General features: G+C 73.4%; 52 protein-coding genes and 2 pseudogenes (1 of these 54 only partly in view). 27 read left to right on the top strand and 27 right to left on the bottom strand.

The annotated features are described in order from the left end of the window. From ABZ815_RS19295 to ABZ815_RS19255, 9 genes are all read left to right on the top strand, one after another. On the top strand, positions 1–1,404 hold the 3' portion of the coding sequence (locus tag ABZ815_RS19295; RefSeq protein ID WP_357699575.1) for a hypothetical protein. The gene continues 333 nt to the left of window position 1, outside the view; only the last 1,404 of its 1,737 coding nucleotides appear in the window; its start codon lies beyond the left edge, outside the window; the stop codon is at positions 1,402–1,404. 59 nt (positions 1,405–1,463) lie between these two features. Next, positions 1,464–1,997, top strand: coding sequence for a PadR family transcriptional regulator (locus ABZ815_RS19290; protein ID WP_357699573.1), 534 nt, complete (start codon positions 1,464–1,466; stop codon positions 1,995–1,997). Further along, positions 1,994–2,731 (top strand): ABC transporter ATP-binding protein, encoded by a 738-nt coding sequence (locus tag ABZ815_RS19285; RefSeq protein ID WP_357699571.1) that lies wholly within the window; start codon positions 1,994–1,996, stop codon positions 2,729–2,731. The genes ABZ815_RS19290 and ABZ815_RS19285 overlap by 4 nt, the downstream gene beginning before the upstream one ends. Before the next feature lie 5 nt (positions 2,732–2,736). Continuing rightward, on the top strand, positions 2,737–4,527 hold the full coding sequence (locus ABZ815_RS19280) for an FtsX-like permease family protein (protein WP_357699569.1): 1,791 nt from the start codon (positions 2,737–2,739) through the stop codon (positions 4,525–4,527). Positions 4,528–4,833: 306 nt separating this feature from the next. Continuing rightward, positions 4,834–5,991: a Cmx/CmrA family chloramphenicol efflux MFS transporter gene (locus tag ABZ815_RS19275; protein ID WP_357699567.1), complete on the top strand. Its 1,158-nt coding sequence runs from the start codon at positions 4,834–4,836 to the stop codon at positions 5,989–5,991. Positions 5,992–6,140: 149 nt separating this feature from the next. Next, positions 6,141–6,554: a helix-turn-helix transcriptional regulator gene (locus ABZ815_RS19270; RefSeq protein ID WP_357699565.1), complete on the top strand. Its 414-nt coding sequence runs from the start codon at positions 6,141–6,143 to the stop codon at positions 6,552–6,554. Between the two features lie 10 nt (positions 6,555–6,564). Then, positions 6,565–7,365 (top strand): molybdate ABC transporter substrate-binding protein, encoded by an 801-nt coding sequence (gene modA / locus ABZ815_RS19265; protein ID WP_357699563.1) that lies wholly within the window; start codon positions 6,565–6,567, stop codon positions 7,363–7,365. 80 nt (positions 7,366–7,445) lie between these two features. Beyond that, positions 7,446–8,207 (top strand): ABC transporter permease, encoded by a 762-nt coding sequence (locus ABZ815_RS19260; protein WP_357700085.1) that lies wholly within the window; start codon positions 7,446–7,448, stop codon positions 8,205–8,207. After that, a complete protein-coding gene (locus tag ABZ815_RS19255) occupies positions 8,204–9,235 on the top strand; it encodes an ABC transporter ATP-binding protein (protein ID WP_357699561.1) in 1,032 nt (343 codons plus the stop codon). The genes ABZ815_RS19260 and ABZ815_RS19255 overlap by 4 nt, the downstream gene beginning before the upstream one ends. On the opposite strand, the gene ABZ815_RS19250 is transcribed toward ABZ815_RS19255, so the two are convergent. The 3 genes from ABZ815_RS19250 to ABZ815_RS19240 form a co-directional block, all read right to left on the bottom strand. Continuing rightward, positions 9,223–9,453, bottom strand: a complete 231-nt coding sequence (locus tag ABZ815_RS19250) for a hypothetical protein (protein WP_357699559.1) — start codon at positions 9,451–9,453, stop codon at positions 9,223–9,225. The genes ABZ815_RS19255 and ABZ815_RS19250 overlap by 13 nt on opposite strands. A gap of 71 nt (positions 9,454–9,524) precedes the next feature. Beyond that, entirely contained in the window at positions 9,525–9,851 is a 327-nt protein-coding gene (locus ABZ815_RS19245; protein WP_357699557.1) for an STAS domain-containing protein, read from the bottom strand. Continuing rightward, positions 9,848–14,020, bottom strand: coding sequence for a SpoIIE family protein phosphatase (locus ABZ815_RS19240; protein WP_357699555.1), 4,173 nt, complete (start codon positions 14,018–14,020; stop codon positions 9,848–9,850). Before ABZ815_RS19240 ends, ABZ815_RS19245 begins: the two co-directional genes overlap by 4 nt. 148 nt (positions 14,021–14,168) lie before the next feature. Here ABZ815_RS19240 and ABZ815_RS19235 point away from each other — a divergent pair, with 148 nt between their 5' ends. Together ABZ815_RS19235 and ABZ815_RS19230 are read left to right on the top strand one after the other, a co-directional pair. Further along, complete coding sequence (locus ABZ815_RS19235) at positions 14,169–14,291, top strand: hypothetical protein (protein WP_357699553.1); 123 nt, start codon at positions 14,169–14,171, stop codon at positions 14,289–14,291. Beyond that, positions 14,270–14,626 carry an STAS domain-containing protein gene (locus tag ABZ815_RS19230; RefSeq protein WP_357699551.1) on the top strand — a complete coding sequence of 119 codons (357 nt, stop codon included), beginning with the start codon at positions 14,270–14,272 and terminating at the stop codon, positions 14,624–14,626. The genes ABZ815_RS19235 and ABZ815_RS19230 overlap by 22 nt, the downstream gene beginning before the upstream one ends. Positions 14,627–14,636: 10 nt before the next feature. On the opposite strand, the gene ABZ815_RS19225 is transcribed toward ABZ815_RS19230, so the two are convergent. The 4 genes from ABZ815_RS19225 to ABZ815_RS19210 form a co-directional block, all read right to left on the bottom strand. After that, on the bottom strand, positions 14,637–15,392 hold the full coding sequence (locus ABZ815_RS19225; RefSeq protein WP_357699549.1) for a GntR family transcriptional regulator: 756 nt from the start codon (positions 15,390–15,392) through the stop codon (positions 14,637–14,639). A 9-nt stretch (positions 15,393–15,401) separates the two neighbouring features. Beyond that, the gene (trpA, locus tag ABZ815_RS19220) at positions 15,402–16,199 is read right to left on the bottom strand and encodes a tryptophan synthase subunit alpha (RefSeq protein WP_357699547.1); all 798 of its coding nucleotides are present in this window, start codon (positions 16,197–16,199) and stop codon (positions 15,402–15,404) included. Then, positions 16,196–17,398: a tryptophan synthase subunit beta gene (gene trpB, locus ABZ815_RS19215; RefSeq protein ID WP_357699545.1), complete on the bottom strand. Its 1,203-nt coding sequence runs from the start codon at positions 17,396–17,398 to the stop codon at positions 16,196–16,198. Before trpB ends, trpA begins: the two co-directional genes overlap by 4 nt. A gap of 104 nt (positions 17,399–17,502) precedes the next feature. Next, positions 17,503–18,459 carry a transcriptional regulator gene (locus tag ABZ815_RS19210; protein WP_357699543.1) on the bottom strand — a complete coding sequence of 319 codons (957 nt, stop codon included), beginning with the start codon at positions 18,457–18,459 and terminating at the stop codon, positions 17,503–17,505. A gap of 52 nt (positions 18,460–18,511) precedes the next feature. On the opposite strand from ABZ815_RS19210, the gene ABZ815_RS19205 reads away from it, so the two are divergent. Next, positions 18,512–19,657, top strand: coding sequence for an epoxide hydrolase family protein (locus ABZ815_RS19205; protein ID WP_357699541.1), 1,146 nt, complete (start codon positions 18,512–18,514; stop codon positions 19,655–19,657). Positions 19,658–19,672: 15 nt separating this feature from the next. On the opposite strand, the gene ABZ815_RS19200 is transcribed toward ABZ815_RS19205, so the two are convergent. From ABZ815_RS19200 to ABZ815_RS19185, 4 genes are all read right to left on the bottom strand, one after another. Further along, on the bottom strand, positions 19,673–19,963 hold the full coding sequence (locus ABZ815_RS19200; protein ID WP_357699539.1) for a hypothetical protein: 291 nt from the start codon (positions 19,961–19,963) through the stop codon (positions 19,673–19,675). After that, on the bottom strand, positions 19,960–20,451 hold the full coding sequence (locus ABZ815_RS19195; protein ID WP_357699537.1) for a hypothetical protein: 492 nt from the start codon (positions 20,449–20,451) through the stop codon (positions 19,960–19,962). Before ABZ815_RS19195 ends, ABZ815_RS19200 begins: the two co-directional genes overlap by 4 nt. Before the next feature lie 3 nt (positions 20,452–20,454). After that, positions 20,455–21,852, bottom strand: a complete 1,398-nt coding sequence (locus ABZ815_RS19190; RefSeq protein ID WP_357699534.1) for a hypothetical protein — start codon at positions 21,850–21,852, stop codon at positions 20,455–20,457. Between the two features lie 192 nt (positions 21,853–22,044). Beyond that, positions 22,045–22,815 (bottom strand): alpha/beta hydrolase, encoded by a 771-nt coding sequence (locus ABZ815_RS19185; RefSeq protein WP_357699532.1) that lies wholly within the window; start codon positions 22,813–22,815, stop codon positions 22,045–22,047. A gap of 57 nt (positions 22,816–22,872) precedes the next feature. Between ABZ815_RS19185 and ABZ815_RS19180 the strand changes: the two genes are divergently transcribed. After that, complete coding sequence (locus tag ABZ815_RS19180) at positions 22,873–23,559, top strand: TetR/AcrR family transcriptional regulator C-terminal domain-containing protein (protein WP_357699530.1); 687 nt, start codon at positions 22,873–22,875, stop codon at positions 23,557–23,559. A gap of 1 nt (position 23,560) precedes the next feature. Here the strand turns inward: ABZ815_RS19180 and ABZ815_RS19175 are convergent, their stop codons facing one another. Next, positions 23,561–23,659, bottom strand: coding sequence for a LuxR C-terminal-related transcriptional regulator (locus ABZ815_RS19175; protein WP_357699528.1), 99 nt, complete (start codon positions 23,657–23,659; stop codon positions 23,561–23,563). 303 nt (positions 23,660–23,962) lie between these two features. Between ABZ815_RS19175 and ABZ815_RS19170 the strand changes: the two genes are divergently transcribed. From ABZ815_RS19170 to ABZ815_RS19160, 3 genes are all read left to right on the top strand, one after another. Beyond that, on the top strand, positions 23,963–24,358 hold the full coding sequence (locus ABZ815_RS19170; RefSeq protein WP_357699526.1) for a DUF2267 domain-containing protein: 396 nt from the start codon (positions 23,963–23,965) through the stop codon (positions 24,356–24,358). A 436-nt stretch (positions 24,359–24,794) separates the two neighbouring features. Beyond that, on the top strand, positions 24,795–25,238 hold the full coding sequence (locus ABZ815_RS19165; RefSeq protein ID WP_357699524.1) for an Hsp20/alpha crystallin family protein: 444 nt from the start codon (positions 24,795–24,797) through the stop codon (positions 25,236–25,238). A 141-nt stretch (positions 25,239–25,379) separates the two neighbouring features. Then, positions 25,380–25,703, top strand: a complete 324-nt coding sequence (locus ABZ815_RS19160; RefSeq protein WP_357699522.1) for a MerR family transcriptional regulator — start codon at positions 25,380–25,382, stop codon at positions 25,701–25,703. A gap of 217 nt (positions 25,704–25,920) precedes the next feature. On the opposite strand, the gene ABZ815_RS19155 is transcribed toward ABZ815_RS19160, so the two are convergent. Together ABZ815_RS19155 and ABZ815_RS19150 are read right to left on the bottom strand one after the other, a co-directional pair. Further along, on the bottom strand, positions 25,921–27,162 hold the full coding sequence (locus tag ABZ815_RS19155; RefSeq protein ID WP_357699521.1) for a hypothetical protein: 1,242 nt from the start codon (positions 27,160–27,162) through the stop codon (positions 25,921–25,923). Positions 27,163–27,477: 315 nt separating this feature from the next. Further along, complete coding sequence (locus ABZ815_RS19150; protein WP_357699519.1) at positions 27,478–27,948, bottom strand: hypothetical protein; 471 nt, start codon at positions 27,946–27,948, stop codon at positions 27,478–27,480. Positions 27,949–28,052: 104 nt separating this feature from the next. Here ABZ815_RS19150 and ABZ815_RS19145 point away from each other — a divergent pair, with 104 nt between their 5' ends. The 3 genes from ABZ815_RS19145 to ABZ815_RS19135 are packed head-to-tail and all read left to right on the top strand — an operon-like array spanning position 28,053 to position 33,114. Beyond that, the gene (locus tag ABZ815_RS19145; protein WP_357699517.1) at positions 28,053–31,280 is read left to right on the top strand and encodes a BTAD domain-containing putative transcriptional regulator; all 3,228 of its coding nucleotides are present in this window, start codon (positions 28,053–28,055) and stop codon (positions 31,278–31,280) included. A 50-nt stretch (positions 31,281–31,330) separates the two neighbouring features. Next, entirely contained in the window at positions 31,331–32,074 is a 744-nt protein-coding gene (locus tag ABZ815_RS19140) for an SDR family NAD(P)-dependent oxidoreductase (protein ID WP_357699515.1), read from the top strand. 5 nt (positions 32,075–32,079) lie between these two features. Further along, on the top strand, positions 32,080–33,114 hold the full coding sequence (locus ABZ815_RS19135) for an RNA polymerase sigma-70 factor (protein ID WP_357699513.1): 1,035 nt from the start codon (positions 32,080–32,082) through the stop codon (positions 33,112–33,114). Here ABZ815_RS19135 and ABZ815_RS19130 read toward each other — a convergent pair. Next, positions 33,114–33,320 (bottom strand): annotated as a pseudogene (locus ABZ815_RS19130) (helix-turn-helix domain-containing protein); the annotation flags it as partial. The gene ABZ815_RS19135 and the pseudogene ABZ815_RS19130 sit on opposite strands and share 1 nt — an antisense overlap. Before the next feature lie 272 nt (positions 33,321–33,592). On the opposite strand from ABZ815_RS19130, the gene ABZ815_RS19125 reads away from it, so the two are divergent. Together ABZ815_RS19125 and ABZ815_RS19120 are read left to right on the top strand one after the other, a co-directional pair. Next, on the top strand, positions 33,593–34,687 hold the full coding sequence (locus ABZ815_RS19125) for a winged helix DNA-binding domain-containing protein (RefSeq protein ID WP_357699511.1): 1,095 nt from the start codon (positions 33,593–33,595) through the stop codon (positions 34,685–34,687). Positions 34,688–34,781: 94 nt separating this feature from the next. Further along, positions 34,782–36,539 (top strand): SpoIIE family protein phosphatase, encoded by a 1,758-nt coding sequence (locus tag ABZ815_RS19120; protein ID WP_357699509.1) that lies wholly within the window; start codon positions 34,782–34,784, stop codon positions 36,537–36,539. On the opposite strand, the gene ABZ815_RS19115 is transcribed toward ABZ815_RS19120, so the two are convergent. Next, positions 36,484–40,023 (bottom strand): WD40 repeat domain-containing serine/threonine protein kinase, encoded by a 3,540-nt coding sequence (locus ABZ815_RS19115; RefSeq protein WP_357699507.1) that lies wholly within the window; start codon positions 40,021–40,023, stop codon positions 36,484–36,486. The genes ABZ815_RS19120 and ABZ815_RS19115 overlap by 56 nt on opposite strands. Positions 40,024–40,029: 6 nt before the next feature. Next, a complete protein-coding gene (locus ABZ815_RS19110; protein ID WP_357699505.1) occupies positions 40,030–40,734 on the bottom strand; it encodes a TioE family transcriptional regulator in 705 nt (234 codons plus the stop codon). A 77-nt stretch (positions 40,735–40,811) separates the two neighbouring features. Between ABZ815_RS19110 and ABZ815_RS19105 the strand changes: the two genes are divergently transcribed. Next, positions 40,812–41,996 carry an erythromycin esterase family protein gene (locus tag ABZ815_RS19105; RefSeq protein WP_357699503.1) on the top strand — a complete coding sequence of 395 codons (1,185 nt, stop codon included), beginning with the start codon at positions 40,812–40,814 and terminating at the stop codon, positions 41,994–41,996. 2 nt (positions 41,997–41,998) lie between these two features. Here ABZ815_RS19105 and ABZ815_RS19100 read toward each other — a convergent pair whose 3' ends face one another. Further along, the gene (locus tag ABZ815_RS19100; protein WP_357699501.1) at positions 41,999–43,078 is read right to left on the bottom strand and encodes an ABC transporter substrate-binding protein; all 1,080 of its coding nucleotides are present in this window, start codon (positions 43,076–43,078) and stop codon (positions 41,999–42,001) included. After that, positions 43,075–43,608 carry a SigE family RNA polymerase sigma factor gene (locus ABZ815_RS19095; protein WP_357699499.1) on the bottom strand — a complete coding sequence of 178 codons (534 nt, stop codon included), beginning with the start codon at positions 43,606–43,608 and terminating at the stop codon, positions 43,075–43,077. The genes ABZ815_RS19100 and ABZ815_RS19095 overlap by 4 nt, the downstream gene beginning before the upstream one ends. A 484-nt stretch (positions 43,609–44,092) precedes the next feature. On the opposite strand from ABZ815_RS19095, the gene ABZ815_RS19090 reads away from it, so the two are divergent. Beyond that, on the top strand, positions 44,093–45,337 hold the full coding sequence (locus ABZ815_RS19090; RefSeq protein ID WP_357699497.1) for a hypothetical protein: 1,245 nt from the start codon (positions 44,093–44,095) through the stop codon (positions 45,335–45,337). 21 nt (positions 45,338–45,358) lie between these two features. On the opposite strand, the gene ABZ815_RS19085 is transcribed toward ABZ815_RS19090, so the two are convergent. From ABZ815_RS19085 to ABZ815_RS19060, 6 genes are all read right to left on the bottom strand, one after another. Continuing rightward, positions 45,359–46,363, bottom strand: coding sequence for a HEAT repeat domain-containing protein (locus ABZ815_RS19085; protein WP_357699495.1), 1,005 nt, complete (start codon positions 46,361–46,363; stop codon positions 45,359–45,361). A gap of 6 nt (positions 46,364–46,369) precedes the next feature. After that, positions 46,370–47,038 carry a HEAT repeat domain-containing protein gene (locus ABZ815_RS19080; RefSeq protein ID WP_357700083.1) on the bottom strand — a complete coding sequence of 223 codons (669 nt, stop codon included), beginning with the start codon at positions 47,036–47,038 and terminating at the stop codon, positions 46,370–46,372. Between the two features lie 71 nt (positions 47,039–47,109). After that, a complete protein-coding gene (locus ABZ815_RS19075) occupies positions 47,110–48,504 on the bottom strand; it encodes a cytochrome b N-terminal domain-containing protein (RefSeq protein WP_357699493.1) in 1,395 nt (464 codons plus the stop codon). Between the two features lie 87 nt (positions 48,505–48,591). After that, the gene (locus ABZ815_RS19070) at positions 48,592–49,401 is read right to left on the bottom strand and encodes a carbohydrate ABC transporter permease (RefSeq protein WP_357699491.1); all 810 of its coding nucleotides are present in this window, start codon (positions 49,399–49,401) and stop codon (positions 48,592–48,594) included. Beyond that, entirely contained in the window at positions 49,398–50,249 is an 852-nt protein-coding gene (locus tag ABZ815_RS19065; protein WP_357699489.1) for a sugar ABC transporter permease, read from the bottom strand. Before ABZ815_RS19065 ends, ABZ815_RS19070 begins: the two co-directional genes overlap by 4 nt. Then, entirely contained in the window at positions 50,246–51,562 is a 1,317-nt protein-coding gene (locus ABZ815_RS19060; protein ID WP_357699487.1) for a sugar ABC transporter substrate-binding protein, read from the bottom strand. Before ABZ815_RS19060 ends, ABZ815_RS19065 begins: the two co-directional genes overlap by 4 nt. Positions 51,563–51,742: 180 nt before the next feature. Here ABZ815_RS19060 and ABZ815_RS19055 point away from each other — a divergent pair. Continuing rightward, positions 51,743–51,811, top strand: a pseudogene (locus ABZ815_RS19055) (hypothetical protein); the annotation flags it as partial. A 146-nt stretch (positions 51,812–51,957) separates the two neighbouring features. Further along, entirely contained in the window at positions 51,958–52,155 is a 198-nt protein-coding gene (locus ABZ815_RS19050) for a hypothetical protein (protein ID WP_357700095.1), read from the top strand. A gap of 3 nt (positions 52,156–52,158) precedes the next feature. Here the strand turns inward: ABZ815_RS19050 and ABZ815_RS19045 are convergent, their stop codons facing one another. Next, positions 52,159–53,229 carry a saccharopine dehydrogenase NADP-binding domain-containing protein gene (locus ABZ815_RS19045; RefSeq protein WP_357699485.1) on the bottom strand — a complete coding sequence of 357 codons (1,071 nt, stop codon included), beginning with the start codon at positions 53,227–53,229 and terminating at the stop codon, positions 52,159–52,161. Between the two features lie 71 nt (positions 53,230–53,300). Between ABZ815_RS19045 and ABZ815_RS19040 the strand changes: the two genes are divergently transcribed. Next, the gene (locus ABZ815_RS19040) at positions 53,301–54,281 is read left to right on the top strand and encodes a helix-turn-helix domain-containing protein (protein ID WP_357699483.1); all 981 of its coding nucleotides are present in this window, start codon (positions 53,301–53,303) and stop codon (positions 54,279–54,281) included. On the opposite strand, the gene ABZ815_RS19035 is transcribed toward ABZ815_RS19040, so the two are convergent. Then, positions 54,254–54,691 carry a cupin domain-containing protein gene (locus ABZ815_RS19035; RefSeq protein ID WP_357699482.1) on the bottom strand — a complete coding sequence of 146 codons (438 nt, stop codon included), beginning with the start codon at positions 54,689–54,691 and terminating at the stop codon, positions 54,254–54,256. The genes ABZ815_RS19040 and ABZ815_RS19035 overlap by 28 nt on opposite strands. A 104-nt stretch (positions 54,692–54,795) precedes the next feature. Here ABZ815_RS19035 and ABZ815_RS19030 point away from each other — a divergent pair. Then, a partial coding sequence (locus ABZ815_RS19030) for an AfsR/SARP family transcriptional regulator (RefSeq protein WP_357699480.1) occupies positions 54,796–55,533 on the top strand: 738 nt, incomplete at its 3' end.

Here is a 55,533-nt window from a genome sequence, read left to right as displayed (position 1 = left end):
AGCCTGGTCGCGCTGGCCGGCCTGCCGGTCGCGGGCGCGTTGATCGGGCTGCCGAACGCCCTGGTGGCCGTGCCCGCGACGGTGTTGCAACTGGCCGTGTTCGTCCTGCTGTCGAAGCTCGCCGTGGCGGTGGTCGGGCAGGCGCTGCGCACCCGGTCGGGCGCGATCGCCTCGGGCATGCTCAACGGCGCGATCCTGGCGGCGCTCGGGCAGATCTGGATCTTCTTCGTCGCCTTCGGCGAGACCGGCGTGCCCTCCGTCGTCCGGTATCTGCCCTCCGGGTGGGGGCTGCTGGCCGTCCAGGGCGAGTGGTGGGCGCTGGGCGCGCTGGCGCTCCTGACTCTCCTGCTCCTGGGCGCGTGGGCCGTGCTGCTGGGCCGGCGCGCGGGGGCGCGGCAACCCTCCGGGCGGAGCCGGCGCCCGATGACGGCCGCCACCGCCAACGGCGCGATCATCGCCAAGGAGCTGCGCACCTGGTCGCGTGACCTGGTGCGCAGCCACCAGCTCACGTTCGCGCTGTCGTACGCCGTCTGCTTCGCCGCCGTCCCGCTGATCGTCGGCTGGAACGGCATGCTGCCGTACGCCGGCCCGATCTTCGTCGTGATGGCCGCCGCCATGGCCGCCAACCAGTACGGCGCCGACGGCACCGCGCTGTGGCTGACCGTGATGACCCCCGGCGCGAGCGACGTGCGCGGCCGGCAGCTCGCCTGGCTCGCGGCGCAGGCGCCGGTGGGGGTCGTGCTGACCGTCGCGTTCACCTCGATCACCGGCGGTCCCTGGCCGCTGGTCCTGGCGCTGCTGGCGGCCCTGCTGGGCGGCGCGGCCGGGCTGGTGCCGCTGATCTCGGTCTACGGGCTCGTCCCCGGCACCGACCCCCACCGCCGCGCGGGCAACCCGCTGCGCACCAGCGAGGACGACAGCGGCCTGACCGGGCTGGCCTACCTGACGCTCGCCCTGGTGCTCGTCACCGGACTGCCCGCGGCGCTGGTCGCGCTGCGGTACGGCTGGGCGGGCGTGGCCGTCGGCGTCCTGACCGGGGCGCTGTGCGCCTGGGGCTTCGGCCTGCTCGCCGAACGCCGCCTGCGCGCCCAGGGCCCCGAGCTGCTGGACCTGATGCGCACCGGCCGCAGGCAGCGGGCCTCCGTGGCGTCCCGCTTCGACCAGCTGTCCACGACGCAGCGCACGCTCGTCTGGTGGTGCTTCGGCTTCGGCGCCATCCCGCTGGTCCCGCAGGGCATCCTCGCGGCCTTCTTCGTGTCCGGCGACATGCTGCGTCACTCCTGGTTCCTGGCCACCTACATGCCGTCCGGGCTGCGCTACCCGGTCGCCGCCGGGTTCGTCCTGCTCGGCCTGGCGATGTACGGCCTGGGCCTGTGGATCATCAAGCCGCGACCGGCCACCTAGGCTTTGACACCTCCTACGGCTAACCGCTATCTATTGGCTAACCGTTAGGGGGTGAGGCCGTGCAGGACGCGGTGCTGGCGATGCTCGCCAAGGAGCCGTCGCACGGCTACGCCCTGCGCGACCGCCTGCGGCGCAGCCTCGGCCCGCTGGGCGGGTCGATGAACCCCGGCCAGATCTACGTGACCCTGGCCAGGCTGGAGAAGGCCGGGCTCGTCGTCTGCGAACGGGCCGACGGCCTGCCCGAGCGGCCCGACCGCAAGGTCTACGCGCTGACCCCCGACGGCCAGCGGCGGGTGGCCGCCTGGCTGGCCGAGGTGGGCTGGCCGAAACCGGACCTGGCGGAGTTCCATCTCAAGCTCGCCGCCGCCGCGGCGGCCCGGCTCGCCGACCCGGTCGAGCTGGTGGCGGCCCAGCGCCGTGAGCTGCTGCGCCGCCTGCGCGAGGTCCAGCGGGCGGCGCTGGCCGAGCCGCCCGGATCGCCCGCCGGCCTGCTGCTGGAAGGGGTCGTGCTGCGGTTGCAGGCCGACCTGCGCTGGCTCGACGCCTGCGAACGGTCCTGGTCCGGGCGCGACGACGAATTCGAGGGCGCATGAACGCGATACGGGCCCGCGGCCTGGTGAGAACCCACGGTCAAGGGCAGAGCCGGGTCCGCGCGGTGGACGAGGTCGACCTTGAGGTGCCCCAAGGGCAGACGCTGGCGGTGATGGGCCCCAGCGGCTGCGGGAAGTCGACCCTGCTGCACCTGCTGGGCGGCCTGGAACGGCCCACCGGCGGCGAGGTGTGGCTGGCCGGGCGGCGCATCGACACGCTGAGCGAGCGGGCCCTGGCCCGCCTGCGGCGCCGGTCCGTCGGGTTCGTCTTCCAGGCGTTCCACCTGGTGGAGGAGCTGTCGGCGGCCGAGAACGTCGAGCTGCCCGCGTTGCTGGCCGGCCGCTCGCGCCGCCAGGCCAGGCGGCGCGCGGCCCTGCTGCTGGAACGGGTCGGGCTGGCCGCGCGCGCCCGGCACCTGCCCTCGCAGCTGTCCGGCGGCCAGCGCCAGCGGATCGCCGTCGCCCGCGCGCTGGTCAACGAGCCGCTGGTCGTGCTGGCCGACGAGCCCACCGGCAACCTCGACACCGCCGCCACCCTCGACGTGCTGAGGATCTTCGAGGAGCTGCGTGCCGGTGGCCAGACCCTCGTGATCGTCACGCACGACGAGCGGGTGGCGGCCACCGCCGACCGGCTGGTCTCGATGCGTGACGGCATGTTCGTCGACGACACCCACCTGGCCGCCGCCCACCCGCACGGGCTCGGCGGGCTCGGCGGGCTGATCGGGCTGGAGGGCTGAACGTCATGGGCGCCGTCGTCCTGGTCGCCCGTCTGGTGCTGGCCGACCTGCGCCGGCACCGGGCCCAGGCCCTGATGCTGCTGCTCGCGGTGACCGTGGCCACCGCCACGATGGCCCTGGGCCTGTCCCTGGGCGACGCGAGCCGGTCGATGTACGAGCAGACCCGCGCGGCCACCGCCGGACCGGACGTGGTCGCGCTGTCCGGCGACACGGGTCGCGCGGCGACCTCGGCCCTGGCCGCGCTGGCCGACGACCCCGCCGTGGTCGCCGCCCACGGCCCCTACCGCATCGTCCACGCCGACCTCACCACGCGCGGTTCGACGTCGTCCGGGGTGGTGGTGCACGGCTTCGCCGAGCGGCCCGGCGCGGTCGACCGGCCGCTGGTGACCTCGGGCCGCTGGGTGAGCCCCGGCGGCACCGTCCTGGAACGCGGCTTCGCCACTGCCCTGGGCGTCGGCGTCGGCGACCGCGTCACCATCGCCGGCCGGTCGTACCCGGTCGTCGGGATCGCCGTCACCGCGGCCACCTCGATCTACCCGTGGGCGGCGCAGATCGGCCCCGGCGGCGGCCCCAGCGACTCCGGCGGCCTGGCCTGGATGACCCGGTCGGACGCCCGCACGCTGGCCTCCTCCCGGCGGCTCCCGGTGACCACGGCCATCGACCTCAAGCTGCGCGACCCCGCCGCGACCGAGGCGTTCCGCCAGGCCCACCGCGACCCCGACGTCCGGGTCGACTTCCACTCCTGGCAGTTCACGGCCACGCAGGACACCGTCATCCTCAAGGACAGCCGGCCGATCCTGGTGGTCGGGAGCTGGCTGCTCAGCTTCCTGGCCGTCACCGGCGTGGCGGCGCTGGCTGCGGGGCGCGCCGCCGAGCGGACGCGCCGGGCCGGGCTGCTCAAGGCCGTCGGCGCCGGGCCGGGGCTGATCGCCACCGTCCTGCTCACCGAATACCTGGCGCTGGCGCTGGCCGGCGACGCGCTGGGGCTGATGATCGCCCGCCTGGCCGCGCCCGGCCTGGCCAGCCCCACGGCCAGCCGGATCGGCGACGCGGCCGAGCTCGGCGGCGCTCCCGTCGTCACCGCGACCGTCCTCGCCGTGGCGGTGGCGGTGCTGTCCACGCTGCGTCCCACGGTGCGAGCCATGCGGACGGCGACCGTCACGGCGCTGTCCGCGACCGCGCGCCCGCCGCGTCACCGGCCCTGGCTCACCGCGCTGTCGGCGCTGCTGCCCACGCCGCTCCTGCTCGGCCTGCGGCTGACCGCCCGCAGGCCCGGCCGGGCCGTGCTCCAGGCGTGCTCCACCGCCACCACGGTGATCGCGGTCGTCGCCCTGCTGACCCTGCACGTCCAGCCCGAGCGGGGCTACGGCCTGGACGGCTCCTCCGTCCTGCCCAACCTGCGCGGCGAGCAGGACCGCCGGCTGATGCTCGCCGTCACCGTCCTGCTGATCGCCCTCGCCGTCGTCAACACCATCACGCTCACCTGGACCACGGCCATGGAGGCCCGCGCCAACCTGGCCGTCGCGCGCACGCTCGGCGCCACCCCCGGGCAGGTCGCCGCGGGGCTGTCCGCGGCCCAGCTCCTGCCCAGCCTGCCCGGCGCCGTCGCCGGCATCCCCCTGGGGCTGGGCCTGCTCTCGCTCTTCGCCGCCGGGAACTCGGTGCCGGCTCCCTCCTCCTGGGTGGTCGGCGCCGCGCTCGCCACCCTCCTGGCGACCATGGCGTGCACCGCCCTGCCCGCGCGGCTGGCCGCCCGCCGGCCCGTGGCCCAGGCACTCAGCGCCGAGACGGCGTGAGGCCGCGGGAATCCCGGTGGACGGGTTCCGTGATCTTGGATTAGGGTGGGGCGCATGTCCGGTCCCGAGGCGTCAAGACTCTAGCCACCGATCGTCGGTGGCTTCTCGTGATGTCAAACGGCAGCGCCGTCGCTGAGACCGCGCGCCCTCCCGTCACCGGATCACCTTCGCACGGACCGATTCCTCCCGGGCGTTCCGCCACCGTCGTGGCGTCGAACCCGGGCCTCTCCCCTTCGCGGTAGCGCCCGCGCCCTGCTGTGCCGCCGGCGCGCCGCGTTCCTTCGTGCAGCTCTTGGAGTTCCGCTCGTGCCTTTCGCCATCTACGTTCTCGGGCTGGCCGTGTTCGCCCAGGGAACGTCGGAGTTCATGCTGTCCGGGCTGGTCCCGGCCATCGCCACCGACCTGGGCGTGTCCGTCCCGGCCGCCGGCGCGCTGACGTCCGCGTTCGCCGCGGGCATGGTCGTCGGGGCGCCGCTCATGGCGCTGCTCAGCCTGCGCCGGCCGCGCCGGCAGTCCCTGCTCGTCTTCCTCGTCGCGTTCGTGCTCGTGCACGTCGTGGGCGCGCTCACCGATGACTTCGCCGTGCTGCTGGTCACCCGGGTCCTCGGGGCGCTGGCCAACGCCGGTTTCCTCGCCGTGGGTCTGGCCACGGCGGCCGGCATGGTCGCGCCGGACGCCAAGGGGCGGGCCACGTCCGTCCTGGTCGGCGGGATCACGCTGGCGTGCGTCGCCGGGGTGCCCGCCGGGGCCGTGCTCGGCCAGGCGTTCGGCTGGCGGTCGGCGTTCTGGGCGGTGGCCCTGATCTCGCTGCCGGCCGTCCTCGCCGTCGTGCGGTCGGTGCCGGGCGGCGGGCAGGAGACGGCCCGTCCCCGCGCCCGGCAGGAGCTGCGGGCGCTGCGCGAGCCGCGCCTGGCGGTCGCGCTGACGCTCGGCGCACTGGTCAACGCCGCCACCTTCTGCACCTTCACCTTCCTGTCGCCGCTGGTCACCGAGGTGAGCGGGTTCTCCGAGGGGTGGGTGCCGGTGCTGCTGGCGCTGTTCGGGCTGGGGTCGTTCGCCGGGGTGACCGCCGCCGGCCGCTTGTCAGACACGCGCCCGGCGCTGGTCCTCGTCGCGGGCGGGCTCGCCCTCCCGGTCGGTTGGGCGCTCTTCGCGTACGCGGCGGGCCATCCGGTCGTGGTGTTCGTGCTCGTCTTCGTCCAGGGGGCGCTGTCCTTCGCGGTCGGCTCGACCCTGATCGCCCGCGTCCTGTACGCGGCGGCCGCCGCGCCCTCGCTCGGCGGCTCCTTCGCCACCGCCGCGCTCAACGTCGGGGCCACCGCCGGTCCGGCCCTCGGCGGCGCGGCCATCGCCGCCGGTCTCGGCTACCGGTCCGCGCTGTGGGTCAGCGCGCTGCTGGTGGTCGCGGCCCTGGCCGTGGCGGCCCTGGCCCACAGGTCGTCCGCGAGCGTCACGCCCCGCTGAGCGAGAGGGGAGGATGGTCCGGCGGCAGTGACGGACGCGGTCGCCGGGTGTGCTCTCGTGGATGCCAGGGCACGCCCGGCGATCAGGCCGCTTTTGCATGGCCTGACCGGGCTTCAGGGTGGAATATGCGGAAGGTAGGGTGTGTGCTTGTGACGACGTTTCGGATCAGCGAGGCCGCGGCGCTGCTCGGGGTCAGCTCCGACACCGTCCGCCGGTGGGTCGACGCGGGCCGGCTGGCGGCCGGGCGCGACGAGCACGGCCACCGGCGGGTCGACGGCGCCGATCTGGCGGCCTTCGCCCGTTCGCAGATCGAGGCCGACGGCGAGGGCGGGCGCTCCTCGGCGCGCAACCGCTTCCGCGGGATCGTGACCGAGGTGATCCGCGACGCGGTGATGGCCCAGGTGGAGATCGCCGCCGGGCCGTTCCGGGTGGTGTCGCTGATGAGCCGCCAGGCGGCCGACGAGCTGGGCCTGGAGGTGGGGGTGGTGGCGGTCGCCGTGATCAAGTCCACCAACGTCGTCGTGGAGATCCCCGGCCACGAACGCGTGGCCACTCAGGTGTGAGGAGCCCCCCTTGAAGTTCAGGCGTCTTTCCCGATGGGCGATCGTCCTGCCCGTCGCGGTCACGCTGGCGGGCCTGGCCGGCTGCGGCTCCGGCACGCCGGCCACGTCCGCCTCCTCGGCCCCCGCGTCGTCGGCGGGCGGCGGAGAGCTGACGGTGTTCGCGGCGGCGTCGCTGACCGGCACGTTCACCGAGCTCGGCAAGAGCTTCGAGAGCGCCCATCCGGGCACGACGGTGAAGTTCAACTTCGGCTCCAGCGCCACCCTGGCCCAGCAGATCGTCCAGGGCGCCCCGGCCGACGTGTTCGCCGCGGCCAGCCCCGCCACCATGAAGACGGTCACCGACGCCTCCCTGGCGGGCGCGCCGACCACCTTCGTCCGCAACAAGCTGCAGATCGCGGTGCCGGCCGACAACCCGGCCAAGGTCGACGAGCTGAAGGACCTGGCCGACCCGAAGGTCAAGGTGGCGCTCTGCGCCGAGCAGGTGCCGTGCGGCGCCGCCGCCGTCAAGGCGCTCGGCGCGGCCGGCCTTACGGTCAAGCCGGTGACCCTGGAGCAGGACGTCAAGGCCACGCTCACCAAGGTGCAGCTGGGCGAGGTGGACGCCGCCCTCGTCTACCGGACCGACGTGATCGCCTCCGGCGGCAAGGTGACCGGCATCGACTTCCCCGAGGCCGGCCAGGCGATCAACGACTACCCGATCGCCGCCCTGACCAAGGCGCCGGCCGGCGACCTGGCCAAGCAGTTCGTCGACCTGGTGCTGTCCCCGCAGGGCAAGGACGTGCTGACCAAGGCCGGTTTCGAGGCCCCGTGACCTCTTCGTCCGGACGGCCTGTGGCGGAACCGCATGGCAAGCCCGCCACCGGCCGCGAGATCGCCGGGCGGGCGCCGTGGATGCTGGTCCTGCCAGCGCTGGCGGGGCTGGCGTTCCTGGTGCTGCCGCTGGCCGGGCTGCTGATCCGGGCCCCCTGGTCCACGCTGCTCCGGCGGCTGGCCGAGCCGCAGGTGCTGGAGGCGCTGCGGCTCTCGCTGGGCTGCGCCACCGTCGCCACGGCCTTCTGCCTGCTGCTCGGCGTGCCGCTGGCCTGGTTGCTGGCCCGGGTGTCGTTCCCGGGGCGGCGGCTGGTGCGCGCGCTGGTCACCGTGCCGCTGGTGCTGCCGCCTGTGGTCGGCGGGGTGGCGCTGCTGCTGGTCCTGGGCCGGCGCGGCCTGGCCGGGCAGTGGCTGGAGTCCGCCTTCGGCATCTCGCTGCCGTTCACGACGGCGGGGGTGATCGTCGCCGAGGCGTTCGTCGCGATGCCCTTCCTGGTGATCAGCGTGGAGGGCGCCCTGCGCGGCGCCGACCAGCGTTTCGAGGAGGCCGCCGCGACGCTCGGCGCCTCCCGCTGGACGGTGTTCCGGCGGGTGACGCTGCCCATGGTCATGCCGGGCGTGGTGGCCGGGGCCGTGTTGTGCTGGGCGCGGGCGCTGGGCGAGTTCGGGGCGACGATCACGTTCGCCGGGAACTTCCCCGGCACGACCCGGACGATGCCGCTGGCCGTCTACCTGGCGCTGGAGACCGAGCCGGAGGCGGCGATCGTGCTCAGCCTGGTGCTGCTGGCCGTCTCGGTGGTCATCCTGGCGAGCCTGCGCGACCGGTGGGTGAGCACGCCATGACCCTCGACGCCCACCTGGTCGTCGCCCGGCCCGCCTTCACCCTCGACGTCGCGTTGCGGGTCGCCGCCGGGGAGGTGGTGGCGCTGCTCGGCCCTAATGGCGCGGGCAAGACCACCGCCCTGCGCGCCCTGGCCGGGCTCACCCCGATGACCGCCGGGCACATCGGCCTGCGCGGCGCGCCGCTGCACACGCTGCCCGCCGAGGACCGTCCGATCGGCATGGTCTTCCAGGACTACCTGCTCTTCCCGCACCTGTCGGCGCTCGACAACGTCGCCTTCGGGCCGCGCTGCCAGGGCGTGCCCAAGGCCGAGGCCCGCCGGATCGCCGCCGCCCTGCTGGAGCGCGTCGGCCTGGCCGCCCACGCCGCCGCCAGGCCCCGGCGGCTGTCGGGCGGCCAGGCGCAGCGGGTCGCGCTCGCCCGCGCGCTGGCCGTGCGGCCCGAGCTGTTGCTGCTGGACGAGCCCCTGGCCGCGCTCGACGCCCACACCCGGCTGGAGATCCGCTCCCAGCTCCGCCGCCACCTGGCCGACTTCGACGGCGCGACCGTGCTGGTCACCCACGACCCCCTCGACGCGATGGTGCTGGCCGACCGGCTGATCGTCATCGAGGGCGGCGCGGTCGTCCAGGAGGGCTCGCCGGCCGAGGTCGCCCGCCATCCGCGCACCGACTACGTGGCCCGCCTGGTCGGGCTCAACCTCTATCGCGGCGTGGCCGACGGCGCCGGGGTCAAGGTCGGCGAGGTGCTGCTGCACGCGTCCGAGGAGCTGGACGGGCCCGCGTTCGTGGCGTTCCCGCCCGCCGCCGTGGCGCTGTACCGCAGCCGTCCCGACGGCAGCCCGCGCAACCTCTGGCAGGCCCGGATCGAGGGTCTCGAACGGCACGGCGACAACGTGCGCGTGCACCTCGACGGCCCCCTCACCGCCTTCGCCGACATCACCCCCGCCGCCGTCGCCGACCTCGACCTGACCCCCGGCCAGCGGATCTGGGCCTCGGTCAAGGCCACCGAGACGCACGCCTACCCCGCATGAGCGAGCTCCCGCCGTACGTCGGGCCACGCACGGTGCTCCCATAGTCGGTCGTCCACGCAGACCCTGATGCCGGTGACGCCGCTGACGTGCCGGCCGCCGCACCGGTCGCCCGGCATCACCAGGTGCGGCCCCTGGTCGTCGAGGGGCCGGCAGTCCATGCCGACGGCCAGCATCGCCGGCGTGTTGCCGAACTCGGGGTCGAGTTCGCTCCATGACACACTTACCTGCGAGGCCAAAACTTTGTAGCCCTCGCAGATGCCATGCCAGATGACCGAAAGTCCTTGCTTCCTCAGGCGTCGTGCCCGTCCGGCGACGGCTCGGCGTAGGTGATCTCCTCGACGGCGGCCACGTCGGCGAAGCCCGCGATCGTCAGGACGGGTTCGAGCAACGGGTTGGCGACCAGCCGGATCCGCGTGGCGTGCGTGAACAGGACGCTCAGGCCCGCGCTGTCCAGATACTCCACCCCGCGCAGGTCGACGAGCACCATGCTCTCGCCGGTCCTGATCAGCGCCTCCTCCAGGGCCCCGGCGTTGCTCATGTCGATCTCACCGGTGGCGGCGACGACCAGCGTGCCGTCGGGACGCGTCGAGGCCGCCAGGGTCAGAGGGGTGGTCATGAGCTGATCCTCGCATGCATGTCGACGGTGGTGCCGGCCGCGCCGGAGTTGATGGTGACCTCGTTCATCAGGGCGCGCATGAGCGCCACCCCCCGGCCCCGATGCAGGCTCGCCTCGGGCTCCGGAGGCTTCCAGCGGCCGGAGTCGGTGACGATGAGGCGCAGGTCGCCTGGGGTCGCGACGGCCCGCAGGCGGATCGTCGCGCCGGGGGCGTCGCGGTGGCCGTGCTCGATCGCGTTGGCGCACGCCTCCCCCGCCGCCACCAGCACGTTCTGCACCTGCGAAGGGGCGAGCTGGCAGCGGGCCAGCCACTCCCGCAGGGCCGAGCGGACGGGGGCGAGCTGGCTGGACTCGGCGGGGAAGTCCACCTCCAGCGGGGCGGGCTGGCGGTAGAGCAGCAGCGCGACGTCGTCGTTGAAGCCGCCGTCGGGGGCGAGGGAGGACATGACGGCGCCGGCCAGCTCCTCCAGCGGGGTGGACCGCCCGACCTGGACGGCGGTGCTGGCCTCGCCGATGCCGTCGGTCAGCGGACGCCGCCGCCGCTCGACCAGCCCGTCGGTGTAGAGCAGGAGCGTGGACCGGGGCGGCATGGTGCAGCCGGCCTCCGTGCGCCCGCGCGCGGACCGTACGGCCAGCGGGGTCGAACGGCCGCCCTCCAGCAGCGCGGTCGTGCCGTCGGCGTGGGCCAGGATGCCGGGGGGATGCCCGGCGCTGGCGTAGACGAGGTCGCCGGTGGCGGTGTCCAGGACGCCGCAGAAGACGGTGGTGCACCTGGCGCCCGGGATGAGGGCGGCGAACCGGTCGAGCGCGGTGAGCACCTGGGCGGGCCCGGCGTCCTGGAGCAGCAGGGCCCGGCAGGCGCTGCGCAGCTGTCCCATGACGGCCGCGGCCCCCAGCCCGCGCCCCACGCAGTCGCCGACGACGATCCCGATGCGCTCCTCGGACAGCGGCACGATGTCGTACCAGTCGCCGCCGACCTCCAGCGGGCGGGTGGCCGGCTCGTAGCGCACGGCGAAGCCGCTGGGCAGCCGGGACGGCCCGAGGATGGCGCGCTGGAGCGCCACGGCCGCCTCCCGCTGCTGGTCGAGGTGGTGCACCCGGTGCAGGCCCTGGCCCAGGTGTCCGGCCAGCAGCGCCAGCAGGGTCTGGTCCTCGCGGGTGAACGGCCGGTTCTGGCCCAGGTCGATCCAGACGGCCAGCAGGCCCTTGGGATGTTCCAGGGTGATGCCGGCGCCGTCGGCCTCGGAGGCGACCGCCCGCAGGGGCGGCTGCCCGCGCAGGCCCGCGAGCCGGGCGCGCACCTGCTCCGGCAGGTCCCGCCAGCCGGGCCCGGACGGCGCGCCGACCGGGTCGCGGGCGCCGTCCTCGTCCCAGACGACGGCCGTGACCTGGCGGGCGTGCCAGACCTCCTGGAGCGCGTCCAGCCCGCCGGCCAGGGCGTCGTTCAGGTTGTCGGCCTGCGAGACCCGCAGGCTGAGCGCGGCCAGCGCGCTCTCGCGCTGCACGAGGTAGTGCTCGGCGGTCACGTCGCGCATGGTGCCCACGACGCGGCGGCGGCGGGTGTCGGGGTCGGTGACCGCGTTGAACGTGACCGCGACCCACACCTGGTGCCCGTCACGGTGGGTGAGGGGGATGACCGCGCTGCCCCTGCCGTCGCCGACGAGCCGGTCGAACACCGCGGCGACCTGGGCGTGGGCCTGCGGGGCGCTCTCCTCCTCCGGCCACCACGGGTGCCGCGGGGTGTAGGGCAGACCCTCGGGGCCGTAGCCGAGGATGTCGGTGAACGCGGAGTTGATCTCGATCACCGCGCCGTCCGCGTCGGTGACGAAGAACGCCTCCTGCAAGGAGTCGATCATGGCGTTGCGCCAGCGGGTGTGGTGGTTGCGCAACCGCGCCAGCTCCACGTTGGCCCGCGCCCGCGCCAGCAGCTCGGCGGCCGAGAACGGCTTGACCAGGTAGTCGTCCGCGCCCGCCTCCAGGCCCTCGATCGAGGCCTCCTGCCCGGCACGGGCCGACAGCAGCAGCACGGGCACCCCCGCGGTACGCGGATCGGCCCGCAGCGCCGCGACCAGGGCCAGGCCGTCCAGGCGCGGCATCATCACGTCGCTGACCACGAGGTCGGGCTCGTCGGCGTGCACGGCGTCCAGCGCCTGGAGTCCGTCGCCGACGGCGGTGACCTGGTAACCGGCGCCCTTGAGCAGCCGGACGAGGTACTCGCGCATGTCCCTGTTGTCGTCGGCGATCAGCACCCGGGCCGGCGTGCCGTCGCTCAGCCCCGGCGGGCCGCCGCCGTCCGCCGAGACGTCGGAGGAGGACGTCCCGGCGGCGGTGTCGTCCTCGGGCAGCCAGCGCAGCGCCTCCTGCACGAACGGCTCGGCGCCGGCCGAGACCGCGTCCGCCGGGCGGGCCGGGATCAGGCTGCCGGGCGGAAGATGGCCGGCGCCGAACGGCAGCCGGATGGTGAAGGTCGTGCCCTCGTCCTCGGCGCTCTCGGCGGTGATGGTGCCGCCGTGCAGGCCGACCAGCTCCTGGACGAGGGCCAGCCCGATGCCGCTGCCCTCGTTGGAGCGCGAGCGGGCGCTCTCGATCCGGTGGAACCGTTCGAACAGGCGCGGCAGCTCCTCGGCCGGGACGCCGATGCCCGTGTCGGAGACGGTCACCACGGCCCCGCCGTCCCGTACGCCCACCCGGACGGCGATCGAGCCCTCGAAGGTGAACTTCAGCGCGTTGCTGAGCAGGTTGAGCACGACCTTCTCCCACATGGTCCGGTCGACGTGGACCGGCTCGTCCAGCGGCGGGCAGTCCACCTCGAACGACAGACCGGCCTTGTCGACCGCCGAGCGGAAGACGCTGGCCAGGTCGGCGGTCACCACCGCCAGGTCGACCGGCTCGTAGCGGGCCTGCATGCGGCCGGCCTCGATCCGGGAGAAGTCGAGCAGCGTGTTGACCAGCCGGCCCAGCCGCAGGGCGTTGCGGTGGACGACCTCCAGGTCCTGGCGCACCTCGGGGGCCGCGCCGGTCAGCGTGTTCCGCAACTCCTGCACCGGGCCCATGATCAGGGTGAGCGGCGTGCGGAACTCGTGGCTGATGTTGGAGAAGAAGACGGTCTTGGCCCGGTCGAGCTCGGCCAGCTCCTCGGCCCGCCGCTGCTGCGCCTGGTAGCTGCGGGCCGAGGAGATGCCGGTGGCGACGTGCCCGGCGGCCAGCTCGATGAACCCGCGGTAGGCGTCGTCCAGGGAGCGATAGCGGTTGAGCGCGGCCACCAGGAACCCGTACGGCATGCCGCCCTGTTGCAGCAGCGGCACCACCAGCGCCCGCGTGGGCGGCTCCGGCCAGTTCCCCGGCGGCAGCGCGGTGTACGGGGCCGCGTCGAGCGCCACGAGCGCCGCCTCGCCGCGGGCCGGGGCCTGCGCCGGCCACACCGCCTCAGGGTCGCCGGGCGTGACGGTGTCCGGGGCGGCCGGATGCCCGGCGGGCAGCCCCGTCGCCCCGGCCAGCCGCGCCCGGCCGTCGCCGTCGAACAGGTAGGTCAGGGTGAAGGGGAGGTCCTGGAGGTTGCGGCCGAGCTGGCGGCAGGCGAAGGTCAGCATCTCCTGCTCGGTGCGCACCACGCTGGGGTCGGAGCCGAGGTCGCGCAGGGTGGCCATGCGGCGTTCGCCGATGACCCGCTCGGTCTCCTCGCTGACCACGCAGAGCATGCCGACCACCGAGCCGTTGTCGTCGCGCAGCGGGCTGTAGGAGAAGGTGTGGTACGTCTCCTCCGGGTAGCCGGCCCGCTCCAGGAACAGCAGCAGCGCCTCGTCCCAGGTGGCCTTCCCGGTGGACAGGACGGCGTCGATCCGCGGGCCGATGTCCTCCCAGATCTCCGCCCACACCTCGCCGGCCGGCCGGCCCAGCGCCCACGGGTACTTCTGGCCCAGCGTGTCGCGGCGGTAGGCGGCGTTGCAGAAGAACGTCAGCTCCGGCCCCCACGCCATCCACATGGAGAACCGGGACGACAGCAGGATGCTCACCGCGGTCTTGAGGCTCTGCGGCCACTGCTCCGGGCGGCCCAGCGGGGTCGCCTCCCAGTCGACCTCGGCCAGGTCGCGGCCGACCTCGTCGTCCACGGTGAAGATCCCGGCCCCGGCCGCCGCCGGTCCCGGCTCACCGTGGTGGTCGCCTGTCATCCGGGTCCCCCTTCGGTTCGAGTGCGCCACGTGCTCTGCCCGCGATGGCGCCTTCGATGCGGTGGACCGGCAGGTCAGGCGTCACCTCGACCGTAGGTAGAATAGGCCAGACCACTCCGGGGGTCGGGCCTCCGCCCCTGCTCGGCGCATGCGCCGGCGGAGCGAGCGGAAGGAGCCGGACGTCAGCGCCGCCGTGCTCGCCCTGTCCGTCCCCGCCCGCTCGACGGGCGTCTCTCCCGAGGAGCCCCAGTGCAGCACGACCACGGTCTGAGCATCGCCACCCGGCCGCCCTCCGGCCGCATCCGCATCCTGGAGGTGGCCGGCGACCTCGACCACCACACCTCCCCCCGCCTGCGCGAGGCCCTCGACGAGCTCGGCCTCGCGCCGGGCGACGGCCTGGTGATCGAGATGTCGGGGCTGCGGTTCTGCGACTCCACCGGCATCTCCGTGCTGGTCGGCGCGCACCAGCGGGCCCAGGAGGCGGACGCCGGCCTGGCGCTGGCCGGGCTCAGCTCCGACATCGAGCACGCGTTCAAGATCATGGGGTTGACCCGCCTGCTCTCCTTCCACGAGAACACCGACCAGGCCATCGCCGCCCTGCGGTGAGGCGAAGGCGTCAGCTGGTCGCCCGCCAGGTGAGCGAGAGCCCGGTGGCGGCGCGTTCGGTCCGGATCTCCATCATGGTGCCCAGGATGGTGGCATGGTCGGACACGACAGGAACGCCGTCCGGCAGGTAGGTGATCCGGGTGCTGACCAGCACGGCACTGCCTTCGGGCTCGTGCAGGCGGCGCGCGGCGGCCGGGTCGAGCAGTCCGGGCCGGACCACCTCCGACGCCCGCGCGACCGCCACCCCGGCGTCGGCGAGCGCGGTGTAGAGGGAGACGGCGGTGAAGTCGCGGTCGCGGATCTGGTCGGCCATCGGCCTGCGCACCCAGGACACCTGGTGGACGGCGGGACGCCCGGCGAACTCCCGGACCCGCTCCAGCCGCAGGGCCGTCTCGCCGGGCGGCAGCCGCAGCTCGGCGGCGATCCGGTCGGGAGCCCGGCGCATCGCCCGCCCGGCCACCACGGTACGCACGTCATGACCCTGTTCCCGCAGGTCGTCGGCCAGGCTGCGGAGCGAGCCGAGCTGGTAGGCCAGGTGCGGCGGAGCCACGTACGTGCCCTTGCCGGGCCGCTGCACGATCAGCCGCTCGTCGCTGAGCTCGCGCAACGCCTGGCGCAGCGTCATGAGAGTGACCCCGTAGGAGGCGCTCAGCTCCCGTTGCGGAGGAAGCGCCTGGCCGGGGGCGTAATGGCCCGACCGGATCTTCGCGGCGAGGTCGGCGGCGATGGCGCGGTATCTCGCCTCGTGCCCGGCATCGGGGGTCATCGTGGTGCGTCACTCCTGGTCGAGGGCCCTCCGCAGGGTCGCGAGGAAGGCCCGCAGGTCGTCCGGCCCCGCTCCGTCGAGCACCCGCCGCATGACCGCGGCGCCGACCACCACTCCGTCGGCGTGCCGGCCGGCCTCCCGCGCCTGGTCAGGCGTGGAAATGCCAAATCCTAGCAAGATCGGCCGGTCGGTGTGGCGTCTGAGCCGCGCGGTGAGCTCGGCCGCCGAGCCGGCCAGGGTGGCCCGCTCGCCGGTGGTGCCCATCACCGACACCGCGTAGACGAATCCGCGGCTGCGGCGCGCGATCTCGGCCAGCCTCGGCTCCGGCGTCGCCGGGGAGGCCAGCAGGACCAGGTCGACCCCGGCGGCGGCGGCCACGTCGGCCAGCTCGTCGGCCTCGTGCACCGGCAGGTCGGGCACGATCAGGCCGTCGACGCCGGCCCGGCGCAGCGCCGCGCAGAACGCCTCGGGACCGTCGTGCAGCACCAGGTTGTAGTAGGTGCTGGCGACCAGCGGCACGCCCAGGTCCCGGACCTCGGCCAGGTCGGCGAGGATCCGGCGGGTGCTCGCCCCCCGGGCCAGCGCCGTCTCGCTCGCCTGCTGGACGGTGACGCCGTCGAGCGTGGGGTCGGAGAAGGGCAGGCCGACCTCGACGGCGTCCGCGCCGGCTGCGGCGAACGCCCGCAGGTACTGCGTCCAGCCGGGCGTGACGCCTCCAGTGACGTACGGCATGAGCAGGGCGCGGCCGGTGTCGCGGCGGGCACGCAGGTGGCGTTCGACCGTGCCGGGGGTCAGGGTGTGCGTCACAGCAGCTCCTTCAGGGTGGAGATGTCCTTGTCGCCCCGGCCGGACAGCGTCATCAGCACGGTCGACCCCGCGGGCAGTTCGCCGCCGGCCTCGCGGATCACCCAGGCCAGGGCGTGCGCCGATTCCAGCGCCGGGACGATGCCCTCGGTGCGCGCCAGCCGCAGCGCCGCGGCGACGGCCTCCTCGTCGGTCACCGTGACGTAACGGGCCCGGCCCAGCTCGCGCAGGTGGGCGTGCTCCGGGCCGACGCCCGGGTAGTCGAGCCCGGCGGCGATGGAGTGCGCCTCGACGATCTGCCCGTCGTCGTCCTGGAGGAACAGCGAGCGGCAGCCGTGCAGGACGCCGAGCCGGCCGAGGGTGGCCCCGGCGCCGCCCTCCGCCTCGACGCCGACGAAGCGCGCCGGGGTGTCGGCGAATCCGGCGAACGTGCCGGCCGCGTTGGAGCCGCCGCCGACGCACGCGACGACGTGGTCCGGCACGCCGGTCCGCAGCTCGGCGGCGAACTGCGCGCGGGCCTCGTCGCCGATGACCCGCTGGAACTCCCTGACCATCCACGGGTAGGGGTCGGGCCCGATGACCGAGCCGACGCAGTAGTGGGAGTCGCCGGTGGCGCCGACCCAGTGGCGCATGGCCTCGCTGGTGGCGTCCTTGAGCGTGCGGCTGCCGGTGCTGACGGGGACCACCTCGGCGCCCAGCATGCGCATGCGGAAGACGTTCAGGCTCTGCCGTTCGATGTCGCGTTCCCCCATGAAGACGGTGGCCTCCAGGCCGAGCAGCGCGGCGGCGGTCGCGGTGGCCACCCCGTGCTGGCCCGCCCCCGTCTCGGCGATGAGCCTGCGCCGTCCCATCCGCTGGGCGAGCAGGGCCTGGCCCAGCACGTTGTTGATCTTGTGGGAGCCGGTGTGGGTGAGGTCCTCGCGCTTGAGGAGGAGTCGCACGCCCAGCTCCTGCGACAGCCGGCGGGCCGGGGTCAGCGGGGTCGGCCGTCCGGCGTGCAGGGCGAGCAGTTCGGTCAGGGCGCCTCGGAAGCCGGGATCGGCCCACGCCTCCCGGAACGCCTCGTCCACCTCGCGGCACGCCTCCACCAGGGACTCCGGGGCGTACCGGCCGCCGTACTCGCCGAACCGGCCACGGGCGCCGGGCTCGCCCATGAGGCCGTCCGCCGGGACGGGCGCACGCCATGGCGACAGATTGGGCATCACACTCACCTCGTTCTATAACTCTTAGAAGAGTTCTATAACAGTGAGTGTGACATGGGTGAGGTGCGCCGCGCCACCCCGGCCCCGCCCGCCAAGGCGTCGGGTCACGCCGGGCGGGCGGCGTCGAGGAGGCGGGCGCCGAGGTCGCGGACGTGCGCGACGAGCTCCGGCGGTTCGTGCACCTCGAACGGGACGCCGAGCTGCCCCACCCACATCACCAGCTCGTCCAGGGAGTTCGAGCCGGCGGACAGCACGCAGGAGCCGTCGTCGGCCGGCTCGATCACCGCCATGGTCGGCGGCATCCGGGCGGCGACGACGTCGGCCGGAGCCCGCACCGTGAACCGCCCCCGGTAACGGTAGGGATCGACGGAGATCCGCTCGGAGACGTAACGGGCGAGGTCGGGGCCGGGCGGCTCGCGGGGCGTGAAGCGCGGCCCGTTCGGGGTGCGCAGCCGCATCCGGTCGACGCGGAAGGTGCGCCAGTCGCCCCGGCCGGTGTCCCAGGCCACCAGGTACCAGCGGCGACCGGAGTTGACCAGCCGGTACGGCTCCGCGCCACGGCGATCCCGCGCGCCGTCGTGGGAGCGGTAGTCGAACCGCAGGCTCTCCCGGTGGCGGACCGCCGCGGCGATCGCCGTGAGCACGCCCGGGTCCACGGCCTCCGCCGCCCCCGTCAGCGGGACCGTGACCGAGCGCAGGTCGCCGACGCGACTCCGGAGCCGGGACGGAAGCACCTGTTCGAGCTTGGCCAGAGCGCGCACCGACGTCTCCTGGATCCCCGTCACGCCGGAGACCGCCGCCGTGCCGAGCCCGATGGCGACCGCCACCGCCTCGTCGTCGTCGAGCAGCAGCGGCGGGAGCCCCGCCCCGGCGCCGAGCCGGTAGCCGGCCGTGCCCGGGGTGGCCTCCACGACGTAGCCGAGCTCGCGCAGCCGGTCGACGTCGCGGCGGATCGTACGGTGCGAGACGCCGAGCCGTTCGGCCAGCTCACCGCCCGACCACTCCCTGGGCGTCTGCAACAGCGACAACAAACGCAACAGTCGTGCCGACGTCTCCAGCATGCCGTCCATGCTAGGACCGGAACTGTCCTAACCGGCCCCTAACGTGCAGGACATGAACGACGACCCGCGCATTCACCCGTTCCGCATCGACGTCCCGCAGGCCGAGCTCGACGACCTGCGCGCCCGCCTGGCGGCGACCCGCTGGCCGGACGAGCTGCCCGGCGTGGGCTGGTCCTACGGCGTCCCGGTCGGGCATGCCAGGAAGCTGGCCGAGTACTGGCGCACCACGTACGACTGGCGGGCCGCCGAGGAGCGGCTGAACGCCTTCGACCAGTTCACCACCCACATCGACGGCCAGAACGTGCACTTCCTGCACGTCCGCTCGCCCGAGCCCGGCGCGCTGCCGTTGATCGTCACGCACGGCTGGCCGGGCTCGGTCGCCGAGTTCATGGACGTCATCGGCCCGCTCGCCGACCCGGCGGCGCACGGCGGCGACCCGTCCGACGCCTTCCACGTCGTCGTCCCGTCGATCCCCGGGTTCGGCTTCTCCGGCCCCACCACCGAGACCGGCTGGGACCTGGAACGGGTCGCGCGGGCCTGGGCGGTGCTGATGGACCGGCTCGGCTACCACCGCTACGGCGCGCAGGGCGGCGACAGCGGCTCGGTGATCTCGCCGATGCTCGGCCGCGCCGCGCCCGCGAACGTCGTCGGCGTGCACGTCAACGGCGCGCTCGGATTCCCTTCCGGCGACCCGGCCGAGTTCCAGGGGCTCACCCCTGACGAGCTCGCCCGTCTGGGCCAGTACCAGGACCAGGACCGGGCCGGTTACGCCATCCTCCAGGCGACCCGGCCGCAGACCCTCGCGTTCGGCCTGCACGACTCCCCCGCCGCCCAGCTGGCGTGGATCGTGGAGAAGTTCAAGGAATGGACCGACCCCGCCCGCGAGCTGCCCGAGGACGCGGTCGACCTCGACCAGATGCTCACCGACGTGAGCATCTACTGGTTCACCCGAACCGCCGCCTCCGCCGCCCGCCTGTACAAGGAGGGGCAGAAGGGCTGGGGCGCGGTGGCCGAGTACTCCGGGCTGCCGCACGGCGTCGCCGTCTTCCCCGGGGACGCCGGAGTGCGGCGGATCGCCGAGCGCGAGCACAACGTGGTGCACTGGTCGCAGTTCGACCGGGGCGGCCACTTCGCCGCGATGGAGGCCCCCGACCTGCTCGTCGAGGACGTCAGGACATTCTTCCGCCCCCTCCGCTGACCTCCGCTGACGGCGTCACCGCAGGCGCTGGGCGGCGGCCGCGCGGATGGCCACGGCGTACGGCTCGTCGGCCGCCCGGGTCGAGAGCGGCAGGTCCGAGAAGGGGACGAGCGCCGGATGGCCGGGATCGCGGGTGCTCATCCACGCCGACCAGGCATCGTGGACGTCCTCGGCGCTCACCTGCTCGCCCTTGGCCCGCAGCAGCACCGCGTACAGGACGAACAGCTCGGCGGCGTCGTCCGGCGGCGCGGCCTCGGCGGGCAGCAGGCTGCGGATCAGGCGCGCGTCGGCGTCCAGATAGTTCATGCCAAGAGTCTGCCTGCCAGGAGGAGCAGATGCAGCATCACGAACAGGCCGGGCACGATCCGCTCGGTGCTGCCCAGGTCGGCGTAGCGTCCGCGCCACGGCCCCGTACGGCTGGCCAGCAGCGCCTGCCACTCCTTCCCGAACGGCTGCACGGGAAGCTGCAGCTCGATCTCGTTGATGACGGCGAACTTGGCCCGGTTGAGATCGCGGTAGCTGCGCAACTGCACCCACCACGTGCCCGACAGCACCACCCCGACCAGCGCGAACACCATCGAGACCGGCAACGATCGCGCGCCGGTGAACAGCGACAACGCCGAGACCGACAGCAACGCGCTCTGGATGGACAGGAAGAAGGCGTTGGCCAGGGTGCGCCGGGCCGAGACCCGGTCGGCCATCTCCACCGCGAGCTTGTAGAGCTCGATCACCGGAGCCAGGTCGTCGCCGGGGGCGGACGGCGTGGACAGCTCGGCACGCGGGGCGGTCACCATCGATCACCTCAGTCGTTTCTGCGCATGGGACAGGATGTGGTACGTGGCTCTGTGGCCGCCGACCGGGACCTGGCCGACCAGCAGGGTCCTGGTGCCGTGGCCGGCGTTGGGCGAGCCGGGCGCCATCCTCGACCACGCGTTCCTGACGTGCGTGGTCAGGTAGCCGGTGTCGCTGCCGGTGTCGGCCAGGACGACGACGCGGTGGACGGGGTAACGGTCGATGACGCGCTGCAGCTCGTAGCCGGTGCCGATGTTCTCCTTCTGGAAGCCCGACAGGTCGATGACGACGAGGTCGGCCAGATCCAGGAGGGTGTCGACGGCGCGTTTCCAGTAGGCGCCGTGGCACAGGAAGGCGGACATGGGATAGCCGCCCTTGAAGTCCCAGACAGGCAGGGCTCTGCCGCCGACGTCCCTGAGGAGGTGGAACCCGCGCGGCAGCGGCTCGAAGGAGCGCGCGTCGAGTTCGCGCCGCATGCGCTGGTCGGAGGCGACGAACAGGTTCCCGAGCGTCCCGGCGCGGCGCATCCGCACCAGGTCGGACCGGCGCACGGAGGCGGCGCTGCGCAGCAGGTGCACATACCCCCAGCGGCGGAAGGCCCCCTTGACGAAGTCGCGCATCCGCAGCTCGTTCTCGAACAGCCGGAAGTAGGCGATGTTCAGCGGCGGCAGGCCGAAGACGTTGCGGGTGGCGCTGACCTTGGGCAGGCCGAAGATGACGTCGCCGGGCGGCGCGTAGTTGGTGATCCTCAGCTCGGGCACGACCGGCGCGCGGTAGCGGGACAGGGCGGCGGTGGCGGGCGGCATCAGCTCGGCGAACGCCGGGTCCTGCGAGAGCTTGCGCACCTGCCAGGCCAGCAGCCGCCGCCGCGTGACGTCGACGCCCACCACGATCAGCACGACCAGCCCCACCCCGGTGGCCACGGAGGCGAACAGGATCGCGTCCTCCTCGCGCTGTCCCATCCGCTCGGGCGTGAGCAGGATGCCCAGTCCCACCATCGCCAGCGGGATGGCCACCCACGCCAGGACCAGCCCCAGGACGTTGCCCAGCGTGGCCCGGCCCGGTCTCGACCTCCGCAGGGCGGCGCCGTGCTCGGCCGAGGGCGGCAGCAGCAGCGCCTTGACCGGATCGCGCGCCTGCCGTCGCTGCGACAGCGCGATCCGCAGGCGGGCCACCCGCACGACCAGCGCGACGGTGAACAGCGCGCAGGCCAGGCCGGCGCCGGCGGACAGCAGGGGGAACAGGGCGGAGTCGCGGGGAATCTCCACGTAGACGTTCAGCTCGGGGCCCCAGCCGCTCCTGTAGGCGTGGGCCAGCGAGGCCACGCCTCCGGTGTAGAGGCCGCCGAGCAGGTTGCCGCGCGCCGCTTCGGCCTCGGCCGCGGGGTCGAGCCGGTACCGCATGATCCACCTCCGTTCCCACAGAGTGTGACCACCCAGGCGCCCCTGCGCCTGAGTAGCCCCTACTCAGGCGCCGCGGTGAATCGGAGTCCCTGCGGTACGGCCGCCTTGGTCTCCGGCCGCATGGCCCAAGTGTCGTGCGGCTGAGATCCGTCGGCAACATCGAATTCGGCGCCCCGCCCCTCGGGGGCGGGCTCAGTCGACGATCACCTTCTCGGCCAGCTCCCGGATGACGCGGGCCACCTCGGCCGGCTTCTTCAGGTCGGCTCCGTGATCACATCCGGACAGCACCACCCGCTCGGCGCGCGGCATCACGCGCTGGATGGCGTCCAGCCGCTCGGCCAGGTGCGCCGGGCTGAGCTCGCCGCCGAGCAGGACCGTGGGGACCTCGATCGCGGCGTAGGCGTCGAGGCGCACGCCCAGCCGGTCCATCGCCTCCAGGTCGTCGAGCTGCCTGGGGATCAGACGGCGGTAGTACGGGATGAGGGCCGTGATCGCGCCGCCGAGCCACGCCTGCCAGCCCGGCAGGCCGATGGTGCCCCGCAGGAAGACCGTCAACGCCTTGCCCGGCCTGCCCGACGCCATTGCCGCGCGAGCCCGCCGGAGCACCACGCCGCCCTCCCCCGACAGCGGCGGCCCGATCACCGCGGGCGGCTCGAAGATCACAGCACCGGCGAACGAGGACGGCGAGGCCACCAGGGCCTCCAGCGCGACCACCGCGCCGGAGGAGTGGCCGTAGAGAACCACCGGCCCCCCGGCGGACCGTACGAGCGCCAGCAGGTCCGCGACCTCCTGCTCCACCTGGACGGGCGCGCCGCGCTCCGGCCGGTACTGCAGGCGGTCCGGTCGCAGCACCCGGTAGCGGCCGGACAGGAGCGCGGCCACCTTCCCGCATCGCCTCCCGTCGGACAGCCCCGGATGGACCATCACGATCGGCGGCCCCTGCCCCTCGTCGTGAACACCCACCGCGCCTCCTCACTTAGCATTGCTAAGGACGTCACTTAGCAACGCTAAGCTACGCGTATGCCCGACGACAAGAGGCCCGGCCTGACCAAGCAGACACTGATCGACACCGCCCTTCGTCTGCTGGACGAGGTGGGGCTGGAAGGGCTCACGGTTCGGCGGCTCGCCGCGGAGCTCGGCGTCCGGTCCCCCGCGCTGTACTGGCACATCCGCACCAAGCAGGAACTGCTCGACGGGATGGCCGACGCGATCTGCCGGGCTCCGGGCATGGGGCCGCCTCGTGACGACGAGTCCTGGCAGGACTGGCTCCTGCGCCGCGCGCGGGCGTACCGCGCCACGCTGCTGGCCCGGCGTGACGGCGCACGCGTGGTCGCCCACGCCCGCTCACTGGGCCCCGAGACCGTGGCCCTGTTCGATCAGGAGCTGACGGCCATGGTCGAACGCGGCTTCACACCGGCCCTGGCGCTGCACACGATCGCCTCCCTGACCTACTACGTGAACGGATTCGTCCTCCAGGAGCAGGCTGCGGCGCGGACGCCGGGGTCCCTGGAGCAGGCGCCGGCCATGCTGCTGGCCGCCCTGCGCGAGGGCGGCGGGCCGGCCGGCGAGAAGGCGTTCGAACACGGCCTGCGCGTGCTCATCGACGGGACGTCCGCCGCGCTGTCCCCCGCCCCCGGCACCGGCCGGCAAGGCAACCGCACGCCCGGAAGCACTGGCGGGGCGTCGCCACGTCCCCGCAATCCGTAGCTCAGAGGCTCTGACGGACGTGGTTCGCCGCCTCGGTTCGGTGGCGGACGCCGATCTTGGCGAAGGCGTTGTCGATGTGCGTCCTCACCGTCGTCTCCACGATGACGGGGGTGGCCCTCGCACATGAGCTGCCCGTCGACCACCGCCACCCTCATCCGGGCACCTTCGCTCTCACCAGCGCGGGCCCGGCGGAGGACGTCGCCGGCCGCGGTGGGCAGGGTGATGTGGTCGGTAGCGGTTAGCGGTCACCGGTGACGGGGACGTATCGGACTTGGGTGATGGCTTGGCGGTTACTGTGCGGGCTTGTGCCGGTCAGCCGTGACGGGCCGGAACCGGGGTTGGGGGCTCCCATCCCGTGTGACAGGCCCGCCGCTGCGGCGGCTGTCGGACAGGAAGGGGCATCATGCGGATGCGGTGGGACGCGTTCTTGGCCGCGACCCAGGAGCGCGGCGAATACCCCTCGCGGGAGGAGGCGGAGCAGGCATCCCGCGTCGTCCTGGCCCTGCTGGGCGCGCACCTGGTGGGCGAGGTGCGCAATGAGCTGGCCGCCTGGCTCCCCGAGACGCTGGCGCAGGTCCTGCTCAACCCTCTGCCGGCCTACGAACCGCTGACGGCCGAGCGGTTCGTCCGGGCGACCGCGGCCTGGATCGAGGGTTCCACGGAGAAGACCGCGACGTGGGACGTCAGCGCCGTGCTCAGCGTCGTGGCCGACACCGCGGGCGAGGACCTGATGAAGCGGATCCTGCTGCAGCTCCCGCCCGGCTACGACCTGCTGTTCGGCCGCCCACAGCCAATCTGACGACCAGCCCCTCCGCGGAGGGGGGCCGGCGCAGCAGGCGGCGCCGGGCGGAGCTTGGGCCCCGCTGCCAGGCGCCCGCGCCTCGAGGTTGATCTTCCGCACCCCGTGTAGACGCACCGGTGATGCGCCCTTTCTGCGGGCACGCCCAGGGAGCGAGCCCGCAGCATCCAGCCTGATCAACAAACGGAGCGGCTCCCATGCTGCCCGCTTCCTCCGCCTTCCTGCCGGACGGACCCGCCGTCGGACGGACTGCCTTCATCCCTGACTCCACGAGACCGTTGGTGATGCTGCCGTTTGCCTGCTTCGAGCTGGGGTTATCTGCATTCTTGACAACCCGGGCCTGCAGATTCTTATAATCCGAACGAGAGGTTCCCTCATAGGGAAGGGACAGGAAGCCCGGGCCGGGAAGGCGGCTCGGGGGTCTTCGGAGGTGACGATGATGCTGCTGACGTCGATCGACCCGTTCGTGCAGGAGTTCGAGCGTCAGTTCGACCGGCTGGCCCGCGAGGCCGCCGCACAGAGCGGCGGCGCGGTCATGCCGATGGACGGGATCCGCCGCGCCGACGATGTGGTGCTGCGCTTCGATCTGCCCGGCATCGACCCCGATTCCATCGAAGTGACCGTCGACCGCGGGGTGCTGTCGGTGTCGGCGCGCCGCGAGGAGGAATACGGCGAGGACGAGCGAGTGTTCGTCCGCGAACGGGTGATGGGTACGTTCACCCGCCGCGTCTACCTGTCCGAGCACCTGGACGCCGACGCGATCGACGCCGCCTACTCCAACGGCGTGCTGGTCGTGCGCATCCCGGTGCTCGAGCGCGCCAAGCCGCGCAAGGTGGCCATCCACCATGGCGGCGACATTCACAAGGCGATCAAGCGCTGACCACCCAGGGGGACCACACTCCGCAGGAGCGTCCGAACGCTACGGCGGGCGCGAACCGCCCCCGGCGGCGCAGAGCACAAGCGCCGGGGCGGGTGCGCGCCCGCCGGCATCACTACTCCCGGGAGAAGGGAGCCCCCCTGGATGAGCTTTTCCCTCGATGACGAGTACGCGCCCCTGTTCACCGTCGGCCAGGTCGCGGCGATGCTTCAGGTGCAGCAGGCCTTCCTGCGCCGTATCGACGACCAGCAGTTGGTGTCCCCGCAGCGCTCCACCGGCGGGCAACGCCGCTACAGCCGCCGCGAGATCAACCGCATCCAGCAAGTGGTCGTCATGAAGGACCAGGGCATGACCCTGCCCGCCATCCGCCTCATCCTGGAGTTGCAGCATGAGCTCGCCCAGGTCACCCGCGAGCGGGACGAGCTGGCCCGCCGCCTGGCCAACCTGCAGCCGGACCCGAACACCTGACGCGCCCCACGCCACCTGCCGCACCCGCCGGCAAGCCCGTCGCGATCCCCGCGGTCGAGGCTGACCCGGCCGAACCTCTCTCCGCGGCCCGTCTCTGCCGTGTTCCGGTGGCACCCGCACGCAGTCTCCACCGGCACCGACGAGGAGCCCTGGATCTGCCCCGAGCGAGGGCGTCGGGGTGCCGTGTCACCTGGGCTCACCACCTGGGCTCCCCGGTTCACGGCGCATGGTCGGACACGGGCTCGGGGGGCCGGGCCGGTCCCTGCGCCCGCAGTTCGGCGGCGACCGCTCGTTCCCGGAGCCGGGCGGCCTCCGCGCGTGCCGCCTCCAGCTCGGCCCGCACGTCCGCCAGCCGTACACGTTCCAGCCGCAACTCCGCCAGCAGCTGATCGCGTTCCTTGACCGCCGCCGTGGCCCGCGCCTTCTCCCGCGCGTGCTGTTTGTGCTCCTTGGCCAGCGCCGTGGCGGCGTCCTGCTCGGCCGCCGCCAGCTTCAGGGCCAGCTCGCCCGCCTCGGTCGCGGCCTGGGCGGCCTCCCGCAGCGCGATCGCCCCGTCCCGCTCGGCCTCGGCGGCGGCGCGTTCGGCGCGTTCGGCCCGCGCCACGGCCCGCTCCCGCTCCTGCGCGGCCGCCTCCTCCCGGGCCCGGGCCGCGATCACCGCACGCTCGGCCAGCTCGCGCGCCCGCCCGGCCGCCGCCGTCTCCTCGCGGGCGTGATCTCTCTCCTCCCGCGCCCGGTCGGCCTCCGCCCCCGCCTGTACGGCCTGCGCCCGCGCCTCCCCGGCCCGCTCCTCGGCCGCCTCCACCTGCTCGGCCAGCTCCTGAACGACCTGATCCCTGGTCTGCTCGGTCAGCTCCGCCTGGCGCGAGGTCTCCTTCACCCGCCGTTCGGCCTGCTCGGCCCGCCGGATCGCCTTCTCGGCGGTCTGCAACGCCTGGCGTTCGGTGCTGGCCGCCTCGCGCAACGCGGCCAGGGCCTGCTCGCGGGCGCGTTCGGCGTCCTGGAGGGCCGTCTCGCGCTCGTTCTCGGCCTCCTCCAGCCGCTCTCGCATCTCGGCGGTCTGGCGGCGGGCGTGCTCGGTGGCCTCGCGGGCGAGGCGTACCTGCTCGAAGGCCTGTTCGCGTTCGGTGCGGGCGATCGCCACACGTGTGTGGGCCTCGGCCTGGACGGCGCTGAGCTTGGCCTCGACCCCGGCCGGGCTCAGCTCGTCGGCCAGGGCCTTGGCCAGCGGCTCGATGGCCGCGACGAGGCCGCTCTCCATCCTGTCGTACAACTGCTCGGCCCTGGCCAGCGCGCCTTCCAGCCCCGGGGTCGCCCGCCGCAGCTCGCGCTCCCGCTTGGCCGCCGCCTGGCATCCCTTCTCCGGACAGTACGACTTGGGCCGCCCTCTGCCCGGCCGCTGCTCGACGGGAGCTCCACAATGCTTGCAAGGCGTCACCACGCCGACCTCCGCAGTCACGGCGACACCCTAACATTTTCTAATTTCTGGAAATTCAAATACGGAAATTAACCGTGAGCGTGCACTGGCAAGGTGAAGGGGTGTTCGTATGGCGCCCCGCGACGTCCAGAACCCCGGCGCCGCAGGTCAACGCCGTGGCTCTGGACGCCTGCCGGGCATGCGCCCCACATCCGGCCGACCACTCAGACGGACGGTGCCTCCGGCGTGTCGTCGTCGCCGCGCCAGGAGTTGATGACCAGCGGACAGGAACAGCGGACCGTGCGTGCCGCCGTCCGGCAGTCGGAGCAGACGAGGCAGCAGGTGGACGGTGCCGCCCTACTCGGCGTGCTCGATCGCGGCTTTCGGAAGGGCGAGCATCACGAGCGCCGTGATCAGGTACAGCGCGGCGGAGACGACCAGGACGATGCCAAACGCGTGACTGTAGTCGGGCAGCGCCGGTGCTCCGGTGGCCGAACCGGTGACGGAGGCGAAGAAGATCGTGCCGAGCACGGCGATGCCGACGGCGCCGCCTACCTGGTTGACGGTGGAGAGCACCCCGCCCGCGGCGCCCGCGTCGCGTCCGGGGACGCCGGCGAGGACGACGTTGACGAGAATGGGTGCGGCGAGCCCGAGCCCGAGGCCGCCGATGATCAGGAGCGTTCTGCCCGCCCTGGCGGCGAAAGCGACGCCGAGGCCGGACGTGATGAGGGAACCGAGCGCGTACGGGAGGACGAGCTCCATCAGCAGCCGCGACTCGCGGCGGGAGGCGCGGTGGACGATCTCCATGTCCCGGGTGTGGACGCTCATCTCGTTCCCGCCCTTCATCGGTTCGACGGGTCAAGCCTGCTCCCGGCGTTTGGCGGGGACTTGGAACCGCTTGGGAACGCCCCGCGCGTAGGATGTTGCACGTCATGGTCTTGATCCGGGTTTTGGGCTCTTTCGGCGCCGAGGTCAACGGCGAGCCCGTCCCCCTGGGAGGCCCGCGGCAGCGCGGCGTCCTGGCCCTCCTGGTCGCGGCGCGCGGACAGGTCGTGTCGGTCGACCGGATGATCGAGGACCTCTGGCGCGGTGAGCCGCCGTCCCGTGCGCTGCTCTCCCTCCAGGCGTACGTCTCCAACCTGCGCCGGCTGCTGGAACCTGGCCGCCCGCCCCGAACCCCGGCCCGCCTCCTGGTGAGCGCCGCCCCCGGCTACGCGCTGCGGCTGCCGCCGGAGTCGGTGGACGCCTGGCGTTTCGAGGACCTGCTCGACGAGGCCCGCACGCTCACCGAGCCTCGGGCCGCCCGCGCCCGGCTGGCCGAGGCGTTGGGCCTGTGGCAGGGCCCCGCGTTCGCCGAGGTCGCCGACGAGCCGTGGGCCGCCGCCGAGACCGCCCGCCTGCACGAGCTGCGCCTGGTCGCCCGCGAGCTCCACGTCGCGGCGGGCCTGCGGGCGGGCGACCCCGCTGCGGTGGTCCCCGAGGCCGAGCGTCTCACCCGCGACGAACCCCTGCGTGAAGAGGGCTGGCGGCTGCACGCCCTGGCGCTGTGGAGCAGTGCCCGCCAGGCCGACGCCCTGGCGACGCTCCGCCGCGCGCGCGCCACCTTCGCCGACGAACTCGGTCTCGACCCCGGCCCCGACCTGGTCGCCCTGGAAGAGGCGATCCTCGCCCAGCGCATCGACATCCTCCGCACGGCCGTCCCCCCACTCCCGGCCCCCAAGCCTCCGCACGCCGAGCCCCCGCACCGCGCCGCCTCTTTCGTGGGGCGGGAGGGCGAGCTCGCCGCGCTGGTCTCGGCCGCCGGGGAGGCCGCCGCCGACGGGGCGCGCGTCGCTCTTGTCACCGGGGAGGCGGGGCTGGGCAAGTCGACGCTCCTGGAGCACCTCGGCGCGCGGTTGGAGCGCGACGGCTGGCTCGTCGCCGCCGGGCGCTGTCCGGAGGTCGACGGCGCGCCGCCCGCGTGGGCGTGGGTCGAGGCGCTGCGGGCCGTCGCCGCGACCGTTCCTCCGGGAGAGTTCACGGAAGACCTGGCGCCGCTGCTGTCCGACTCCATGCCGGTGGACGGCGACGCCGCCGCCGGGCGCTTCCGGCTGCGCCGGGCCGTGTGGGGCTGGCTCGCGGCGGCCGCCGCGCAACGGCCGGTCGCCGTCGTGCTGGACGACCTGCACTGGGCGGACACGACCACGCTGGGGCTGCTCGGCGGTGGCGTCGGCGTGCGGGCCCCGATCCTGGTCGTCGCCGCGTACCGCCAGGACGAGAGCGAGCACCTCACCGAGACGCTGGGTGCGCTCGCCCGCACCGCGCCGCTGCGCCTCGCGCTGCCCGGGCTCGACGGCCCAGCGGTGGCCGAGCTCGTACGGGCCGAGAGCGAGGCCGACGACGCGACGGTGGCGGGGATCGCCGAGCGCACCGGCGGCAACCCGTTCTACGTGCGGGAGAGCGCGCGGCTGCTGAACGGCGAGGGTGCGCTGGTCGCGCTCTCCGAGGTCCCCGAGGGCGTACGGGACGTGCTGCGGCGCCGGCTGGCCAGGCTCCCCGAGAGCGGCGTGTCCGTCCTGCGGCTGGCGGCGGTCGCCGGCCGGGAAAGCTCGGTGGACGTGCTCGTGCAGGCCGCCGACACCGACGCGGACGGCGTGCTGGACGCGCTGGACGCGGGCGTCATCGCCGGGTTGCTCGACGAGCCGGGGCCGGGGCGCGTCCGGTTCGTTCACGCGCTGGTCAGGGACACACTGGTCGCCGACGTCAGCCGGTTGCGGGCCGCCAGGATGCACGCCAGGATCGCCGCCGCGCTGGAGGGCACCGGCGACGTCGCGGCGCTCGCCCATCACTATGCGCGAGCGGGATCGCCGAAGGCCGTCGGCTACTGCGTGCGGGCCGCCGAGCTGGCCGAGGCGCGCTACGCCCACGACGTGGCCGCCGCCCTCCTCACCGACGCGGTCGCCAACTCCAGCGATCCGGACGAGCGCGTCGGCCTGCTCGGCAGGCTGCTGCGCGCGCAGATCAGGGCCGGGGCCGTCGCCGTGGCCAGGGACACGCGCGAGCAGGCCGTGGAGTACGCCGAGTCGATCGGCCGCGACGACCTCATGATCGCCGCGTTCACCGCGTGGACCGAGCCCACCCCCTGGCGGGCCCGCACGTACGGCACGGTCGACCGTCCCGTCGTCGGCCGCCTCAGCCGCCTGCTCAAGCGGACCGACCTCGCCCCCGACGTGCGGTCCCGGCTGCTCGTCGCGTACGCCAACGAGCTGGTGGGCGAGGACGGTCCGACCGTCCTGGCGGCGGCACGGGAGGTACTCGACCTCACCGCCGATCCCCGCCTCCGGGCCGCGGCGCTTCTCGTCCTGTCCGGCGAGACCAGGCGGGAGGAGTACGCCCGCGAGCTGGTGGAGATCGGCGTCGAGCACGACCTGCCCGTCTACCGGGTGACCGGGCTGTTCGACCAGGCCGCGAACGCCGCCGCGGCCAACGACCCCGCGACCATGCGCCGCGTGACCGGGGAGGCGCTCGACCTCGCCCGCGCCTACCGGATGCCGGAGGCGATCAGCGCCGCCGAGATCGCGCTGGCGACCCTGGACCTCGTCGAGGGCCGGTTCACCGACGCCGAGCGCCTCTACACCGAGGCCACCGCACACATGGAACGCGCCGGATCGGTGCACGCCGGTTTCCGCGGCCTCGCACTGGCGGTGATCCGGCTGAACGACGGCACGCTCGGCGACCACCTGGACGACGTGCGCGCTCTGCACGAGGCGCTCGGCCCGATGGTCGCCGACCTGCTCGCGCTCGCCCTCCTCGCCGCCGGCCGCGGCGACGAGGCACGCACGTCACCGGGCCCGATCCGGCCCGACTTCTTCTTCACGTTCCTGACGAGCCTGCGCGCGATGGCGACCGTCGCACTGGACGACCGCGACGCCGCCGCGGAGATCTACGCGGACCTGCTCCCCCACCGCGACGGTCCCCCGGCCGGTGTGGAGAGCCTGTCGCTGGCCCTGCGCCCGGTCGCCCACACCCTCGGCGAGCTCGCCCTCCTCCTCGGCCGGGCCGATGAGGCCGCCGCCCACTTCGCCCGGGCCGCCGCCATCGCGGATCAGTGGAACGCCCCCCACTGGTCCGCCGACGCCCGAAAGCGCGCCGATCTTGCCCTCGGCCTCCATGTCATGTGAGGTCGATCACAAAGTGTCACAGGCATAGGGGGCGTTCCGTCTTAGAGCGCATGACGAACACGGAACGCACCACCGCCCTGATCACCGGCGCCAACAAGGGCCTCGGCCTGGAAGCCGCTCGCCGCCTCGGCGCGCTCGGCTGGACGATCTTCCTCGGCTCCCGCGACGAAGGCCGCGGAAAGGCCGCCGCCGCCCGGCTGGCCGACGCCGGCATCGACGTGATCATGGTCCCCCTGGACGTGACCTCCGACGCGTCGGTGACCGAGGCCGCCCGGCTCGTCGGCGAGCACACCGGCCACCTGGACGTGCTGATCAACAACGCCGGCGCGCCGGGGAACGCCGTCCCGCCCGCGGACGCCACGGCCGACGAGATCCACGCCGTCTACGACACCAACGTCTACGGCCCGATCAGGGTCACCCACGCCTTCCTGCCCCTGCTCCAGGCCGCCGAGCACCCGCGGGTGGTGATGGTGTCCAGCGCCGCCGGCTCCTTCGCCGTCGTCACGGACCCGGACCAGCCCGTCTCGAAGATGCACGAGCTCGCCTACAGCTCCTCGAAGGCGGCCCTGAACATGATCACCGTCCGGTACGCCCAGGCGCTCCCCCGCATCCGGTTCAACGCCGTCACCCCCGGCGAGACCGCCAACCACACGTTCGCCGCCACCGACATGAACCACCACACCGGCCGGCTCACGGTCACCGAGGGCACCGACTCGATCGTCGAGCTCGCGACCGCCGGCTCCGACGGCCCGACCGGCGTCTTCGTCGATCGTCTCGGCCCGATCGCGTGGTGACCGGCGTGCGCCAGCGGACCCGCCCTCCGCACGAGGAGGTCCCGGCGTGCGACTACCGTATGGAGGCGTCCCCGAACGAGAAGGCCGAGAAGATGAGCCGCGGCACACCGGCAGGCGAGGCGCGGGAACCGGACGTGACCGGCTACCGTCCGCTGCTGTTCTCCATCGCCTATGGGATGACCGGGTCCGTGGGCGACGCCGAGGACATCGTGCAGGACGCGTTCCTCGGCCTGACCAGGGCGCGCAACGTGGGCACCGAGGTCACCGAACCGAAGGCGTACCTGACGACCGCGGTGACGCGGCTGGGCATCGACCATCTGCGCTCGGCGCGGGTGCGACGGGAGACGTACGTGGGCGAATGGTTGCCCGAGCCGGTCGTCGCGCACACCGGCGAGCCCGGGCCTGCCGAGCACGCCGAGCTGGCCGACTCGTTGTCGATGGCGTTCCTCGTGCTGCTGGAGTCCCTCTCGCCGGTGGAGCGGGCGGTGCTCATGCTGCGCGAGGTGTTCGGGTACGGCTACCAGGACGTCGCCAGGATCACCGGCAAGACCGAGGTGAACTGCCGGCAGATCCTCACCCGCGCCAGGCAGCGCATCGCCACCGGCAGGCAGGCGCGCGACGGCGCCCGCCCCCTGGCGCGGCGGGCGGAGGGCGAGGAACTCGCCCGCAGGTTCTTCGCCGCGGCCGACGGCGGCGACCTGGACGCGCTGCTCGGCCTGCTCGCGCCCGACGTGGTCCTGCACGGGGACGGCGGTGGCAAGGCGCAGGCGATGGCCAGACCGGCGGCCGGGGCGTCGCGCGTCGTGAAGATGCTGGTCGCGGGGCTGCGCCGGGTCCGCGCGCTCGGCGTCTCGGCGCGGATCGCCTGGATCAACGGCCGCCCGGGCGCGGTCATGTACGACGCCGAGGGACGGGTGGCGGGCGTGGTCGAGCTGGACGTCGCCGACGGAGTCGTCCAGGCGATCCACTCGGTGGTCAACCCCGACAAGCTCGCCCACCTCGGCCCGGTCTCCGACGTCGCCCGCCTGCCGAAGAAGTGAAGCTCGCTCCCGGCGTCGAGCCGGTAGCCGCCGTCGGGTCCTTTGATCGCCGCGATGGGGTGGCCGAGGTCGCGCAGGCGGTGGACGTCGCGGCGTACGGTGCGCGGGCTGACCTCCAGCCGCTCGGCGAGCAGCGCCCCCGGCCAGTCGCGGCGCATCTGCAGCAGCGAGAGCAGGGCCGGCAGGCGTGCCGAGGTCTTCTGCATGTTCTCCAAGGTGCCGCAAATAGAGGCCACAAACTGACCGCTTCCTTTGCCAGCATGGGCGGCGCAACCGGGAGCCGGACGGCCCCCGGCGACCACGAGCCGAACCGGCGAGGAGCCGGCCATGTCCGCCGATGTTGTGATCCACGGGCGCGAGCGTCGTGCGGCCGCTCGGGCCCGCGCAGTGGGTGCCGCTGCACGGCATGGCGAAGGACCCGGTTCGGGGTGACCCGGACCGTCGAGCACGGCGCGTCCTGAACCAGAGGGAAGAAGAGATGACCGTTCTGAGCACCAGGGCGCTCAACCGCGCCACGCTCGCCCGGCAGCTGCTGCTCGACCGCGCCGCCCTGCCGGTCGCCGACGCCGTCGCGCACCTGTGCGGCCTGCAGGCGCAGGAGCCGCAGGAGCCCTTCACCGGGCTCTGGTCGCGGTTGCGCGCCTTCGACCCGGCGGCGTTGTCGGACCTGCTGACCGGCCGGGGCGTGGTGCGCACCCACCTGATGCGCCGCACGGTCCACCTGGTCACCGCCCCGGACGTCCTGGCCTGGCGGGGCCGCCACGACGCGATGTTGCGCCAGCGGGTGCTCGGCGTCTACCGCCGCGAGCTCGCCGGGGTCGACCTCGACGAGCTCGCGGCGGCGGGACGGGCGGTGCTGGCCGACGGCGAGCCGCGCTCGATGTCGCAGCTGGCGCGGGCGGTGGCCAGCCGCTGGCCCACGCAGGGGCCGCGGGCGCTGGGCGAGATGCTGGTCGCCGCGCTGGTCCCGATGGCTCAACTCCCGCCGCGCGGGCTCTGGCGGAAGCGGGCGGCCGTGCGCAACCTGCCGCTGTCGTCCTGGCTGGGCCGCGAGGTCGACCCGCCGTCCGCCGACGGCTCCGACCCCGTGGGCCAGGCGCTCGTACGGCGTTACCTGGCGGCGTACGGCCCCGCGGCCACGGCCGACCTGCGCGCCTGGTCCGGCCTGGCGGGCCTGCCGGCGGCCGTGGCCGCGGTACGCGAGGAACTGGTCGCCTTCCGGGACGAGCGCGGCCGGGAACTGCTGGACCTGCCCGGCGCGCCGCGCCCCGACCCCGGCACGCCCGCCCCGGTGCGGTTCCTGCCGGCCTTCGACAACGCGATCCTCGGCTACGACGACCGCGGCCGGATCATCGACGACGCCCACCGCGGCCTGTCGGTCGCCGGCGCCCGGGTGGTGCTGGTCGACGGCCGGGTCTCGGCCACCTGGACCGTCGAGGACGACACCGTGCTCGTCACCCCGCTGCGCGGCCTCTCCACCGCCGAGCGGGCCGCAGTGGCCGAGGAGGGAGGGGCGCTGGCGTCGTTCCTGTCCGACGGCGACAGCGACCGCATGCGGCTCGTCCCGTCCTGAGGCGGCCGGGTCGATTACGCGCCTGCCGACAAGGCTGATTAGATCCCCATAGGGTCAGCCATATCGACACCGCGTAATGGGAGGAGCCGACACCGTGAACGTGCCCGAACCCGATGCCGGGCCGCGCCCGCCGCAGGACGAGCGTCCCCGCCGGCTGGGCGACCTGACCCACGCGGGCGCGTACGTCGTGGACGACCGGGGCCGGATCGTCGAGGTCTCCCCGCGTACCGAGGAGCTGCTGCGCCGGCCCGCCGCCGAACTGCTCGGCGGCGACGCCCACGACCTGCTCCACCGCGGCCCGCGCGGCGAGACGCTGCCGCGCAGCCGGTGCGCGATGCGGCGTCCCCTCATCGCCGGCGGCACCTCCCAGGGCGAGCGGGAATGGCTGGAACGCGGCGACGGCTCCCTGCTGCCGGCGTCCTGGCTGGTCACCCCGTGCGAGCTCGGCGACGGCAGGGTCGGGGCGCTGGTGCTCTTCCACGACGCCGAGGAGCCCGGCGCGCACGCGCGGGAGCCGGGGCACGAGACGTCGATGTCCGAGCTCGACCGGCTGGCGCTGCTGGCGGAGACCACCACGACGCTCGCCGCCAGCCTCGACGTGGACGAGACGCTGCGCCAGCTCGTCCGCCTGGTGGTGCCGCTGCTCGCGGACTGGGTGGTGGTGGACCTGCTCACCGAGCACGGCGGCGTGACGCGCGCCGCCGTCGTCCACCATGAGGACGGCGTCCTGGTGCACCACGAGGATCTGGAGGGGCCGATGCCCGCCGTGCCTGAGGAGTCGCCGATGCCGCTGTCGCGGGCGTTGCGCGGGGTCACGGCGACGCTGGCCGGGCCGGAGACGTACCAGGGCGCGCCCGACTCCGGCATCGCCGTCTTCCAGCAGGAGCTGTTCCGCAGGACCGGCATGCACTCGGCGGGCATCGCGCCCATCCGCGGCGTGCGCGACGTGGTCGGGGCGCTGACCCTGGGCCGCGCCGAGCGGGCCGGCGCGTTCACCACCGCCGACCTGCTGCTGGTCGAGGACATCGCCCGCCGCGCCGGCCTCGCCCTGGACAACGCCCGCCTGTACGAGCGGCAGCGCCGGGTCGCCGAGACCATGCAGCGCCACCTGCTGCCCCGGCTGCCGTCGGTGCCCGGCCTGGAGATGAGCGCCCTGTACGTGCCCGCCCCCCGCGCCTCGCAGGTCGGCGGCGACTGGTACGACGCCTTCACCATGCCCGACGGCGCCACCGCCCTGGTGATCGGCGACGTGGTGGGCCACGACCTGGAGGCCGCCGCCGGGATGGCTCAGGTCTGCAACATGCTGCGCGCCTACGCCGGCGCCGAGCGCGACCTGCCCAGCACGATCCTCGACCGCCTCGACCGCGCGGTGGTGCGCATGGCGCAGGCCACCATGGCCACCGTCGTCCTGGCCCGGCTGGAGCACGCCGAGGACGGGCGCTGGCTGCTGAGCTGGAGCAACGCGGGCCATCCGCCGCCGCTGCTGGTCGAGCGCGACGGCCGGACCCGCTTCCTGGAGGACGCCCAGGGCCTGCTGCTGGGCACCGGCCTCCGCGGCGATCGCACCGACGCGGTCGTCGAGCTGCCGCCGGAGTCCACCCTCGTGCTCTACACCGACGGGCTGATCGAGTCGCCCAGGCATTCCCTGGACGAGGGGCTGGCCCGCCTGAGCCGGTACGCCGCCGCCCACACCCACCGGCCGCTGAACGCGCTCGGCGACCTGCTGCTGAAGCGCGTACGGCCCGACGACAACGACGACGACGTCGCCATGCTGACCCTGCGCGTGCCGCCCAGGGTCACGACCGTCCGCGCCGCGCGCCAGGGCACACGTCGCGGTAGGGCACGTCCTTGAGGTACTGCCGCCACTCCTCCTCGCCCATCGTGCGGCCCGCGCGCTCGCACACCAGGCGGGCCACGGACTCGGCGCCGACGGGGATCCGGATGATCGTCCCCGAGGTGTTGCCCGAGACGTACAGGGTCCGGTCGTCGGCGCTGAAGGCGAGCCGGTCGAGGATGCCGATGGGGAAGGAGCCGATGCGCTCGCGCGAGCCGACGTCCCAGACCTGGACGGTGTACACGTCGTCGAACGTCTCCCCGATGGACCTGCTGATCAGCGCGAGCAGCGAGCCGTCGTGGCTGAACAGCACGGTCTCGACCTGCGCCCGGGCGGCCACGCGCAGCGCGGGCGGCAGTTCGGCCCCCTTGGCGACGTCCCACAGCTCGACCGTGGCCGAGCCGAGGGCGAGCACCTGGGCGGTGGGGCTGAGCGCGATCGCCGGGCCCGACCGGTTGAAGCCGGGGCCGACGGCCTTGCCGGTGCGCAGGTCGTAGGTCTTGCCGCTGCTGGTCACGACCGCTGTGCCGGCGCGCGTGGACATGATGGTGCCCGTGCCGGTGCTCAGCGGGTGCCGGGCGAGCACCCGGCCGGTGCCGGTGTCGAGGACGACCAGCTCGTTGAGCGCGTCCCGCTCGCTCAGCTCCTTCAGCGACAGCACCAGCCGGCCGCCGTCGGGGGTGAACGCCTTCGACACCACGCTCTGCGTGCGCGGCACGGGGTGCCGCCACAGGCGGCGGGCGGTGGCGACGTCCCAGAGGCCGGTCGAGGAGTCCTGGCCGTCGGCGGCCAGCCGCGCGCCCGCCGGGTCGAACAACTGCCCGGCGACGCCCGCGCTGCCGGCCATCGGGACGCCGAGCCGGCGGCCGTCCCACACGCGCACCGGTCCGGCGTCCTTGGTGGCGGCGGCCAGGCGGCCGTCCTGGCTGAAGGCGTCCAGCTCGTAGCCCTGCGGCAGCCGGGACGAGGGCAGGCGGGAGGTCAGGTCGGCGGTGATGGTCGAGTTGTCGAGAAGATAGCGGACGGTGTGACCGTCGGCCTCCAGCCAGACGTCCTCCGGCTCGCCCTCCGCCCGGTAGAGGGCCAGCTCGTCGCCGTCGTCGGCGTCGAGCAGGTGCAGGGTGCGGCCCTCGACGGCGATCATCCGGCGCCCGTCGGGGCTGAGCCGCAGCCGCCCGTTCAGCGTGTCGTCCAGGGCCGACTCCTGCCAGAAGGGCCGGTCGGTGTCGGGCACCTTCCTGCCGGTGGCCAGGTCGAAGGCCGAGACGTCGCCGTTCGCGCACAGCAGCCGCCTGCTGTCCGGCGTGAACGCCACCACCGGCCCGCACGCCTTGGGCAGGCGGGTGTCCACGGTGAGGCCGGGCAGGCGGATCACCTTCAGCCCGCCCTGGTTGGGCCCGACGCCCGCGATGTACGCCCCCGAGGGTGCGATCACCGGGGCCACGTCCGCCTCCAGCTTGGGGGTGTAGGACGCGCCGGTCCTGGTGTCCCACAGGAACTCCAGGGTGTTCTCGCGCATCACCGCCGCCAGGTTCTCGTTCCCGTCGAAGGTGACGTGCACGCTCGGGCCGCCCTCGCCGACGCGGTGCTCGCGCAGCTTGGCGCCGGTCATGGTGTCCCAGGCGTAGGCCGTGTCCCTGCTGACGACCACCAGCGTGCGCCCGCTCGGGCTGAGTGCCGCCGCCGACGGCAGCGCGTCGAGGCCGTCCGGCCACCGCCAGAACGCGGTCTGCCGCTCGGAGTGCACGTCGTAGACCCGTACGCCGTCCTCGCCGGCGATGGCCCGGACCCGCCCGCCGGCCGCCGACGCCGCGGCGGGGCGGCCCTTGGCGCCGGGGTCGCGGAAGACCGCGCTCTCCGGCATCGTCAGCGAGGACGTCAGGCTGCGCCGCGTGCCGGGGCCGGGGGCCAGCCGCCAGCCGGCCACGCTGAGCAGCATCGCCCTGGCCGGGTCGGTCGTGCGCAGCCGGTCGGCCTCGGCGGCGGCCTGCCGTCCGACCGCCTGGTCGCGCTGCGTCTCCGCCAGGCGGCTCTGCTCGCTCACCTGCCTGCCGCGCAGCACGGCGAGGCCGCCCGCCGCCAGCGCCACCACCAGCAGCCCGGCCAGCGCCGCCGTGGTCAGCCGCCGGCGGCGCACCCGCCGCCTGGTCAGGCCGGTGCCCGCGGCCAGGAAGTCACGTTCGAGCGGGGTCAGCGTGATGTGCCTGCGGCCGGTGGCGGCCCAGGTCAGCGCCTGGTCGAGGCGGCTGCCCTGGAGCAGGTCGCCGTCCTTGCGGCCGTTGTCGGCCCACTGGCGGGCGGCGCCGCTGAGCTGGCCGAGCACGGCGAGGCCGTCGCGGTCGCCGTCCACCCACACGCGCAGCCGCGGCCAGGCGCGCAGCAGCGCGGGACGCGACAGCGCCACCGCCTCGTCCTTCTGCGTCACCAGGTAGGAGAACACCTGGAGGATGTGCTCGATGGCCCGGGTCTCCCGTTCGGAGCGGCCGGCGAGCAGGTCCTCCTTCATCGCCCAGCGCACGGCCTCGTGCCCGTCGTCGGTGACCGTCACCAGGCGCAGGAACACCTCGGCGGCCAGCTCGCGCTCCTCGGGGGCGAGCGCGCCGTAGGCGTCCTCGGCGATCGTGCCGAGGGCCGGGTCGGCCTGCTCGGGCACGTGCACGCCCCTGGCGGCGCGGCTGCCCGCCGTCAGCAGCCCGCGGGTGTCGGCGTCGTTGCCGCTGACCAGGGCGAGCAGCAGGTCGCGGGCGGTGGGGCGGGCCGCCGGGTCCTTCTCCAGCGCGGCCGACACCAGCGAGGCCAGCCGGGGCGGCAGCCCGCTCAGGTCGGGCTGCGCCGACAGCACCCGGTGCATGACGCCGCCGAGGTTGTCGGCGCGGAACGGGTCCGCGCCGGTGGCGGCGAACACAATGATGGCGCCCCAGGCGAACACGTCGGCGGGCGCGCCCGCCCGCTGCCCGGTGAACACCTCCGGCGCCATGTACGTGGGCGTGCCGGCCACCTCGCCGGTCCTGGTCAGCGACATGTCCATGGTGCGCGCGATGCCAAAGTCGATCACTCGGGGGCCGTCGGTGCCCAGCAGCACGTTGTCCGGCTTGAGGTCCCGGTGGATCACGCCCGCGTCGTGCACGGCGGTCAGGGCGGTGGCGATCGCCGTGGCCAGCCGGTGCAGGTCGTCCCCGGCGAACCGGCGTCCCTGCTCGACCGCGCGGCGCAGGCTGGGGCCCGGCACGTACTCGCTGACGATGTACGGCCTGCTGCCCGACAGGTCGCAGTCGAGCACCCGCGCCGTGCAGAACGACGCCACCCGGCTCGCCGCCGCCGCCTCCTTGGCGAACCGCTCGCGGCTGACCGGGCTGTCGGCCATGTGCAGGACCTTGAGCGCGACCCGGCGGCCTTCGGGGTCGTAGGCGTCGTACACCACGCCCTGGCCGCCGGAGCCGAGCCGTCCGGCCAGCCAGTATTGCCCGATACGCTGCGGTTCCCCGCCGTTCGACGCTTCCACGGCGTGTTAGATGCCCCTTCCGGTGTCAAAGTTCCGCTCATGCAGGTAGGCGTCCAGCGCGGCGGCGCCGGTGAGCATGGCCAGGCCCCTGGACGTGAGCCGGTCGCGCCAGTCGCGGAGCGTCGCCTGAAGGGGCTCGGGGCCGCCCGCCGCGCGCACCTGGTCCAGCACCTGGCGGATCTGCTCCAGCCCGTAGCCGCCGCGCCGGAGCTGGTGGGCCAGCAGCACGTCGCGGACGTCGGCGGAGGTGTAGACGCGGTAGCCGGTGCGCGGGTCGCGCCGGGGCACGGTCAGCCCCGCGCGCTCCCACTTGCGCAACGTCGCCGGCTTGATGCGCAGGCGGCGGGCCAGCGGGCCGATGAACGTGACGCCCGGTTCCAGCTCGCGCGGCGGCGCCAGGTCGCGCAGCGCGCGTTCGACGGCCTCCAGCGTGCGCCGGTCCTCGGCGAGCTGGGCGTGGCCGTCGTCGATCAGGCGCAGCGCCTCCTCGACGCCGCCGCCGTTGACGGCCCGCATGATCGCCGTCGCGGTCGCGTGCCCGTGGGCGGGGATCAACTCCAGGAACGTCCGCAGCGCCGCCGCGTGGCGCGGGGTGTAGACGCGGTAGCCGTGCGGGGAGCGCTTGGACGGCGGCAGGATCTCCGCGTCCTCGTAGTTGCGCACGGCCTGCGTGGACAGCCCGTGCCCCCGCGCCAGATCGATGGGCCGCATCTTGAAGGTAAGCCTTCCCGAACGCCTGCAGTTCGGCCGAAAGCTTACACGAAGAGTTCAACGATACGGTTGAAGCCATGACGACCCCGATCCGGGACGCCGCCCAGCCGTTCTCCGGCGGCGCCCTGACCGCGCTGTTGCCCCCCGGCGTCCGCGTCCTCGGTCTCGGCGAGCCCACCCATGGCGTGGAAGCCTTCCTTGAGCTGCGCAACGAGCTCTTCCGTCATCTCGTCGAGCACGAGGGTTACCGGTCGATCGCCATCGAGAGCGACTGCCTGGCCGGCCTGGCCGCCGACGCGTACGTCACCGGCGGCGCGGGCACCCTCGACGCGGCGATGAGCCGCGGTTTCAGCCACGGGTTCGGCGCCTCGGCCGCCAACCGCGAGCTCCTGCGCTGGATGCGCGCCCGCAACGAGCGGCGTCCGCCGCGGGAACACCTGCGCTTCGACGGCTTCGACGCCCCCGTGGAGATCACCGGCCCGGCCGCCCCTCGCCCGGCCCTGACCGCCCTGTACGACCACCTCGCCCCCCACCTCGACCTGCCCCTGACCCGCGACGCCCTCGACGCGCTGCTCGGCCCCGACGAACGCTGGACCGACCCGGCCGCCCTCACCGACCCCTCCCGGTCGATCGGCGGCACGCCGGAGGTCAAGGAACTGCGCCTGATCGCCGACGACCTGGGCGTGCTGCTGACCGCGCACGCCCCCCGTCTGGCGGCCGTCACGTCCGAGGACGACCGTTGGCGGGCCGGCCTGTACGCCCGCACCGCCTCCGGGCTGCTGCGCTACCACGCCGCCATGGCCGACCCCTCGCCCGCCCGCCTCGGCACGCTCATGGGCCTGCGCGACACGATGATGGCCGGCAACCTCGACGCGATCGTCCGGCGCGAGGACCGCCGGGGCCCGACCCTCGTCTTCGCCCACAACCGCCACCTGCAGCGCGACGAGAGCCGGCTGTGGTTCGCGGGCGAGCCGCTGCGATGGTGGAGCGCGGGCGCCGTCCTCGCCGCCGATCTCGGCGACCGGTACGCCTTCGCCGCCGCCGGGTTCGGCTCCCGGGGCGCCGACGTGCCAGCGCCCGGCACCCTCGAAGGCATCCTGTCGGCCCTGCCCGAGGACCGCGTCGTCGTGGACCCCCGCCGCCTGGCCGGGGCGCTCGACGGCACGCCGGCGCCCCGCGTCCCGGCGGACCACACCCACCTGTCCCTCGACCCCGCCACCGTCCACCAGGCGGACGCGATCGTCTTCCTCAAGGAGATCTGAGCTCAGCCGCCCTTCGCGACGGCCGTCCCGAGGTCCGCCGGGCGGGCGATGAGCCGGTGGGAGCGGGCCAGGTCGGCGATCCGCTGGAGCTCCGCGAGGTCCAGCTCGGCGGGGAAGGAGCCGATCTCGGCTTGTGCCGCCGCCGCCCCGGTGATCTTCGTGTAGCTGGGCAGCGCGTCGCGTACCTGCCGGGGGTCGGTCGCGATCAGGTGTTGCGCCTTGGTCAGCGCGCGCCGGAAGGCCGCCAGCGTGCGGGGGTTCTCCCTGATCCACCGGTCGGTGGCCGACATGCCGGCCGTGTACAGGTTCGCGAACCCGCGGGTCATCGGGTCCTCCACGATCCGCGCGCGCCCGGTCTCACGGCCGACAGTGACGTACGGCTCCACCAGCAGCGCGGCGTCGACCTGCCCCTTGTCCATGGCGAGGAGCATCTCGGGGTAGGGCTTCTCGACCAGCAGGAAGTCCCGGGACGTGAGCCCGGCCCGCTTCAGCGCGGCCTCCAGCGCCAATGGCCCGAGCCCCGCGAGGTTCGGGATCGCGATCTTCTTCCTCCTGAGGTCGGCCACGGTCCGGGTCCTCGACCTGGGGTGCACGGCGATCGCGAAGCTCCCGGGCGCGGCACGGTGCAGGCCGGAGACGATCCGGAAGGACTTGCCGCCCTCGTTCATCTTGAAGAGCGAGGCGTAGTCGGTCTGCGCCAGGTCCAGCCTGCCCAGGTCGAGCTCCGGGGCCGCCGCGGCGGCCCCGGAGACGATCTGCGGGACGACCGTCAGCCCCTCCTCCCTGAAGTAGCCCTGCCCCAGCGCGACGAACACCGGCGCCGACTCCACACTCGCCACCACGCCGACCTTGACGACGGACCGCTCGGGCGGCTGGGCCGGGCGCACGGCGGCGCGCGGCTCGCCGGGCAGCGCCCGCACGCCGACGGTGGCGGCGAGCACGACGACGACCACCACCACGGCGGCGGCCAGGGCCATGACGTTGCGCCGCCTGCGGTGATGAGCCTCGAACGCCCTGGCCGCCAGGTCGCGCTCCGGCATGTCCTCCGCGATGCGGCCGAGCTGATCTCCGAGCCAGGTCATCGGCGTGCCCCCTCACTGTGGGCCGGGTCGTCCAGGACGGGCAGTCTGGGCCCCAGCTCGGGGGCCAGCGTCCGCAGGCGGGCCAGCGCGTGGTGCGCCTGGCTCTTGACGGTGCCGACCGAGCAACCCAGCAGGTCGGCGACCTCACGCTCGGTCCGGTCCTCGTAGAAGCGCAGGACGAGCACGGCGCGCTGCTTGGGCGTCAGCCGCATGAGCGCCTGGCGCAGCACGATCCGCAGCACGGTGGAGTCATCGCTCACGTACGCGCGGTCGGGCGGCTCGGCGCTCGGCACCTCGTCCGAGCTGCGGCGACGTCGCCACGAGATGTACTGGTTCACCATCATCTTGCGCGCGTAGGCGTCAAGGTTGCCGACGTGGCGTAACCTCGACCACCGCCCGATCATCCGGACGAACACGCTCTGGAGGAGGTCCTCCGCGAGGTGGACCTCTCCGGTGAGCAGGTAGGCCAGGCGCGTCAACGGGCGTTGGTGAGCATCAACGAACGCCCGGAAGGCGGTGTCGCGATCCAACGTCTCTCCTTAGTCTCGATGCCCTCCAGACGCTGTGGGCGTGGCGAAAGGTTGGCACCCGTGAGAAGCGTGTGACGGGCCTCTGCCGCCGCGGTTCATTTATCGGCATTTAATAAATGATGTCGTCAAGGCGCATTCTTCTCGCATGGCGGCGCGCGATACACGCTCGTTAAAGTCGGGGTAACGTCAGGCTCCACGGATTCCCCGACAAGAGGACGAGCCGATGAACTGCGGTCACTGCGACAGCCCCAACCTCGCCGATTCCCAGGTCTGCGCGAATTGTGGCCGCCATTTCCAGCGCGACCGCCCGGCCGCGACAGAGGTGACGCGATATCTCTGCATCGCCATGCTGCTCGATGCGAAAGTGCGTAATTCCACCATTCGTTCCATTCTTCATGACCGGTTCCGGGCCGTCGCCCAGTCCCCCGGCGTCGACCTGGCCACGATGCTCAAATACGGCCTGATGGCCCAAAGGCGCCAACGCGTGCGCGATACCGTGCTGGCCGTGCTCGCCCTGGCCACGCTGGCCCTGCTGTCCAGCTCGCTCGTCCTGCTCCCGCTCTTCCTGGCCTGGCTCGTCGTCTTCGTGGAGCTCTACGACGCCTACGAGTCGGTCATCCTGACCAAGCTGACCCGCGACTCCTTCGACCCGGCCGAGGCGCCGCTGCCCAGCTCGCCCGCGCTGCGCGACCACCTGGTCGACATCGCCGACCGTGGCGCCGGGAACGTCACGGTGTTCGCCGACTACTCCCCCTTCGTCGGCTACGGCAGCAGGATCAACAACTGGTCGTTCACCATGAACGTCGCCAAGGCCAGGCCCGGCGAGACCGTCGTGCCCTTCGCCGTCGGCGAGCTCTACGACCGGGTGGCGGCCGAGATCGCCGCCCTCGGCCTGCCCGGTCTCACCGTCGGCGACAAGCTCTTCGTCAACGGCCTCGACCTGCGCTACGAGACCGACCCCGAGCTCCAGGCGGCCGTGCTGCCCGACGCCCTGCTGCCGCCCGTGCCCACGGTGAGCGAGCGGTTCATCCACGAGCTGCGCGACAACCCCCGCACGAGGGCCCGCCCCTACCTCACGGTCAGCGTGACCGGCTGGGAGGGCGAGGTGGTCATCTCGATCTTCCTCCGGTTCGTGCTGCTCGCCGAGAAGGGGATGATGTTCACCGAGGCCGGCTACTCGCTGCTGCCGCCGCTGCGGGAGTCGTACCGCGAGGTCGACCGGCTGGTCAACTGCGCGCCGTCGGAGCGGATGGCCCGGATGGCGCTCTCGGCGCTGGGGCGCACCTTCGCGGGGCTGGTGCTGGCCCTGCCCAACACCCTCGCCGCGGTGTCGGAGCCCAGGAGGCGCAGGCGCCAGCAGAAGGCGAGCATCAAGGCCATCCGCGGCCACACCTTCAACTACGGGGCGGCCTACAACCCGCGCGAGCACGCCACCGACCACCTCTACCACCGCTACTTCCAGCAGCTCGACAAGGAGATGTACGTCAAGGCCGCCGAGCAGCGGATCATGGACGCCGTCGCCGACTTCCTGGAGGAGCACAACGTCGACGTGAGCGACCTGCGCGACCGCCAGACGACCATCCTGAACAACGGCATCTTCGTCACCGGTCAGGCCCAGGTCACCGGCAACAGCATGGCGGTCGGCACGGGCGCGGTCGCGCGCGTCGAGAGCCGCATCCGGCAGGGCCTCGGCCAGGCCGCCGCGGCGGCACAGCGGAACACGGGATGAACGACCACGGCGTCCGCGCGTTCAGCGTGTGTCGCGGATGCCCAGGATGTAGGTGGCGGTGAGCGCCACGGCGCGGTCGTCGTCGTGTGACAGGTCCGCGAGGGCACGTGAGGCGGTCGCTCCCGGGATGTCGGCGAGCGCCTGCGTCAGCCGCAGGCGCTCGGACGGGTCGGCGGAGCTGCGGGCGAGGCGGTCCATCAGCCCGGCGGCGATCGGATCCGCCGCGCCCGGACGGCCCGCCAGCGTGCTCAGGGCGTCGGCCGCCTCGACGTCGTTCGTGCCCTCGACGACCATGTCGATGAGGGCCGGGATCGCGTCGGGCACCCCGCGTGCCCCGAGCGCCAGGGCCGCGGGCCGGCGGACCACGACGTCGGGGTCGGTCAGGGCGTCCCGCAGCAGCTCGGTCGCCCGGTCGTCCGGGAGCTCGGCGATCGACCGGACGGCGCGGGCGCGCACCTCGGCCGCCGGTGCGCGCAGGCCCTCCGCCAGCAGCGCCGAGGCGTCGTCGCCCGATCGCGCCAGGGCCCATCGCAGCGCTCCGGCGACGTTCGGGTCGCTCTCGCTCAGCGCCGCCTCCACCAGCGCCTCCACCGGCACCGGAACCTCGTCGGCCGAGGCCAGGGCCGCGCTCTGGCGGCTGCCGGCGTTCTTCGACCCCAGCGCGTGCAGGAGGGCGACGATCTGGAGCACGTCCTCCCAGCCGGCGGGTTCGGCGGCGTCGATCCGGCGCAGCCGGGTGAGCAGCTCCGTCTCGGCCGCGATGCGTTCCCGCGTCCGGCGGATGAGGTCGTCCACGAGGGCCGAGGGAGTGAAGCCGGGATCGTCGAGCGCCCGCCCGACGTCGCGCAGCGACAGCCCCAGCGAGCGCAGGCTCTCGATGTGGAAGATCCGCCGGATGTCCTCGCCGGAGTACTCGCGGTAGCCGGCGCCGCTACGGCCCGTCGGGCGTACCAGGCCGAGGGCGTCGTAGTGCCGGAGCATGCGGGCGCTCACCCCGGACCGCCTGGCCACGTCGCCGATCAGCACAGCCCATCATCCCTCCTGGCCGCCGGCGCCGAGTGCCACGACGCGCTTCGCCTCCTCGATCGCGAACTCGAATCCGGCCTCCGGGTCACGCAGCAGCCGTTCCGTGGCTCCGGCGTGCGTGCGCACGCCGGGGTCGGGGGCGGTCATCGCGGCGCGCAACGCCGGCTCGATCACCTCACCGAGCGCGACCAGCGCCCGGCTCAGGCTCAGCTGCGTCTCACGCCGGCCGCGCCCGAGCTGTGTCGACAATACTGCGGCCAGCGCCGGCTTCTCCTCCTCGGGGACGAGCACGACCGCGGTCCGCCAGGCGCTGCGCGCCACCTCGTCGTCGGCGTCGGTCAGCAGCTCCCGGGTGATCGACGGCCACGCACCCCGATCGCCGATCTTGGACAGCGTGTGCAACGCCTGACTCCGTGCCTGCGCGCGCCCCGACCGCAGTTCGCCGAGCAGCCTCGGGACCGTCAGCGCCGCCGGATGGCGGGTGAGCGCCCAGGTGAGCATGTCGCGCACGTGGAACTCCGGCTCGACGGCGCAGCGCTCGACGAGCTTGCCGACGTAGCGCGGGTCGGGCGTCGTGCCGACCCCCAGGGCGGCCCGCAGCCGTACCGACGGGTCCTCGTCGGCCAGCCCCTCGAAGGCGCGGGACACGTCCGCATTTTGTTCCTGCCTGGTCATCGCGACCACCTCCTCGGCGACCAGTGAAGACCTTGTCACAGTGTCAAGGTCAAGCGGGCTCACCTGTCCGGTCAGTCGCGCGGCGCGGTGACGGCCGGCTGCCGCTCGGGCTCCACGCGCATCGGGCGTTCGTGGAACCCGCCCCCCGCGCTCCGGACGATCACGCCGCTCTCCGGCCCGTGCTCCAGGACGTGCCGGTCCTGGAGGCCCAGGCCCAGGCAGAGCCGGTGGGTCAGCCAGAAGGCGACGACCGGGCCGACGATGACGGCGTACCTGAAGAAGACGGTCACGGCCTCCACCGAAAGCTGAAACTGGTGGGCGAGCTGGTCGTTGGCCGCGGCGGCCCACAGCAGCCCGTAGAAGGCGACCCCGGCGGCGGCGACGGCGGTCTTCACGGGCGCCTCGCGCGGCCGGTCCAGCACGGCCGGGCCGGTCCGTTCGGCGGCCAGGCGGCTCGTGCTCTTGGGCCGGCCGAGCGCGTCCCGCCGGTGGAGACGCCGCAGGACGACCTGCTCGCCCAGCGGGTAGCCGGCCAGGACGGTGAAGAACACCCCGGGCACCACCAGCGTGGGCACCAGGACGGCGAGGCTGAGCGTGTACCCCCCGATCGTCAGCTCCCAGCCCGGCATGATCCGCAGGGCGCCGTCGAGGAAGCCCATGTACCAGTCGGGCACCGATCCGGCCGAGATCTGGCCGGGGCCGGCGGGGCCGTACAGCCATATGGGGGCGATCTGGAAGGTCAGGCCGAGGATGACGAGCACCCCGATGGTCGCGCCCGCCATCAGCGGGCGGACGCCCGCGCGGGCCGGCGCGGGCGCGGCGAACCGCGAGTGCCCGTGCCGCCGCACCAGCCATTCGCGGGCGGCCAGCAATGCGACCATGACCAGCGGGATCACCAGCACGTGCGCCCAGTACAGAGTGGGGATGATGGCGTTGCCGGGGAAGTCGGCGCCGAAGAGCAGTTGCGTGGCGTACGACCCCACGAAGGGGACGGCCAGCAGGACCGACCGGATCAGCCACACGCTGCCGCCGGAGAGCATGTCGTCGGGCAGGATGTTGCCGGTCTCCCCCGCGGCCATCCCCAGCGCCAGCAGCGTCACCCAGATCAGCCACTGCCGCACGCGCGGCCGGCGGAAGGCGCCGGTCACGAACATCCGCAGCAGCTGCAGCGCGACCGCCGCCACGAACACCAGCGCCGACCAGTGGTGCACCTGCCGGACGAAGAGCCCGCCGCGCACCTCCAGGCTCAGCCGCATGGCCGAGTCGAACGCCCTGCTGACCGGGACGCCGCTCAGCGGCGTGTAGACGCCCTGGTAGAGCACCGGGGACATGTCCGGGTCGAAGAACACCATGAGGAACAGCCCGGTCACCACCAGGACGGCGAAGGACCAGATCGCCACCTCGGCGAACATGAACGACCAATGACCGAGCCCCGACGACAGACGTTTCCGTACCGGTGAGCGCATCGGACCCTCCTCGTTTTCGTCTCGCCTTCAAGACGGGATACGCGGGCGAGACGTGACGCCGGGGAGGGGTGAGTTACGTCATAGACCTCATCCCTTCACCGCTCCGCCGAGCAGCCCGGAGACGAACTGCTTCTGGAAGACGAAGAAGATGAGCATGAGCGGCAGCGTGGCCAGCAGCGCGCCCAGCATCAGGCCCGAGTAGTCGACGCGGGTCAGCCCGGTGAGGTGGCTGAGCGCGACCGGCAGGACGTACTTCTCCTCGCTGGTGAGCATGAGCAGCGGCCAGATGAAGGAGTTCCACTGGCTCATGAAGGTGAAGATGACCAGCGCGCCGAGCTGCGGCCGGACCACGGGCAGCACGATCCCGTAGAAGATGCGCAGGTCTCCCGCCCCGTCCAGGCGGCCGCTCTCGATGAGCTGGTCGGGGAAGTCGAGGAAGGCCTGGCGCATGAGGAAGATGCCGAACGAGTTCGCCAGGAACGGGACGACGATCGACTCGTAGGAGTCGACCCAGCCGATGCTGGCCATCATCTGGAACAGCGGCACCAGCAGCACCTGGAACGGGATCATCATCGTCGCCAGGATCACCGCGAGCAGCAGGCCGCGCCCGCGGAAGCGGTACTTGGCCAGGCCGTACCCGCCCATCGCGCTGACCAGGACGGACAGCGCGGTGTAGACGACGGCCGTGCCGAGGCTGTTGAGCACCACGCGGGAGAAGCCGATGGTCTCCTCCAGCGACCTCAGGTTGTCCAGCAGGGCGTCGCCGGGCAGGAACGGGGGCGGGCTGCGGAACAGCTCCCTCGTGTCGTGCGTGGAGGCGACGAACATCCAGTAGAACGGCGCGATGCTGATCACCGCGCCGGCCGCCATGAACAGCCAGAGCAGCAGGCGTTTCATGACTTCTCCTTCCCGAACCACCTGAACTGGGCGTAGGAGAGCACCCCGATGAGCAGCACAACCACCCACGCCATCGCCGCCGCGTATCCGAAGTCGAACTGCTTGAAGCCGACCTGGTAGAGCAGCAGGATCGGCGACGTGGTCGCGTCGTCGGGGCCGCCGTCGGTGAGCAGCTTGTTCTCGTCGAACAGTTGGAGCGTGCCGATCGTGGAGGTGATCGAGCAGAACAGGATCACCGGCTTGAGCTGCGGCACGATCACGCTGACGAAGGACCGGAACGGCCCGGCCCCGTCGATCGAGGCGGCCTCGTACTGCTCCTTGCCGATGGCCTGGAGCCCCGCCAGCAGGATGATCATGTTGTAGCCCGTCCACCGCCAGGTGATGGACGCGATCAGTGCCACCCGGGCCCAGGCCGGGTCGTCCAGCCAGGCGATCTCGGCGCCGAGCAACTGGTTGACCATGCCTCCGTCGGTGCGCAGCAGCACCCGGAAGACCACCGCGTAGGCGACCAGTGTCGTCACGGCGGGCAGGAAGTACGCGATCCGCAGCGTGGCACGGAAGCGCAGCCACGACTGGTTGAGCACGTACGCCAGCGCCAGGGCCAGCCCGATCATGATCGGCACCTGGACGACCAGGATCAGCCCGACGTTGACCAGGGACTGCAGGAACCTGTCGTCGTGCAGGAGGCGCTGGTAGTTCTCCAGGCCCGCCCATTCCGTCAGGCCGTCCTCGGTGCGCTGGAGGCTCTGCAGCAGGCTGGCCCCGAGCGGGTAGGCGAAGAAGAGCGCCAGCAGCGCGGCGGCGGGTCCCGCGAAGATCCAGGGGACCAGACGGCGCCGAAGGATCATGCGATCTCCCGCTTCGTGGCGGACGCGATCTGCTCGGCCGCCTCGTCGAGCACGGCCTTGGGGTCCTTGCCGCCCACCACCGCACGCTGCAGCAGCTTCTTCAGCAGCTCGCTGGCCTCGGCGTCGTCGTCGCTGGACTCCACGGCCGGGATGTTCCGCACCTGGTCGGCGAAGATCTTGTTGACCGGCTGCCCGTCGAAGTACTCGACCGGCTCGGAGAAGTACGGGTCGGCCAGCGCGGGCAGGTAGGCCGGGAAGAGCGACTCCTGCTTCATCATCGACAGCTGGCTGTCCTTGTTCGCCGTGACGAACTCGACGAACGCCCACGCCGCCTGCTGGTTCTTCGTCTGGCCCGTGACCGCCAGCATGGAACCGCCGTTGGCCGAGGTGCGCACCCCGCCCGGCTCGAACGCGGGCAGCGGGATCACGCCGAACTTGCCCTTGAGCTCCGGCATCTCCGACACCAGCGTGCCGGTCCACCAGACAGCGGTGGGCGCGACGGCCGCCTTGCCCTCCTTGGTGGCGGTGACCCGGCCGTCCCAGCCCTGCTCGTTCTGGAGCAGGCCCTTCTCGTTCAACGTCTTGATCACCGTCAACGCCTTGACGGCGGCGGGCGTGTTGACCGCGACCTTGCCGTCCACGAACCTGCCCTGCTTCTGCTGCTGCAACAAGGTGGTGAACAACGGCTCGCTGTTGCCCAGGTCGGAGACCATGAGCTTCTTGCCGGTCTTGGCCTTCAGCGTCTCGCCGGCCTTGATCAGGTCGTCCCAGGTCTGGATGTCGTCGGCCTTGATCCCGGCCTGCTCGAAGTAGTCACGCCGGTAGAACAGGCCGACGGGCGCGGAGTCCCACGGCAGCGCGAACAGCTTGCCGCCCTCGCCGGAGGCCGTCTGCCACTTGGCCGGGTCGAAGTCGGCCTTGAGCTTGCCGGCGACCGGGCCGAGGTCGGCCAGCCCGTTGGGGAAGTTCTTGGCGTAGCCGGCGACCCGCTCGTCCTCCAGGTGCACGACGTCGGGCAGGCCCGTGCCCGACTGCATGCCGACCGTGACCTTCTCGTAGATGTTGTCGTAGCCGACGTCGATCACGTCGACCTTCACCTTCGGGTGCAGCTTGGTGAACTCGGGCGCCAGGCGCTTGAGCGCGGTCGCTCCGACGTCGAACGACCACACCTTGACCTCGCCGGACAACTCGGCGGAGGTGGAGGCGGCAATCGTGGGGGCCGGCTTCTTGGCCGTGCCGGTGCCGCCGGTGGCGCATCCGGCGGCGAGAAGACCGGTGGCCAGCAGCCCGGCCGCGATTGTGTGGATCTTCACGGTGACCTCTTGCATCTGTAACATGTCACACTCTGAATACTGAGTGCTGAGTAACGTACGCTGAATACGCTTGATGCACCAGAGGTGAAATCGAACCGTTCCCGATGGATGTGGACCGGCGTCCGCGATGGCGGGAATCCGGTTGCCTTCCGCACCCGAGGTTCGCGATGATCGGCCGGCATGGGGAACGTGCTGCTGACCGGGGCCACCGGAGGCATCGGGCAGGCCCTGGTCGCCGCCCTCGGCGAGGCCGGGCACCGGGTGATCGCCGTCGGGCGCGACCCCGACACCTGGCGGCGCACGATGGCGGTGAACGTGGCCTCCCCCGCCGAGCTCGTCCGGCTCACGCTGCCCGCGCTGCGGCGCTGGCCGACTCGCTGCGGGAGGAGGAGGCCGTGCACGGGGTCCGGGTCACCACGGTCTTTCCGGCGGCGACGGCGACCGGTCTGCTGGGCGAGGTCAGGGCCGCCTTCGGGCGCCCGTACGACCCGGAAGTGTGCATCCGGCCGGGGTCGCTGGCCGCGATGGCCGTCTGGGCGCTGAACGCGCCGCCCGACTCCTACGCGTGCGAGCTGTCGGTGGTGCCGGGCTGAAGCTCAGCCGGTCTGGGCCCGCTCGTGGGCCGGGACGTCCAGCTCGACCACGATGTGGGGGGACAGCGCCCGCAGGAAGTCGGCCGCGTCGAAGATCTTCCCCGCCGAGGCGACCCCGGCGGCCCTGGTCCGGCCGGTGAGGACGCGCTGGACGGCCTCCACCGCGAGCGGCGCGGTGACGGCGTAGATGTCCTGGCCCCGGGCCACCGCCCGCCGTTCCTCGGCTCCCGAGCGCACGACCACGTCCACCACGAACGGCTGCGCCGACCGTCCGGACTCGTCGGCCGCGACCGGGGCCGGGGTGTCGGGGCTCGCCACGTCCGCGGCCGCCTCGACGGTCATGTACGTGCGCACCTCGGGAACGTCCAGGTGGCTCGGGACGGTCACGATGTCGGCCATCGAGAACTCCGCGACGACGTCGCGCGTCCCGGTCGGCTCGGGGAAGGACCACTTCTCGGCCGGCGCCCGGTCGTCGCGGTACTCCAGCCGGCCGCCGGCGTGGCGGACGCGCCGCCCGCCGCGCCGCTCCCGGGAGACCCGGCCCGCGACGCGGGTGCCGGTCGTGGGGTGCCAGCTGTCCAGGCCGTAGGCCACGTGCACCTGGTCCGCGCCGGTCCAGTCGCCCATCGCCGCCGTGACCAGCAGGTCGCCCAGGCCGCCGTAGAAGGCCATCGCGGGGACGATCACCGCTCCCGAAGCCCCGGCGCGTTCGGCGAACAGCTCGAAGGTGTCGACGTTGGCCTCGATCTCGGCGGCGACGTCCACGTACGGGATGCCGGCGCGCAGGGCCGCCTCGATCACGGGGGCGGCCGTGACGGCGAAGGGCCCGGCGCAGTTGATCACCGCTGCCACGCCGTCCAGCGCGCGGTCCAGCGACGCGGGATCGTCCGCCGACGCCTGCCTGGCCTCCGTCCCCGGGGTCGACTCCGCCAGTGCCCTGAGCGCGTCCCCGTTCCGGCCCGCCAGGACGGGGACCAGCCCGCGCCGCAGCAACTCCGCCACCACGAAGCGGCCCGTGTGCCCGTACGCGCCGTAGACCGCCACCGTGATCTGGTTCATGTCCGCATCAGTCATGTGGACATCCTGGCGATCCCCGGCGGTTCCGCACGAGCGTCCGGAACGACATGATGCGTACAATTCCGGACGTGAGTACGGTCGCGATAGCCGTCGCCGACGGGATCCTGCATTTCGAGCTGGCCCTGGCCTACGAGCTGTTCAGCTCGCCCCCGCCCGTCCCCGTCGATCGGTGGTACGAGCCGGTGATCTGCGGGGTGGGCCCCGTACGGGCCGACGGGCGGTTCCTGCTCGAACCCGACGCAGGGCTCGACCTGCTCGTACGGGCCGACACCGTGATCGTCCCCGGCTGGGCCGAGGTGGACGTCGAGCCGCCGGCCGACCTCGTCGCGGCCGTACGCGCGGCGCACGGGGCGGGCGCGCGGGTCGCCTCGCTCTGCACGGGCGCCTTCGTCCTGGCCGCGGCCGGCCTGCTGGACGGGCGGCGGGCCACCACCCACTGGGCCCACACCGACACGCTGGCCGCCCGCCACCCCCTGATCGAGGTCGATCCGGACGTGCTCTACGTGGACGAGGGCAGCGTGCTCACCGCCGCGGGCAAGGCCGCCGCCCTGGACCTGTGCCTGCACCTGGTCCGCCGCGACCACGGCTCGGCGGTCGCCAACACGATCGCCCGCCGCCTGGTCGTGGCGCCGCACCGGCCCGGCGGCCAGGCCCAGTTCGTCGCCTCGCCCGTACCCGAGCCGCACGGCCACCCCCTCAGCGACCTGCTCGCCTGGACGGGCCGGCACCTGGACCGGCACCTGACGGTGGAGGACCTGGCCCGCCGGGCGAACATGAGCTCGCGCCACCTCGGCCGCCACTTCAGGTCGATGACCGGCACCACCCCGCTGCAGTGGCTGCTGACCCAGCGGATCCGCCGCGCCCAGGAGCTCCTGGAGACCACCGACGACAGCGTGGACGCCATCGCCGAGGCCACCGGCATGGGCACCGCGGCCACGCTGCGCCGGCACTTCAACCGCACGGTCGGCGTGCCTCCAGACGCCTACCGCCGCACCTTCCGCGCCCGCTGGACGACGCCGGGTCAGCGGTCGGCGGGGTGGAAGTCGTAGGGCTTGGAGTCGTACACGTAGTAGACGCAGTCGGCGCCCGGGGCGCACTTGCCCCAGTGCTCCGCCTTCGACGGGTAGTACAGGTAGTCGCCGGCGCCGATCCGGTAGGTCTTGTGGCCCTTCACGTTCCAGAGCATGACGCCCGAGACGCCGACGACGTGCTCGGGGCTGGTGTGCCAGTGCGGGTCGAAGGGGGTGCCGGCCTTGAGGGTGAACATGGCCTCCGAAGGGCCGGTCTTCGGGTCGCCCTTGAGCTGGACGTACGTGCAGCCCTTGAGCCCTTCGCAGGGCGTGCCCGTCTCCTTGTGGGAGTGGTGGACGACCTTGCCGGGGGCCGAGTCGGCGTACGAGCTGGGGGCGCCGAGCACCATGAGGGCCAGCGCGCCGGCGGTGATCACTTTTTTGAGCATGTCGATCTCCCGTTAAGTGGACCGTGGTCCGAATGTGTCCGCAAGCTATCGGACTGCGGTCCGCTTCGTCAAGCGATCCTCCGGCGCGTGCCAGACTCCTGGTCATGGCGGATGCGACCGGGCCGGGCGGCGGCGACGACGGGCCGGTGCGCGTGGGCGTCCTCGGTCCCCTCACGCTGGTCACCGCCGACGGCCCGGCGCCGGTCGGCGGCGCGCGGCTGCGGGTGCTGCTGGCCAGGCTGGCTCTTGACGCCGGTCGTGCCGTCCGGCCGGAGACCCTGGCCGAGGCGCTGTGGGACGAGGCGCCGCCGGAGGCCCCCTCGCACGCGCTGCAGTCGCTGGTGTCCCGGCTCCGGCGCGTCCTGGGGCACCCGGGGCTGGTCACCTCAGGTCCGGCCGGGTACCGGCTGGCCGTCGAGCCGGACGCCGTCGACGCCGTGCGGTTCGAGCGGCTGGCCCGGGCGGGGCGGCGTTCGTCCGCGCGGTCCCGGCCCGCCGAGGCGGCCGCCACCCTGCGGGAGGCCCTGAGCCTTTGGCGCGGTCCGGCGCTGGCCGACGTGCGGGCGGCGCCGTTCGCCGCCGCCGAGGCCGAACGGCTCGAACGTGCCCGGCTGGCCGCCCTGGAGGACCGCGTCGAGGCCGACCTGACGCTGGGCGCCGACCTCGACCTGGTCGCCGAGCTGGAGTCGCTGGCCGCCGCGCACCCGTTGCGCGAGCGCCTGCACGCCCAGCTCATCCGGGCCCTCGCCCTCAACGGCCGGGGCGCCGAGGCGCTGGCCGCCTTCCAGCGCAACCGCGGCCTGCTCGCCGACGACGTCGGCGGCGACCCCGGACCGCACCAC

It is taken from the genome of Nonomuraea sp. NPDC047529 (assembly GCF_040642995.1).
GTDB lineage: Bacteria > Actinomycetota > Actinomycetes > Streptosporangiales > Streptosporangiaceae > Nonomuraea.
Note: the sequence above shows the minus strand (reverse complement) of the source record. Positions and strands in the feature narration are given on the sequence as shown.

Coding starts and splice junctions, on each gene's coding strand:
- ABZ815_RS19070 (WP_357699491.1), bottom strand. CDS start 49,401: ATGAAACGCCTGCTGCTCTGGCTGTTCATGGCGGCCGGCGCGGTGATC.
- ABZ815_RS19285 (WP_357699571.1), top strand. CDS start 1,994: ATGAACGCGATACGGGCCCGCGGCCTGGTGAGAACCCACGGTCAAGGG.
- ABZ815_RS19110 (WP_357699505.1), bottom strand. CDS start 40,734: ATGCGGCCCATCGATCTGGCGCGGGGGCACGGGCTGTCCACGCAGGCC.
- ABZ815_RS19240 (WP_357699555.1), bottom strand. CDS start 14,020: ATGACAGGCGACCACCACGGTGAGCCGGGACCGGCGGCGGCCGGGGCC.
- ABZ815_RS19105 (WP_357699503.1), top strand. CDS start 40,812: ATGACGACCCCGATCCGGGACGCCGCCCAGCCGTTCTCCGGCGGCGCC.
- ABZ815_RS19225 (WP_357699549.1), bottom strand. CDS start 15,392: ATGACCCCCGATGCCGGGCACGAGGCGAGATACCGCGCCATCGCCGCC.
- ABZ815_RS19035 (WP_357699482.1), bottom strand. CDS start 54,691: ATGCTCAAAAAAGTGATCACCGCCGGCGCGCTGGCCCTCATGGTGCTC.
- ABZ815_RS19145 (WP_357699517.1), top strand. CDS start 28,053: ATGGTCTTGATCCGGGTTTTGGGCTCTTTCGGCGCCGAGGTCAACGGC.
- ABZ815_RS19100 (WP_357699501.1), bottom strand. CDS start 43,078: ATGACCTGGCTCGGAGATCAGCTCGGCCGCATCGCGGAGGACATGCCG.
- ABZ815_RS19195 (WP_357699537.1), bottom strand. CDS start 20,451: ATGGTGACCGCCCCGCGTGCCGAGCTGTCCACGCCGTCCGCCCCCGGC.
- ABZ815_RS19180 (WP_357699530.1), top strand. CDS start 22,873: ATGCCCGACGACAAGAGGCCCGGCCTGACCAAGCAGACACTGATCGAC.
- ABZ815_RS19200 (WP_357699539.1), bottom strand. CDS start 19,963: ATGAACTATCTGGACGCCGACGCGCGCCTGATCCGCAGCCTGCTGCCC.
- ABZ815_RS19245 (WP_357699557.1), bottom strand. CDS start 9,851: ATGACCACCCCTCTGACCCTGGCGGCCTCGACGCGTCCCGACGGCACG.
- ABZ815_RS19205 (WP_357699541.1), top strand. CDS start 18,512: ATGAACGACGACCCGCGCATTCACCCGTTCCGCATCGACGTCCCGCAG.
- ABZ815_RS19045 (WP_357699485.1), bottom strand. CDS start 53,229: ATGACTGATGCGGACATGAACCAGATCACGGTGGCGGTCTACGGCGCG.
- ABZ815_RS19140 (WP_357699515.1), top strand. CDS start 31,331: ATGACGAACACGGAACGCACCACCGCCCTGATCACCGGCGCCAACAAG.
- ABZ815_RS19280 (WP_357699569.1), top strand. CDS start 2,737: ATGGGCGCCGTCGTCCTGGTCGCCCGTCTGGTGCTGGCCGACCTGCGC.
- ABZ815_RS19170 (WP_357699526.1), top strand. CDS start 23,963: ATGCGGATGCGGTGGGACGCGTTCTTGGCCGCGACCCAGGAGCGCGGC.
- ABZ815_RS19235 (WP_357699553.1), top strand. CDS start 14,169: ATGCGCCGGCGGAGCGAGCGGAAGGAGCCGGACGTCAGCGCCGCCGTG.
- ABZ815_RS19075 (WP_357699493.1), bottom strand. CDS start 48,504: ATGCGCTCACCGGTACGGAAACGTCTGTCGTCGGGGCTCGGTCATTGG.
- ABZ815_RS19150 (WP_357699519.1), bottom strand. CDS start 27,948: ATGAGCGTCCACACCCGGGACATGGAGATCGTCCACCGCGCCTCCCGC.
- ABZ815_RS19065 (WP_357699489.1), bottom strand. CDS start 50,249: ATGATCCTTCGGCGCCGTCTGGTCCCCTGGATCTTCGCGGGACCCGCC.
- ABZ815_RS19080 (WP_357700083.1), bottom strand. CDS start 47,038: ATGACCAGGCAGGAACAAAATGCGGACGTGTCCCGCGCCTTCGAGGGG.
- ABZ815_RS19260 (WP_357700085.1), top strand. CDS start 7,446: ATGCTGGTCCTGCCAGCGCTGGCGGGGCTGGCGTTCCTGGTGCTGCCG.
- ABZ815_RS19255 (WP_357699561.1), top strand. CDS start 8,204: ATGACCCTCGACGCCCACCTGGTCGTCGCCCGGCCCGCCTTCACCCTC.
- ABZ815_RS19160 (WP_357699522.1), top strand. CDS start 25,380: ATGAGCTTTTCCCTCGATGACGAGTACGCGCCCCTGTTCACCGTCGGC.
- ABZ815_RS19165 (WP_357699524.1), top strand. CDS start 24,795: ATGATGCTGCTGACGTCGATCGACCCGTTCGTGCAGGAGTTCGAGCGT.
- trpB (WP_357699545.1), bottom strand. CDS start 17,398: ATGCCCAATCTGTCGCCATGGCGTGCGCCCGTCCCGGCGGACGGCCTC.
- ABZ815_RS19190 (WP_357699534.1), bottom strand. CDS start 21,852: ATGCGGTACCGGCTCGACCCCGCGGCCGAGGCCGAAGCGGCGCGCGGC.
- ABZ815_RS19125 (WP_357699511.1), top strand. CDS start 33,593: ATGACCGTTCTGAGCACCAGGGCGCTCAACCGCGCCACGCTCGCCCGG.
- ABZ815_RS19210 (WP_357699543.1), bottom strand. CDS start 18,459: ATGCTGGAGACGTCGGCACGACTGTTGCGTTTGTTGTCGCTGTTGCAG.